This window comes from Pseudomonas sp. No.21, assembly GCF_054558415.1.
Map to the genome: position 1 here is coordinate 278,836 of NZ_BAAJNO010000006.1, position 56,646 is coordinate 335,481.

A 56,646-nucleotide genomic window follows, 5' to 3' on the forward strand; every position below is an offset into this window, starting at 1 on the left:
CACCACGAAGGCGAAGACCACGCTTTTCAGCACGCCATTCAGCACATCTTCGGTGAATTCGACACTGTTCTGCATGTTGGCCCAGAAGGAGCCATCGTAGACCCCCAGCCAATCGACGGCGACCATCGCACCGCCCCAGATTCCCACCACGCTGAAGATCATCGCCAGCAACGGCATGGATATGAAGCCGGCCCAGAGCCGGGGGGCGATGATGTACTTGAGCGGGTCGACACCGATCATCTCCAGGCTGGAGAGCTGCTCGGTGGACTTCATGTTGCCGATCTCGGCCGCCAGCGCGGAACCGGCACGCCCGGCGAACAGCAGCGCGGTGACCACGGGCCCCAGCTCACGCAGCAAGGTCAGCGCGACCATCTGGCCGACCGCCTGCTCAGAGCCGTACTCCACCAGGATGTTGTAGCCCTGCAAGGCCAGCACCATGCCGATGAAGACACCGGATACGACGATGATCGGCAGCGACAGTACGCCGACGAAATACAGTTGCTTGACCAACAGCTGGAAACCCGCGCCGGTGCCGGTGCGCCCGAACAGCGCACGCAGCAGGAACAGGGTGGAACGGCCCAGCGCCTCGACGACGTCCAGGCCGGCACGCCCGAGCAGGCGGATGCGCTCGAGCGGAGACTTCTTACGCATCAACGCTCTCCCAGCAAATCGTTGCGGTAATCGGGTGCCGGGAAGTGAAAAGGCACCGGCCCGTCGGGGATGCCTTTCATGAACTGGCGGATCCTCGGGTTATCCGACTCCATGAGCTCCGCGGGGGTCCCCTGCCCCAGCACCTGGGCATCCCCCACCACATAGATGTAGTCGGCGATGCTGGCGGTTTCCGCCAGGTCATGGGACACCACGATGCTGGTGATGCCCAGGGCATCGTTGAGGAGACGGATAAGCCGTACCAGCACGCCCATGGCGATAGGGTCCTGGCCGACGAAAGGCTCGTCGTACATGAGGATCTGCGGGTCCAGCGCGATGGCGCGGGCCAGCGCCACACGGCGCTTCATGCCGCCGGAGAGCTCGTCGGGCATCAGGTCGATGGCGCCGCGCAGGCCGACTGCCTGCAGCTTCATCAGGACAATGTCACGAATCATTTCCTCGGGCAGCTTGGTATGCACCCGAAGCGGGAAGGCGACGTTCTCGAACACATCGAGATCGGTGAACAGCGCACCGCTCTGGAACAGCACGCCGAACTGCTTGCGCATGTCGAACAGGTCGGCCCGGGACAGCGTCGGCAGGTTCTGCCCGTTGACCCAGACCTCTCCGGCCGCCGGCTTGAGCTGCGCGGCGATGAGGCGCAGCAGGGTGGTCTTGCCACAACCGGACGGCCCCATGATCCCGGTGACCTTGCCACGCGGGATACGGATATCGACGTTCTGGAAAATACTGCGTGTGCCGCGATTGAAGGTGACGCCCTTCAACTCGACGGCGTAAGCGTTATCAGCGCTCATCTGTACTCCTTGCGATGCGGCCATCCCTGCTGAAGACGTCGCCTCCGGCAGCCGGGACACGATGCCTGAGGGGTGGCCGAACAGGCGGCGAACTATAGCATCGCAGCACAATGCCACCCAAGGCCGCAGCGCCCCATTGTTCAGGCCTGAGACAGGTTTCTCCACCGGGGCATGCAATGAAGGGTGAGCGAACGACTCTTTGCCGGTATAATCCCCGCCTTTTCCTCGGCAACTGCACTCTCCACATGAGCCAGTCCAGCGATCTGATCCAATCCGCACACCGCACCATCCGCCTGGAACGTGAAGCCATCGACACCCTGCTCGGCAGGATCGACGCCGACTTCGTCCGTGCCTGCGAGCTGATCCTCGCCTGCAAGGGCCGCGTCGTGGTGGTGGGCATGGGCAAGTCCGGCCACATCGGCAAGAAGGTCGCCGCGACCCTGGCCAGCACCGGCACGCCGGCCTTCTTCGTCCATCCTGCCGAGGCCAGCCACGGCGACATGGGCATGATCACCCCGGACGATGTGGTGCTGGCCCTGTCGAATTCCGGCTCCACCGCCGAGATCGTCACCCTGCTGCCCCTGATCAAGCGCCTCGGCATCACCCTCATCAGCATGACCGGCAACCCGCAGTCGCCGCTGGCAAAGGCCGCCGAAGCCAATCTCGACGCCCGCGTCGAGCACGAAGCCTGCCCGCTGAACCTGGCCCCGACCTCTTCCACCACCGCATCGCTGGTACTGGGCGACGCCCTGGCCATCGCCCTGCTGGAGGCCCGTGGGTTCACTGCCGAGGACTTTGCCTTCTCCCATCCCGGTGGCGCCCTGGGCCGCCGCCTGCTGCTGAAGGTCGAGAACATCATGCACGGCGGCGACAGCCTGCCCCGCGTCGAGCGCGGCACCTCGCTGCGCGATGCACTGCTGGAAATGACCCGCAAGGGCCTGGGCATGACCGCCGTGCTGGAGAGCGACGGCAGGCTGGCCGGGATCTTCACCGACGGCGACCTGCGCCGCACCCTGGACAAGGGCGTGGACGTGCGCCAGGCCAGCATCGACGACGTGATGACGGCACACGGCAAGACCGTGCGGGCCGAGATGCTCGCCGCCGAAGCCCTGAAGATCATGGACGACCACAAGATCAACGTACTGGTGGTGGTGGACGACAACGACACCCCCATTGGCGCCCTGCACATCCACGACCTGACCCGCGCCGGGGTGATCTGAATGAGCGACGACCTGCTGCAACGCGCCAAGGGCATCCGCCTGGCGGTCTTCGACGTCGATGGCGTACTCACCGACGGCAAGCTCTACTTCCTGGTCGACGGCAGCGAATTCAAGACCTTCAATACCCTGGATGGCCACGGCATCAAGATGCTGATCAACTCCGGCGTACGCACCGCGATCATCTCCGGCCGCAGCACCCCGGTGGTCGAGCGCCGCGCCCGCAACCTCGGCATCCAGCACCTCTACCAGGGCCGCGAGGACAAGATGGCGGTGCTCGACGAACTGCTCGCGGAGCTGAGCCTGGACTACCAGCAGGTCGCCTACCTCGGCGATGACCTGCCCGACCTGCCGGTGATCCGCCGCGTCGGCCTGGGCATGGCCGTTGCCAGTGCCGACGGCTTCGTCCGCCAGCACGCCCACGGCACCACCCGGGCACGCGGTGGCGAAGGCGCCGCCCGCGAATTCTGCGAACTGATCATGCGCGCCCAGGGCAGCCTCGACGCTGCGCAGGCCGCCTACCTCTAGGTCCAGAACATGCCGAAGAACTTCCGCCTCGCCCTGATCCTGATCCCGGTCGCCGCCCTGCTGATCGCGCTGGGCTACTGGAACATCCGCCCGGAAAGCTTCATGGAGCGCCAGGCCAGCACACAGGCGGACGAGAACGCCATCGACTTCTATGTGGTCAATGCCTCCAGCGTGCAGTACCTGGAAGACGGCAAGCGTCACTACGAGATGACCGCCGCCAAGCTGGAACACGTCAAGGCCAGCGACGTCACGCTGCTGACCACCCCGGACCTGCAGCTCTACCGCGGCACCGAATTCCCCTGGCACGTGCAGAGCGAGCGCGGCGAGGTGGGCCCCGAGGGTGAGCAGGTGGAACTGATCGACAAGGTCCGCGTTGCACGCACCGATGCCAAGGGCCGGCCGACCATTCTCACCACCAGCCGCCTGACCGTGTTCCCGGACAAGCAATATGCGGAAACCCAGCAAGCCGTTAGAATCGACGCCGCCAACGGGGTTACCACGGCACAAGGAATGAAAGCGTACTTGAATGACAGCAGGATGATCCTGCAGTCCAACGTAAGAGGCCAGCATGAGGTTCGTTAAAACCCTCCCCCTACTGCTCAGCCTGGGTGCCGCACTCGGAAGTGCCAGCGCCTGGGCGCTGCCCAGCGACCGCGATCAGCCGATCCGGGTCCAGGCCGACAGCGCCGAGCTCGACGACAAGCAAGGTGTGGCGGTCTATCGCGGTGATGTCGTGATCACCCAGGGCACCCTGAAGATCACCGGCGATACCGTGACCATCACCCAGAACGCCCAGGGTGAGCTGGAGGTCTTCACCTCGGTCGGCAAACCTGCCTACTACGAGCAGAAGCCTGCGGTGGACAAGCAGATCGTCAAGGCCTACGGCATGACCATCCAGTACTTCGCCGCCAACGAGCGCATCGTGCTGATCGACCAGGCCAAGGTGATCCAGGAAGGCAACACCTTCGAAGGCGAGAAGATCGTCTACGACACCCAGCGCCAGATCGTCAACGCAGGTCGCGCCACCGGCACCAATGTCGGCACCCCGCGCCCGCGCATCGACATGGTCATCCAGCCGAAGAAGAAAGAGCAGCAAGCGGGACAAGCACAGTAATGGCGACCCTCAAAGCCCAGCACCTGGCGAAGAGCTACAAGAGCCGCCAGGTGGTACGTGATGTCAGCCTGTCCATCGACAGCGGCCAGATCGTCGGCCTGCTCGGCCCCAACGGCGCCGGCAAGACCACCTGCTTCTACATGATCGTGGGCCTGGTGAAAGCCGACCAGGGCCGCGTGCTCATCGACCAGCAGGACGTTACCCACCAGCCCATGCACGGCCGCGCCCGCGCCGGCATCGGCTACCTGCCTCAGGAAGCCTCGATCTTCCGCAAGCTCAGCGTGGCCGACAACATCATGGCCATTCTCGAGACCCGCAAGGAGCTCGACCGCGCCGGCCGCCATCGCGAGCTGGAGAGCCTGCTGCAGGAATTCCACATCAGCCACATCCGCGACAGCATCGGCATGAGCCTGTCCGGTGGTGAACGCCGTCGCGTCGAGATCGCCCGCGCCCTGGCCACTGCCCCCAAGTTCATCCTGCTCGACGAACCCTTTGCCGGTGTCGACCCCATCTCCGTGGGCGACATCAAGCAGATCATCCACCACCTCAAGGCGAAGGGGATCGGCGTGCTGATCACCGACCACAACGTCCGCGAGACCCTGGACATCTGCGAAACCGCCTACATCGTGAATGACGGCCAACTCATCGCCGAAGGCAGTGCGGAAGAGATCCTGGCCAACCAGCTGGTCAAGGAAGTCTACCTGGGGCACGAATTCCGCCTCTGAAGGCCAGCCCTGCACGCAGAAGTTGCGAGCAGTAGAAAAATCATTCAAGGTCAGGCATATAATTTGCTTCCTGGTGGCGCCTCGGCGCCCTGTAGTGGATGGCGCATGCGCGCCGGCGAATAAGGTGCTAAGCCCCCTGCCATGAAACCATCGCTAGTCCTGAAGATGGGCCAGCAGCTGACGATGACCCCGCAGCTGCAACAGGCCATCCGCCTACTCCAACTGTCCACCCTGGATCTGCAGCAGGAAATCCAGGAGGCACTGGAGTCCAATCCCATGCTCGAACGCCAGGAGGAAGGAGAGGACTTCGACAACTCCGACCCCATGGCCGAAAGCGAGCAGCAGCCCAACTCCGCCAGCCAGGAATCCAGCTTCCAGGAATCCAGCGTTCCCACTTCCGAGAGCGAGAGCCTCGAAGACGGCGAGTGGCACGAGCGCATCCCCAGTGAGCTGCCCGTGGACACCGCCTGGGAAGACGTCTACCAGACCAGCGCCAGCAGCCTGCCCAGCTCCGATGATGACGAATGGGATTTCACCTCCCGCACCTCGGTCGGCGAGAGCCTGCAGAGCCACCTGCTGTGGCAGCTCAACCTGGCGCCCATGTCCGATACCGATCGCCTGATCGGCGTCACCCTCATCGACTGCATCAACAATGACGGCTACCTGGAGGAAACCCTCGAGGAAGTCGTGGAGGCCTTCGACCCCGAGCTCGAGGTCGAGCTCGACGAAGTCGAGGTTGTCCTGCGTCGTATCCAGCAGTTCGAGCCGGCGGGTGTCGGCGCTCGCGACCTGCGCGAATGCCTGCTCCTGCAGCTGCGCCAGTTGCCGGCCAAGACCCCATGGCTGAGCGAGGCCCAACGCCTGGCGGGCGACTATCTCGACCTGCTGGGCAGTCGCGACTACAGCCAGCTGATGCGCCGCATGAAGCTCAAGGAAGATGAGCTGCGCCAGGTGATCGAGCTGATCCAGGGTCTCAATCCGCGTCCCGGCTCGCAGATCGAAGCCAGCGAACCCGAGTACGTCGTGCCGGATGTCATCGTGCGCAAGCACAACGAGCGCTGGCTGGTGGAACTGAACCAGGAAGCCGTCCCTCGCCTGCGCGTGAACCCGCACTACGCCGGCTTCGTCCGCCGCGCCGACTCGAGCGCCGACAACACCTTCATGCGCAACCAGTTGCAGGAAGCACGCTGGTTCATCAAGAGCCTGCAAAGCCGCAACGAGACCCTGATGAAGGTGGCGACCCAGATCGTCGAGCACCAGCGCGGTTTCCTCGAATACGGCGACGAGGCGATGAAGCCCCTGGTGCTGCATGACATCGCCGAAGCGGTGGGCATGCACGAATCGACCATTTCGCGCGTCACGACCCAGAAATTCATGCACACCCCCCGTGGCATATACGAGCTGAAATACTTCTTCTCCAGCCACGTCAGCACCTCCGAAGGCGGTGAATGCTCGTCCACCGCCATCCGCGCGATCATCAAGAAACTGGTCGCGGCGGAAAATGCCAAAAAGCCGTTGAGCGACAGCAAGATCGCTGGTTTACTGGAAGCACAGGGTATCCAAGTGGCCCGCCGCACAGTCGCCAAGTACCGGGAATCCCTCGGGATAGCGCCTTCCAGCGAACGCAAGCGGCTGATGTGACGCGGATTGATCCACGCCAAAGTGTTCCGGTGGCAGGCCCGTTAGCCTGTCTCTTACACACGGGCAATAAGGAGAAAGCGGTATGCAAGTCAACATCAGTGGACATCAACTGGATGTGACCGACGCCCTGCGCGACTATGTCGTCGAGAAGTTCGACAGACTGGAGCGCCACTTCGACAAGATCACCAATGTGCAGGTGATCATGCAGGTGGAGAAACTGAAGCAGAAGATCGAAGCCACCCTGCACATCGCCGGTGGCGAGGTCGTGGCCAATGCGGAGCATGAAGACATGTACGCGGCCATCGACCTGCTTACGGACAAACTCGACCGCCAACTGATCAAACACAAGGAAAAGCAGCTGAACCGCCAGCAGGGCGCAACCGCCCGCTGACATTCCCCTTCCTATGATCCGACTTGAGCAAATCCTGACCCCCGGCCGTTCCCTCGTGAACGTGCCGGGCGGCAGCAAAAAACGTGTCCTGGAACAGATCGCCAACCTGGTTGCTCGCGAACTTCCCGACCTCGACTCGCAAGATATCTTCGAAAGCCTGATCGCCCGGGAGAAACTCGGCTCGACAGGTTTCGGCAACGGTATCGCCATCCCCCATTGCCGGCTTCCCGGCTGCGCCGCGCCCATCAGCGCCGTGCTGCGCCTGGAGGCCCCCGTCGACTTCGACGCCATCGACGGCGCCCCGGTGGACCTGCTGTTCGTACTGCTGGTCCCCGAAGCCGCTACCGACGAGCACCTGGAATTGCTCCGCCAGATCGCCAGCATGCTGGACCGCACCGAAGTGCGCGACCGCCTGCGCGTGGCGCAGAGCAGCGACAGCCTGTATCAGGTGGTAGTGGACGTCCAGAACGGACGCTAGGACCTTGCCATGCGCCTGATCATCGTCAGCGGCCGTTCAGGCTCAGGCAAGAGCACCGCCCTCGACGTCCTCGAGGACAACGGTTTCTACTGCATCGACAACCTGCCCGCCGGCCTCCTCCCCGAACTGGCCGAGCGCGCCCTGCTGCAGACCGAACTGCTGCATCCGCAGGTCGCCGTGTCCATCGACGCACGCAACCTGCCCAGCCAGCTCAAGCGCTTCCCCGAATTGCTCGAAGAAGCCCGCACCCGCCATATCCAATGCGACGTGCTGTACCTGGACGCGGATGACGAGACCCTGCTCAAGCGCTTCTCCGAAACCCGCCGGCGGCACCCGCTGACCAACGAGGACCGCTCCCTGGCCGAAGCCATCCTCGACGAGTCGAAGCTGCTCGCGCCCATTTCGGACCTGGCCGATCTGAAGATCGACACCACCCACCTCAACCTCTATCAGCTGCGCGACAGCATCAAGCTGCGCCTGCTGAACAAGCCCGAGCCGGGCACCGCCTTCCTCGTCGAGTCCTTTGGCTTCAAGCGTGGGATGCCGGTCGATGCCGACCTCGTGTTCGACGTGCGCTGCCTGCCCAACCCCTACTGGAAGCCAGAGCTGCGCGACCACTCCGGCCAGGATGCCATCGTCGCCGAATACCTGGCCGCACAGCCGGATGTCGAGGAGATGTACCAGGACATCCTCGGCTACCTGAACAAATGGTTGCCGCGCTTCGCCGCCAGCAACCGCGCCTATGTCACCGTCGCCATCGGCTGCACCGGCGGCCACCACCGCTCCGTGTACCTGGCCGAACGCCTCGGGCAGGCACTCAAACCCAACCTGAAGAACGTCCAGGTTCGCCACCGCGACCTCAGTTAAAGGATCCCCGCCGCGATGCCAGCCTGCGAAATCACCATCATCAACAAACTGGGGCTGCATGCCCGCGCCGCCGCCAAGTTCGTCGGCGTCGCCGGTCGCTACCCCTGCCAGATCCGCGTCGGTCGCACCCCGGAAAGCCTGGTGGACGGCAAGAGCATCATGGCCGTGATGATGCTCGCCGCAGGCAAGGGCACCTCCATCCACCTGCACACCGAAGGCGAGCAGGACGACGATGCGCTCAACGCGCTGATCGAACTGATCAACAATCGCTTCGACGAAGGCGAGTGAAGACAGTCCTCGACCCAGCGGCGCCAAGTGCGCCAGGTGCGCAGAGCACGCTGACACACCGCCGCGCGACACCTCCCCGCGTCGCCGCGTGAAGCATCGGCCGATCAGGCCAGCGCCGTATCCAGCACCATCATCAGACAGAAGCCCGCCGCCAGCCCCAGGCTCGCTGCGGTCTCATGCCCCTTGCGGTGGCACTCCGGAATGATTTCATGGGTCACCGCGAACAGCATCGCTCCCGCCGCCAAGGCCAGCCCCCAGGGCAACAGCAGCACCGACACCTGCACCAGCCAGGCGCAAAGCAACGCGAACAGCGGCTCGACCAACCCGGACGCCGCACCGATCAGCATCGCCCTGCCCCGTGACATACCCGCCCCCGCCAATACCAGGGAAATGATCAGCCCCTCCGGCAGGTCCTGCAGCGCGATGCCCAATGCCAGGCCGTCCGCACCCGCCAGCCCGGCACCCGCGGCCACCCCCACGGCCATGCCCTCCGGGATGTTGTGCAGGACGATGGCGATGACGAACAACAGGATGCGCGGCGCCAGGACTAGGCGATCGGTTCGCGTGTCGACCTCCAGCTGCCGCTCCGGCAACAGCCTGCCAAGGCCGAACAGTGCGCTGGCCCCCAGCAACAGGCCGAGGCTCATCAGGAAGCCTGCCGACCAGCGGGAGAAACCCAGCTGCCCGGCAGACTCGAGGCCGGGGATCAGCAACGAGAACACCGTCGCCGCCAGCATCACACCGGCCCCGAAACCCAGCAGGGTGTCGGAGGTGCGCGCCGAGATGCCGCGCATGAACAGCACCGGCAAGGTCCCGACAGCGGTGCCCAACGCACACAGCGAGCCCGACTTCAGGGCATGCCAGAGATGGGGTTCCAGCGCACGCTCGGCAGCCAGCACCGCCTGCCAGGACAGCAGCACGCAACCGGCGAGCATCACACACAGCCCCAGGACCTGGCGCAGGGAAAGCCCGCTCGGCAGCAGGGGCAGCATGGCGCCCCGGCTGGGCGGGTGCAGGCGCCCTTCGGCGCCCAGGCCGTGCAGGTCGGGTTCGGGCATCAGGCCATCGCCTCACGGTATCGACGATCGACTTCGGCCCAGTCGATGACGTTGTAGAACGCACCGATGTATTCGGGGCGCCGGTTCTGGTAGCGCAGGTAATAGGCGTGCTCCCAGACGTCCAGCCCGAGGATCGGTACGTGCCCGTTCATCAGCGGGCTGTCCTGGTTGCCACTGCTTTCCACCACCAGGCGCTTGCCCGGTGCCACGCTGAGCCAGGCCCAGCCGCTGCCGAAACGCGTCAGCGCCGCCTTGGTGAAGGCCTCCTTGAAGGCAACGAAGCCGCCCAGCTCGGCCTCGATGGCCGCCCGTACCGTACCCTGGGGCTCGCCGCCGCCACTGGGCGACATCACGGTCCAGAACAACGAATGATTGGCATGGCCGCCACCGTTGTTGATCACCGCACCACGCAGCGGCTCGGGCACTTCGGCCAGGCGACGCAGCAGCGACTCCACGGGCAGCTGACCGAGGGGATTGCCCTCCAGCGCAGCGTTGAGGTTGTTGATGTAGGCCTGATGGTGCTTGCTGTGATGGATCTCCATGGTCTGTGCATCGATGTGCGGCTCCAGGGCGTCGTAGGCGTAGGGCAGCGTGGGCAGGCTGTAGGTCATGTCGGGTCCTTGTTCAGTGGTAGTAGCGGCTGCGGGCAAGGTGCGGCGTCGCCTGCGAGGAGTGCCCAGGGGCGATGCCGAGCAGGCGATCGGTGCGGGGATAGGCGCCGTGCTCCTGGATGAACTGCAACAGGCTGCTGTAGGTGCAGCGGCTATGGCGCAGGGCAACGTCGCGCAGCGCCTCGGGCAGGCTGGTGTCACGCAGCACCTGCAGCAGGCGCTCGTGGCAGGTGCAGAGGTTCTCGGCAGTCTCCTCCGGTTGGCCGAGCATCAGGTGCAGGTCGGCCAGGTTGTGGTGCGAGACCACGAACGCGGCCACCGCCTGGTCCGGGTCAGACCAGCGCTCGAGGAGCATCTGCGCCTGGGCCAGGGCCTGCAGGTAGCGCTCGCGCGCCTCGATCCAGTCTCCGGCGCGGAAGCAGTGGTTGCCTGCCTCGATGGTTCGTTTCCAGTACTCCATCGGCCACCTCCGGGTGGGCGAAGGGCGCCGCCTGGGCGGCACCCGGGTCGCGGCTAGAGGCCGCCCTCGGTGAGCTTCTCCGGGTCGAGCAGCTTTTCCAGCTCGGCGCGGCCGAGCTCGGTGTTCTCCTCGGCCACGTCGATCACCGCCCTGCCCTCCCGGTACGCCTGCTTGGCGATCTCGGCGGCCTTGAGGTAGCCGATGATCGGGTTCAGCGCAGTGACCAGGATGGGGTTGCGCGACAGCGCTTCGTTCAGCTTCGGCTGATTGACGCGGAAGCTCGCCACCGCGCGGTCGGCCAGCAACTGGCTGCTGCTCGAGAGCAGCTGGATGCTGTTCAGCAGGTTGTGGGCGATGACCGGCAACATCACGTTCAGCTCGAAGTTGCCCGACTGCCCGGCGACCGTGATCGCCGCGTCATTGCCGATCACCTGGGCGGCGACCATGGCCGTGGCTTCGGGGATCACCGGGTTGACCTTGCCCGGCATGATCGAGGAGCCCGGCTGCAACGCCTCCAGTTCGATCTCGGCCAGGCCGGCCAGCGGACCTGAGTTCATCCAGCGCAGGTCGTTGGCGATCTTCATCAGTGTCACCGCCACCGTCTTCAACTGGCCGGACAAGGCCACCGCGGTGTCCTGGGAGCCGATCAGGGCGAAGAAGTTGCTACCCGGGGTGAATTGCAGGCCGGTGAGCAGGTTGAGCTCGACGCAGAAACGCTCGGCGAAGCGCGGGTGCGCATTGATCCCTGTGCCGACGGCGGTACCGCCTTGCGCCAGCTGCTGCAGGCTCGGCATCAGCGCACGCAGGTGCTCGATGTTGCTCTGCACCTGCTGGGCCCAGCCGTCCAGTACCTGGCTCATGCGCACCGGCATGGCGTCCATCAGGTGGGTACGGCCTGTCTTCACATAGGGGCGAACTTCAAGGGACTTCTCGCAGAGCACCTTGAGCAGGTGCCCGAGGGCGGGCAACAGGCGCTCGCTCACCTCGATGGCAGCGCTGGCGTGGATGCTCGACGGGATGATGTCGTTGCTGCTCTGCCCGCAGTTGACGTGGTCGTTGGGGCTGACCTTCTCCGCCAGCAGGCGGCTGGCCAGGGTGGCGATCACCTCGTTGGCGTTCATGTTCGAACTGGTGCCGGAGCCGGTCTGGAACACGTCCACCGGGAAGTGCGCCATGAAGTCGCCAGCCAGCAACTCCTGGCAGGCGCTGACGATGGCGTCACCCATGGCCGGGCTGATCTGCTCCAGGTCGACGTTGGCCCGCGCAGCGGCAGCCTTGGCGAGGATCAGTGCACGAATGAAAGCTGCCGGCATGCGCTGTCCGGAGACCGGGAAGTTGTTCACCGCCCGCTGGGTCTGCGCGCCGTACAACGCCTTGGCGGGCACTTCCAGCTCGCCCATGCTGTCGCGTTCGATTCGGGTATCAGTCACGCTGTATTTCCTTCTTCCGGTTCGATGTAGCTCAGGGATGGCGCCAGGCGCAGGGTTGCCAGGCGCCGCTGCAGCCCGAGCAGGCGCCGGCGGCGCAACGGATCGCGCGCCAGCGGACGCAGGGACTGCAGGGGTAGATAGGCGTGATCGAGGCACAAGCAGCGCCAGTGCCAGGGCAGGGCGCGGTCGGTGGCGCTGTCCAGCAGCAACTGGAAGCTGCCTTCGAAAATGCGCCAGGCCGGCAGGTCATGGTGCACGACCAACTCGTGGCCATCGTCGAGGAAGCGCGTCAGCAGGCGCGGCTCATCCGGCGTCAGGGCACAGCGGATGCGCTGGCCAAGCCAGCGCCAATCGGAGTACGCCCGGGGTTCGTCGAGACGGGACTGCACAGCGAATTCCCAAATAGCAAATATTCGCGTTTGAGAATAATAAACATTACCGACACTTGCAAAGTGAAAGTGCGTCGGAGGCTGCCCCGCCTCGCGTCAGCGAACGCAATCCTCACGGCAATGGTGGGCAGATTGGTGAAAAGACACCCAACAGCGCCGATTCCCGGAGCGCATGAAAGTCGTGTCGTCGAGCATGCTGGGGGCCATCGGCGCAGGAGAAACGCCCATAAAAAACGCGCCACCAGGGCGCGTCATCCTCGACGACGGCCGGGCGATCAGCTGCCCGCCACCGTCATCCGCTCGATCAGCACCGAGCCGGTGCGGATGTTGCCTCGTACTTCCAGGTCACTGCCGACGGCGAGGATCTGGCGGAACATGTCCTTCATGTTGCCGGCGATGGTGACTTCCTGGACGGGGAACTGGATCTCGCCGTTCTCCACCCAATAGCCGGCTGCGCCACGTGAGTAGTCACCGGTGACCATGTTCAGGCCATGGCCCATCAGCTCGGTCACCAGCAGCCCCCGGTCCATGCGACGCAGCAACGCCTTCTGGTCTTCCTGCCCGTGGGTGACGAAGAGGTTGTGCACGCCCCCGGCGTTCGCGGTGCTGGGCAGGCCCAGCTTGCGGCCGGAATAGGTGCCGAGGATGTAGGAGACCAATTCGCCCTTCTCCACGAACGGCTTGGCGTAGGTCGCCAGCCCGTCATTGTCGAAGGAGGCGCTGGCCATGGCGCGCGGGATCAGCGGGCGCTCGTCGATGCTCAGCCACTCTGGGAACAGACGTTGCCCCAGTGCTCCTTCGAGGAAGGACGACTTGCGGTAGAGGTTGCCGCCGGAGATCGCCGACAGGAAGCTGCTGAACAGCCCGGTCGCCAGTTCCGCAGCGAACAGCACCGGCACCTCGCAGGTGGGCACCGGGCGCGCGCCCAGGCGGCTGACCGTGCGTTCGGCGGCGCGGCGGCCGATGACCTGCGCATCGGTCAGCTGGGTGCCGATGCGGTTCACGTCGTACCAGTAGTCGCGCTGCATCTGCCCTTCGCCACCGGCGATCATCACGCAGCTCAGGCTGTGCCGGCTGCTGGCGTAGCCGCCGATGAAGCCATGGCTGTTGCCGTAGACGCGGCAGCCCTGGTGGGTGCTGAGGGTGGTGCCATCGGCATTGCTGATGCGGGGGTCGGCATCGAAGGCCGCCGCCTCGCACACCAGCGCCTGCTCCACGGCCTGCTCGGGGGTGATGGCCCAAGGGTGGTAGAGGTCCAGGTCCGGCAGGTCGCGGGCCATCAGGCCGCGATCGGCGAGGCCGGCGCACTCGTCCTCGGACGCGTGCCTGGCGATGGCCAGCGCGGCCGCCACCGTCTCGCGGATGGCGTCATCGCCGGTCGCCGAGGTACTGGCCGAGCCCTTGCGCTGGCCCACGTACAGGGTGATGCCGAAGCCCTGATCGCGGTTGAATTCGACGGTCTCCACCTCGCGCTGGCGCACCGTGGTCGACAAACCCTGCTCCACCGAAACCGCGACCTCGCAGGCCGTCGCACCCTGGCGACCGGCTTCGGCGAGGATGCGTTCGACCCGTGCCTGCAACTCGGGCAAGGCCTGCGGGCCGACCACTTCTACTTCACTCATAGCCACTCCAGTTCACAAAACCCTTTCGACGGGGCGGACGCACCCGGCGCACCGCCCCACGGACCGCATCATTGCGGCGCCAGCCGGGCCGGACAATCCCCGTCCGACTGGTTATCATGGCGGCGTTTCCCACTGGATCGCCCCCATGTCTGAATACCTCGACGACGACTTCTCCGGAGAGAAGAGCAAAACCCAGGTCAAGAAAGAGCTGCACGCCCTGCAGGACCTCGGTGAACGTCTGACCACGCTCAAACCCGATGTTCTCGCCAAGCTGCCGCTGACCGATGCGCTGCAGAAGGCCCTGCTGGAAGCGCCGAAGCACAAGGCCCACATCGCCCGCAAGCGCCACCTGCAATACATCGGCAAGCTCATGCGCGAGCAGGACATCGAGGCCATCGTCGCCCTCGTCGACCAGCTCGACGCCTCGACCCGCCAGTACAACGAGCGCTTCCACAACCTGGAGCGCTGGCGCGACCGCCTCATCGGCGGGGACGACAGCACCCTGGAATCCTTCGTCGTCGAATACCCGGAAACCGACCGCCAGCACCTGCGCAGCCTGATCCGTCATGCCCAGCACGAAGCGGCCCGTAACAAACCGCCGGCCGCGGCGCGCAAGGTCTTCAAATACATCCGCGACCTGGACGAAACCCAGCGCGGACTGCGTTAAAGGCCGCAGGAAGCTCGAAGCCGGGAGTCCACGGCTTCGAGCGCCCAACGCCCCTCCTCAAGCGCCCGTACCTCCCACCGTGATCGCATCGATCTTCAGCGTCGGCTGACCCACGCCCACGGGCACCGATTGCCCATCCTTGCCGCAGGTGCCCACGCCGCTGTCCAGCGCCAAGTCGTTGCCGACCATGGAAACCCGGCTCATCGCCTCCGGGCCGTTGCCGATCAGGGTCGCGCCCTTGACCGGCGCAGTGATCTTGCCGTTCTCGATCAGGTAGGCCTCGCTGGTGGAGAACACGAACTTGCCGCTGGTGATGTCGACCTGGCCGCCGCCCAGGTTGGCGCAATAGATGCCGCGCTCCACCGACGCGATGATCTCCTCGGGGTCGCTCTCCCCCGCCAGCATGTAGGTGTTGGTCATGCGCGGCATCGGCAGGTGCGCATAGGACTCGCGACGGCCGTTGCCGGTGGGCGCCACGCCCATCAGGCGGGCGTTGAGCTTGTCCTGCATGTAGCCCTTGAGCACGCCGTTCTCGATCAGCGTGGTGCACTGGGTCGGCGTGCCCTCGTCGTCCAGGCTCAGCGAGCCGCGACGGCCCGCCAGGGTGCCGTCGTCGACGATGGTGCAGAGGCTGGAGGCGACCTTCTCGCCGATCCGCCCGCTGTACGCCGAGCTGCCCTTGCGGTTGAAATCGCCCTCCAGGCCATGGCCCACCGCTTCGTGAAGCAGCACGCCGGACCAGCCCGCGCCCATCACCACCGGCAGGGTTCCTGCCGGTGCCGGGATGGCTTCGAGGTTGACCAGTGCCTGGCGCAGCGCCTCGCGGGCGTAGCCCATGGCGCGGTCCTCCTGGAGGAAATAGCGGTAGTCGGTACGCCCGCCGCCGCCATGGCCGCCACGCTCGCGACGACCGTTCTGCTCGACGATGACACTGACGTTGAAGCGCACCAGCGGTCGCACGTCGGCGCCCAGGCTGCCATCGCTGGCAGCGACCAGGATGTGCTCCCAGACCCCGGCCAGGCTGACGGTGACCTGCTTGATTCGCGGGTCCAGCGCCCGGGTGGCGACGTCGATGCGCTTGAGCAGCTCGACCTTCTCCGCCCGGTCGATCACGTCCAGCGGGCTGTCAGGTGCATAGAGCCGCGCCACGTCAGGGCTGGCGAAGGCCTGTACGCGGCCCTGCTGCCCGGCGCGGGCGATGGAGCGTGCGGCGCGGGCCGCCTGGCCCAGGGCGTCGGCAGTGATCGCGTTGCTGTAGGCGAAACCGGTCTTCTCGCCGGACTGCGCGCGTACGCCCACGCCCTGGTCGAGATGGAAGCTGCCGTCCTTGACGATGCCGTCCTCCAGCACCCAGGACTCGGAGACCTGGCCATGGAAGTACAGGTCGGCAGCGTCGATGCCCGGGCCGGCGAGTTCGCCCAGCACGCCCGGCAGCTGCTCGATGGTGAGGCCGCCGGGTGCCAGCAGCTGGTCACTGACGGATAACAACAATTGGCTCATAACTTCTCCGTTCTCGCAGGCGCAGGTGCGGCCGGCGTCAAGAATCTTCTGTGTGCCGTCACCGGCATGCGCTGGCGCACCGCCAGCTGTTCGTCCGCATCACGGCTGGCCATCAGCACCGCTTCACCGCTGGCCTGCTCGGCCAGCACACGACCCCATGGGTCGACGATAGACGAATGCCCGAACGTCTCGCGCGGCCCCGGATGAACGCCACCCTGCCCCGCCGCCAGCACATAGCACTGCGTCTCGATGGCACGGGCCCTCACCAGCACCTGCCAGTGCGCCGCGCCGGTCACCGCCGTGAAGGCCGACGGCGCGGTGATCAGCTCGGCCCCGGCCTCGCGCAGCGCCCCGTAGAGCTCGGGGAAGCGCAGGTCGTAGCAGACCGTCAGGCCCAGCCGCCCCACGGGGGTGTCGGCGACCACCACGCGATCACCGAAGGCGTAGTCGTCCGACTCGCGGTAGCGCCCACGGGCATCGGCCACATCGACATCGAAAAGGTGGATCTTGTCGTAGCGCGCGACCCGCTCGCCCTGGTCGTCCACCAGCAGCGAACAGGCGTTGGGCTTGGCATCCGGAGCATCGTCCGGCGGTAACGGCAGGGTTCCGGCGACCACCCATAACCTGAGGTCGCGCGCCGTCTGTTTCAACCAGGGCAGGATCGGCCCCTCGCCCCGGGCTTCGGCGCGGCCGATCGCACCGTAGTCGCGGCGGCCCATGGCGGCGAAGTTCTCGGGCAGCACGGCGAGGCGGGCACCGCGCCCGGCGGCGGACTCGAGCAGGCGACGAGCGGCTGCAAGATTGGCCAGGACATCGTCCTGGCTGACCATCTGGATCACCGCGAAGGTCATGGCATTCTCCACAGCGGGTATCGCCGCATGCTACTCCAGCGCGTGGCCGACGGAATCAATTGGGCTTCTCGAACGGCTTGTCGAAACTGATCTTCGGCTCCGTCAGCGGCCCTTTCACCTCGTACTGCACGCTGGCGAAGCGCGCGACCTTGTCACCCAGCAGCTTGTCCACGACGAACAGTGCACCGCCGATGGCCGGGGCGCCGACGATCAGCGCGGCCAGCGGCAGGTTGTTGGTCACCGGCAGGGTCACCAGCAGCTTGGCGTCGATGGTGTCGTGGGCCATGTCCAGCGTGCCCTTGAGCTCGACACCGCTGGAGGGCCCTTCGAGGACGATGGGCTGGCGGGTGACGAAGACGCCCTCGCTGCCCACCAGCAGGCCCTTCACCCGGTCATAGGCCAGGCCCTTGCCGAGCAGGTCGGAGAAGTCCAGGCGCAGGCGGCGGCCGATGGAGTTGAAATTCAGCAGGCCGAACACACGCAGCGCCTGGGCACTGCCCTCGACCTCGACGAACTGCCCCTTGCGCAGGCTGGCGTCCAGGGTGCCGGAGAACCGCTTGAGGCTGACCCAGGCCGGCGAGCCCGGCCAGCGACCATCGGCGTCCAGGCGGAAACGTTCGCTGGTGGCGGTGGGCGCGTAGTTCCAGGCCAGCAGCACATCGGCCAGGTTCTTGCCCTCCAGGCGCCCCTTGTACCAGCTGGAGCTCGCCCCGGCGTTGCCCTCCCAGCCGGTGGAGCCGGTGATCTTGAGGCCCTTGAGGTTGAGGTCGAGATCGCTGAACAGGGTGCCCTGGGCCGTCGGCCGCGCCTTGAGCGACCAGGCCCCCAGCGGCTCGTCGCCGAACTGCACCTGGGCGATGCGCACATCGAGCGCCGGAATGGAATGGGGGTCGATGTCCTTGAGCGGGTCGGGGCTGGCCTCCGCCGCCTCGTCGTTCTCCGGCGGCTTGGGCAGGCGCACGCGGGCCATGTCGACGACGATGGGCGCCCCCTCGGCATCGGGCAGGTTGACGCTGCCCTGCAGCAGGTCGCTGTCCAGATCGACTTTCCACAACGCATCGCCCCGCGCCAGGCCGATGCGGAAATCCTCAAGGCTCATGCCCATGCCGCTGAAATGACCGATGCGCAGGTCCGCGCCCTGCAGCAGGCCGACGGCGTCACCGGCGTCCTTGGCGGCGTAGCGATCCCGCACCGCCTGCCAGGCCGCCAGGTCCAGCTCGTCCAGGGTGCCGCGCACCCGGATGCCGCGGTTCGACGGCATGCTCGCGCTGCCCGAACCCAGCAGCAGTTCGCCGCGTGCCTGGGTGAAATCCGTCGCGGGCGCGGCAACCGCGAGGTTGGCGCGCCCACCATAGTCGAACCAGTAGCGCCGCTCCGGGCCATCCAGGGTCATGCGCCACTGGCTGTCACGCACCTCGTCGGCAGCCTTGCCGAAAGGCGCCGGCAGGTCGACGGATACGCCCTTGAGGCTGGAGGCGATGCGCAACTGGCTGTCCTTGCCATCCAGCAACAGGTCGAGCTGGTAGGGAACATCGCCGGCGACCGGCAGGGGCCGGGTCACGCCCAGCCAGCCCGAGACATCCTTGATCGCGGCGCGGCCGCTGGCCTGGATGCGCGTGCGGCCCTTGCCATTGCGCCCTTCGGCGACCGCCTTGGCGGTGACTTCGCGACCGAAGGCCTTGCCGCGTATCTGCGGCGAGCTGAGGCCGCTGGCGGTATCGAAGCGGAAGGCGCCGTCGAGGTCGGTGAGTTCGAGGCTCGGCTTGGCGAACTTCAAGCGCGATTCACGGGTCGCCAGGTCGACGATCACCCGGGGCTCGCCACCGGCCTTCTCCAGCGGGATGTCCAGGTCCAGGCTGCCATCCAGGGTGCCTTCGCCCTGCCAGCCGGCCATCACCTCGGCGGCTGGCGTCGGCGCTTCCTGCATGATCTTCAGGCCATCGCCGAAGCTGCTGTCCAGCTTGGCCCGGACCCGCAGGCGCGGCACCTGGCCATGCTCGACGTGGGGCACATCGGCACGCGCATCGCTGATGCGGCTGTCGAGAATGCGCGCACTGGGCACCCGCACCCGCACGCCGCTGTCCTCGATGAACACATCGCCACGGGCCTCGCGCAGCGCCGGCCAGCCGGGCTGGTAGGCGAGCTCGGCATCGTGGACCTTGAAGAACAGGCTGATGGATCGCGATTCCGGCACCGAGTCGTGCTGCAGCGAGCCCTGGTACTGGAAGAACCCCTCGTCGACCGCGCCGCCCTTGATGGCGGTCTTCAGCCACTCGGCCAGGGCCGGGCTGAGGCCGCTGGAGAGGGTCGGCAGGTATTTCTCGGTGTAGCGCGCATCGCCGTCGTGCAGGCCGACGCGCAGGTCCATGTAGTCCTCCTGGGCCGGGTCGCGCAGCAGGCGGATGAGGAAGTCGCCTGCGACCTTGCCTTCATCGCCGACCACCTGGAGGTAGGGGCTGATCAGGGTGAACGCCTGGTCATCCAGCTTCCAGGTCAGGCGCGCGTGCGCCTCGCGGTAGCGCCAGGGCTTGGGGAACAGGTGATCGAGGTGCAGGGCGAAATCATCGGAATCCATCCGCAGCTCGCCGCCGGCCAGGTCGCCGGTGATGCTGCCACTGACGTTCTCGGCCGCCGGCGCGCCATGCACGGCATTGAAGGTGATGCGCTCCAGGTTGGCGCTGAAGCCGATGCGCCGGGCACCCTCCACCTGGGGCCGGTAGACCGCCTGCAGATTGCGCAGCGCACCACGGGGCTTGAGCCCGCTGACCAGTTCCGCGGCCAGGTCCGGCAGCGGCACCAGGCCCTCCACCAGCGGCACCAGGGGATCGAGGTCGAGGCGGTCGGCGGCGAGCTTCCACTCGGCCTCGCCCTGCCCGTTGTCCTGCACCTGCTCCAGGCGGATGTGGGCGTTGCTGTAGCGCTGCTCGCCGACGCTCACCGCCAGGGAATCCAGCAGCAGGCTCATGCCCTTGTCGCTGCGATTGAAATAGGCGTCCACCGCCAGGTCCTGGACGGCCACGGGCTTGCGCTGCGCGTAGCTGCCGCGCAGTTCGCCGACATGCAACCGGGCCACCGCGCCTTGCAGGGCGCCGCGCTTCCAATCGGCCCAGAGTTCGCCCCCCCCCTTGAGCTGCTCGACACGCCAGTCACGGGTCAGGCTCCTGGGCAACCAGCGCGCCCAGTCGCTCTGGGGCAGGCTGAGGTAGATCTCCGCCTCGCTGCCCAGCAGCGCGTCGGGATCGATGCGGGTGCGCAGGCGCAGGCTCAGCGGCTGGCCGTCCGGCAGCGTCAGGCGGCCGTCCAGGCGCTGCCGGGCTGCGCTGCCGCTGAGGGTCGTCTGTACATAGGTGAAGGTGACCGGCTTCTGCTTCCAGGGCTCCAGGGTGACCTGGCTGTTGAGCAGGGACAGGCGCTGGACGTACTTGAAGCCATCGAGCAGCTTGCGCGCATCGAACGGAGCCTGGTCGTCCCGGGCGGGCATGCCGGCCAGGGTCCACTTGCCGGCTTCGTCCTGTTGTACCTGTAGCTGCAGGCCTTCGACCTCGAGGCTGGCGATGCGCGCACTGCGCGCCAGCAGGCTGCCGAGCAGGTCGGGCACCACGCGCACCTGGTCCAGGCGCAGGACCTCGTCGCCCTCCCCGAGCGTGACGTCATGGGCGACCAGCACCGGCCCCATGCCCTGCCAGCGCCCTTCGAGGCTGCCGATCAGCAGGGGTTCGCCAAGGGCCTCGCGGGCCTTCTCCTGGACTTCGCCCCGGTACTCGGCCACCAGCGGCACCAGTTGCCGACCGAGGCTCACATAGAGGGCGGCGAGCACCAGGCCCAGCGCGCAGAGCGCCAGCAGGGTACGCAGCAGGGTGACGAGGGACAGGCCCTTGCGCGCCATATCAGTTCAGGCCCTCAGAGCAGCACGACATCGTATTGCTCCTGGGAATACATGCTCTCGACCTGGAACTTGATGGTGCGCCCGATGAAGGCCTCGAGATCGGCAACGTTGCCCGACTCCTCATCCAGCAGGCGGTCCACCACCTTCTGGTTGGCCAGCACCAGGTAGCCCTCGGCCTGGTAGGCACGGGCCTCGCGGAGGATCTCGCGGAAGATCTCGTAGCAGATGGTCTCGGCGGTCTTCAGCATGCCGCGGCCCTGGCAGCTCGGGCAGGGTTCGCAGAGGTTCTGCATCAGGCTTTCACGGGTGCGCTTGCGGGTCATCTGCACCAGGCCGAGCTCGGTGATGCCGATGATGTTGGTCTTGGCGTGGTCCCGCTCCAGCTGCTTCTCCAGCGTCCGCAGGACCTGGCGCTGGTGCTCCTCATCCTCCATGTCGATGAAGTCGATGATGATGATGCCGCCCAGGTTGCGCAGGCGCAGCTGGCGGGCGATGGCGGTGGCCGCCTCGAGGTTGGTCTTGAAGATGGTCTCTTCGAGCGTGCGATGGCCGACGAAGGCGCCGGTGTTCACGTCGATGGTTGTCATCGCCTCGGTGGGGTCGATGATCAGGTAGCCGCCGGACTTCAGCAGCACCTTGCGCTCCAGCGCCTTCTGGATCTCGTCCTCGACGCCGTACAGATCGAAGATCGGGCGCTCGCCGGGGTAGTGCTCCAGGCGGTCGGCGATCTCGGGCATCAGCTCGTCGACGAACTGGGTGACCTTCTGGAAGGTCTCGCGGGAGTCGATGCGGATCTTCTCGATCCGCGGGTTCACCAGGTCACGCAGGGTGCGCAGGGCCAGGCTCAGGTCTTCGTAGATGACCGAAGGCGCCGGGGCGCTCTGCATCTGCGAGGAAATCTGCTCCCACAGGCGGCGCAGGTAACGGATGTCGACGAGGATTTCCTCCGCCCGCGCGCCGTCGGCAGCGGTCCGCAGGATGAAGCCACCGGTCTCCTCGATGCCTTCGGCGGCGACGCAGTCGGCGACCACCTGCTTGAGGCGCTCGCGCTCGGCCTCGTCCTCGATCTTCAGCGAGATGCCCACATGCGCGGTGCGCGGCATGTAGACCAGGTAGCGCGAGGGTATGGACAGCTGCGTGGTCAGGCGTGCGCCCTTGCTGCCGATGGGGTCCTTGGTCACCTGTACCACCAGGGCCTGGCCCTCGTGGACCAGGGCGGTGATGTTCTCCACCGCACTGCCTTCGCGGTTGGAAATCTCCGAGGCGTGGATGAAGGCCGCACGGTCGAGGCCGATGTCGACGAAGGCCGCCTGCATGCCCGGCAGCACCCGCACCACCTTGCCCTTGTAGATGTTGCCGACGATGCCACGGCGCTGGGTGCGCTCGACATGCACCTCCTGCAGCACCCCGTTCTCCACCACCGCCACGCGCGATTCCATCGGCGTGATATTGATCAGAATCTCTTCGCTCATGCTGAGAACCTACCCGACCCGCTGCCAAACAGAAATGCCGAATTCGCCCAGCAAGTCCGCCGTTTCCAGCAACGGTAGACCCACAACGGCGGAATAACTCCCCTGGATATTCTCGACGAACACCGCACCGAGCCCCTGGATGGCGTAGCCGCCCGCCTTGTCCAGCGGTTCACCGGTGGCCCAGTAGGCCTCGCGCTCGGCCTGGGGGATGACACGCAAGCGTACCCGACTGGTCACCAGGCGCGAGCGGCACAGGCCGGATTGGGCCACCGCCACGGCGGTCAGCACCTGGTGTTCGCGCCCGGAGAGGTCCGCCAGCATGGCCAGGGCATGGTCGCGATCCAGGGGTTTGCCGAGGATACGGCCATCGAGCACCACCGAGGTGTCGGCCCCCAGCACGCAGGTGCCGGCTGCGGCATCACCGAGCGCAGCCAGGCCGGCGGCGGCCTTTTCACGGGCCAGGCGCTCGACGTAGCCCTCGGCCGTCTCGCCGGGGCGTACGGACTCATCGATGGCAGCGGAAAGAACCTGGAAGGGGACGCCGATCTGGGCGAGCAGTTCGCGGCGGCGGGGCGAGCCGGATGCCAGGTGGAGCGTGGCCATGCTGGGACTTCTCCATGTCGAGAAGGCACGCGGCATGGCCGCGGGCCGGTCAGTTGACGTTGAGACGGCGGCTCAGGCCGCGCAGGGCGGCGAAAACCCAGGGCCAGAGCAAGGCGCTGACCAGGGCGGGCAAGAGGAACAACAGCGTCGGCGGGCGGTTGCCGGTCAGGGCGTTGAGCCACAGCTGCACCAGCTGGGCCAGGCCGAAGACCACCATCAGCACCAGACTCTGTTGCCACATGGGAAACATGCGCAAGCGCTGGTGCAGGGCCAGCACGAGGAAGGTGATCAGCGCCAGGATCAGCGCGTTCTGCCCCAGCAGGGTGCCGTAGAGCACGTCCTGGGCGATTCCCACCAGCCAGGCGGTGGTCATCCCCACGCGGTGCGGCAGGGCCAGGGTCCAGTAGGTGAGCAGCAGCGCGGGCCACAGCGGCCGCCCGACTTCCATGAAGGTCGGCATGGGCGCGACGCTGAGCAACAGCGCCAGGACCAGGCTGAACCAGATCACCCAGCCATTGTTCGAGCGGGCGCTGACCATCAGCGGTTCTCCCGGTTGGCGGGCGGCGTGGCCGGTGTCGAAGATGCCGCGCCGGCCGGGGCCGGTACGGAAGGCGTCGTGGCAGCAGGTGCAGCAGGTGCAGCAGTCCCCGGAGCGGCACCGGTAGCGGGTGTGCCGCCGGGCTTGCCAGCGGCCTCGCGATCGGCCGCCTCCTGGGCTTCGGCCGAGTCGTTGGCACGCTGTTCGGGGCTGCGCGTATCGGTGAACACCAGCAGCAGGTAGCGGCTGCGGTTCAGTGCAGCGGTGGGCACGGCACGGACGATGGCGAAGGGCTGGCCGGAGTCGTGGATGACCTCCTTGACCGTCGCCACCGGATAGCCGGCGGGGAAGCGCTGGCCGAGGCCGGAGCTCACCAGCAGGTCGCCTTCCTTGATATCCGCGGTATCGGCCACGTGGCGCAGCTCCAGGCGTTCCGGGTTCCCGGTGCCGCTGGCGATGGCGCGCAGGCCGTTGCGATTCACCTGCACGGGAATGCTGTGGGTGGTATCGGTGAGCAGCAGGACGCGGGCGGTGTAGGGCATGACCTCCACCACCTGGCCCATCAGGCCGCGGGCGTCGAGCACCGGCTGGCCGAGGAAGACGCCGTCCTTCTCGCCCTTGTCCACCAGGATGCGGTGGGTGAAGGGGTTCGGGTCGACGCCGATCAGTTCGCCCACCAGGACCTTGTCGTCCACCAGGGCGGAAGAGTTGAGCAGCTCGCGCAGGCGCACGTTCTGCTCGGTCAGGGCCGCCAGCTTCTGCAGGCGACGCTGCATCAGCAGGCCTTCGGCCTTGAGCTTCTCGTTCTCGGCGATCAGGGTGCTGCGGCTGGTGAACTGGTCGCTGACGCCATCCCAGAGGCGTACCGGCAGATCGGCCAGCCAATAGAAGGGCGTCAGCACGAGGCCCATCTGGCTGCGTGCCGGTTTCAAGGTATCGAAGCGGGCATCCACCACCATCAAGGCGGCAGAAAGCACGGCGAACACCAACAGGCGCACGCCGAGCGAAGGTCCCTTGGCGAATAGCGGTTTTATGACCCGCTCCTCTGGTGCAATGGCTCTCCGACCTTACTCGGTGGAGAGCAGGTCCATTGCGTGACGATCCATCATTTCCAGGGCACGACCACCGCCACGGGCCACGCAGGTCAGCGGGTCCTCGGCGACGATCACCGGCAGGCCGGTTTCCTGGGACAGGAGCTTGTCGAGGTCGCGCAGCAGCGCACCGCCACCGGTCAGCACCAGGCCGCGCTCGGCGATGTCGGAAGCCAGCTCCGGCGGGGATTGCTCCAGGGCGCTCTTGACCGCCTGGACGATGGTGGCCAGGGATTCCTGCAGCGCTTCCAGAACCTCGTTGGAGTTCAGGGTGAAGCTGCGCGGCACGCCTTCGGCCAGGTTGCGGCCACGGACGTCGATCTCGCGGACCTCGCCACCCGGGAAGGCGGTGCCGATTTCCTGCTTGATGCGCTCGGCGGTGGATTCGCCGATCAGGCTGCCGTAGTTGCGGCGCACGTAGGTGACGATGGACTCGTCGAAGCGGTCGCCGCCCACGCGTACGGATTCGGCGTAGACCACACCGTTCAGGGAGATCAGGGCGATCTCGGTGGTACCGCCGCCGATGTCGACGACCATGGAGCCACGGGCCTCTTCGACCGGCAGGCCGGCACCGATGGCCGCGGCCATGGGTTCCTCGATCAGGAAGACTTCACGGGCGCCGGCGCCCAGGGCGGATTCGCGGATGGCGCGACGCTCGACCTGGGTGGACTTGCAGGGAACGCAGATCAGCACGCGGGGGCTGGGCTGCAGGAAGCTGTTCTCGTGCACCTTGTTGATGAAGTACTGCAGCATCTTCTCGCAGACGCTGAAGTCGGCGATCACGCCGTCCTTCATCGGGCGGATAGCGGAAATGTTGCCGGGGGTACGACCGAGCATGCGCTTGGCCTCGGTGCCGACGGCCACGACGCTTTTCTGGTTGCCGTGGTTACGAATGGCGACCACGGACGGCTCGTTCAGGACGATGCCGCGTTCGCGCACATAAATCAGGGTATTGGCAGTGCCCAGGTCGATCGACAGATCGCTGGAAAACATGCCACGCAGTTTCTTGAACATGGGAGAGGGACCCTAGGCAACGCGTGGGTAAAAAAGTGCGGCAAACTCTAACAACGACAGGGATTTTGGGCAAGGCGCCGATATGTTAAATTGCCGGTTTTTCCGGGCCTCTGGGCCCATCATCGCGGCCTTTGACCGCCCGTTCGCGGTGCCGTTCCCGGCGCCCTTCCCGCACGGTCCCGAGCACCGCGCTGACCGCACCTCAGTTGGAGAACCCGATGGCGCTTGAACGCTCCGACGTGGAAAAGATCGCCCATCTCGCCCGCCTGGGCCTGAACGACGGCGATATCCCGCGTACCACCGAGACCCTCAACAACATCCTCGGCCTGATCGACGCGATGCAGGCCGTGGATACCGACGGCATCGAGCCGTTGGCCCACCCCCTCGAAGCAACCCAGCGCCTGCGCGCTGACGAAGTGACCGAGGAAAACCACCGCGACGCCTACCAGGCCATCGCGCCGGCCGTCGAGAATGGCCTCTACCTCGTCCCCAAAGTCATCGACTAAGGAAAAGGGTTACAGCATGCATCAATTGACCCTGGCCGAGATCGCCCGTGCGCTGGCCGCCAAGCAGTTCTCCTCCGAGGAGCTGAGCGGCGCCCTGCTGGCGCGCATCCAGGCCCTCGACACGCAACTCAACAGCTTCGTCACCGTCACCGCCGACCAGGCACTGGAACAGGCCCGTGCCGCCGACGCCCGTCGCGCCGCCGGCGAGAACGGCGCCCTGCTCGGCGCGCCCATCGCCCACAAGGACCTGTTCTGCACCCAGGGCGTGCGCACCAGCTGCGGCTCGAAGATGCTCGACAACTTCACCGCGCCCTATGACGCCACCGTGGTCGAGAAGCTCAAGGCCGCCGGCACCGTCAGCCTCGGCAAGCTGAACATGGACGAGTTCGCCATGGGCTCCTCCAACGAATCCAGCCACTACGGCCCGGTGAAGAACCCCTGGGCGCTCGATCGCGTCCCCGGTGGTTCCTCGGGCGGCTCCGCCGCCGCCGTCGCCGCGCGCCTGGTGCCCGGCGCCACCGGCACCGACACCGGCGGCTCGATCCGCCAGCCCGCCGCCTTCACCAACCTCACCGGCATCAAGCCCACCTACGGTCGCGTCTCGCGCTGGGGCATGGTCGCCTACGCCTCCAGCCTCGACCAGGGCGGCCCGCTGGCCCGCACCGCCGAGGACTGCGCCCTGCTCCTGGGCGCCATGGCCGGCTTCGACCCCAAGGACAGCACCAGCGTCGACGCCCCGGTGGACGACTACCTCGCCGCCCTCGCCCAGCCCCTGGCCGGACTGCGCATCGGCCTGCCGAAGGAATACTTCGGTGCCGGCCTCGACGCACGCATCGGCGCGGCGGTGGTGGCCGTGGTCGAAGAGCTGAAGAAGCTCGGCGCCACCGTCAGGGACGTCTCGCTGCCCAACATGCAGCACGCCATCCCCGCCTACTACGTGATCGCCCCGGCCGAGGCCAGCTCCAACCTGTCGCGCTTCGACGGCGTGCGCTTCGGCTACCGCTGCGAAGACCCCAGGGACCTGACCGACCTGTACAAGCGCTCCCGCGCCGAAGGCTTCGGCAGCGAAGTGAAGCGCCGCATCATGGTCGGCACCTACGCGCTCTCCGCCGGCTACTACGATGCCTACTACCTCAAGGCGCAGAAGATCCGCCGCCTGATCAAGAACGACTTCGTCCAGGCCTTCGAGGGCGTCGACCTGATCCTCGGCCCGACCACGCCCAACCCGGCCTGGAAGCTGGGCGAGAAGAACAACGACCCGGTCGCCCAGTACCTCGAAGACATCTACACCATCACCGCCAACCTCGCCGGCCTGCCGGGGCTGTCCATGCCCGCCGGCTTCGTCGACGGCCTGCCGGTGGGCGTGCAGCTGCTCGCGCCCTACTTCCAGGAAGGCCGCCTGCTCAACGTGGCCCACCAGTACCAGCAGGTCACCGACTGGCACAAACAGGCCCCGGCCGGATTCTGAGGACGACGCACATGCAATGGGAAACCGTGATCGGGCTGGAAATCCACGCACAGCTCAGCACCCAATCGAAGATCTTCTCCGCCAGCGCCACCACCTTCGGCGCCGAACCCAACACCCAGGCCAGCCTGGTTGACCTGGGCATGCCCGGCGTACTGCCGGTGCTCAACGCCGAAGCCGTGCGCATGGCCGTGAAGTTCGGCCTGGCCATCGACGCCGAGATCAGCGCGCGCAATGTCTTCGCCCGCAAGAACTACTTCTACCCGGACCTGCCCAAGGGCTACCAGACCAGCCAGATGGACCACCCCATCGTCGGCAAGGGCCACCTGGACATCACCCTGGAAGACGGCACCACCCGCCGTATCGGCATCACCCGCGCGCACCTGGAAGAGGACGCCGGCAAGAGCCTGCACGAAGACTTCCACGGCATGACCGGCATCGACCTCAACCGTGCCGGCACCCCGCTGCTGGAGATCGTCTCCGAGCCGGAGATGCGCAGCGCCAAGGAAGCCGTCGCCTACGCCAAGGCCATCCACGCCCTGGTGCGCTACCTCGGCATCTGCGACGGCAACATGGCCGAAGGCTCGCTGCGCTGCGACTGCAACGTCTCGGTACGCCCCAAGGGCCAGGCCGAGTTCGGTACCCGCCGCGAGATCAAGAACGTCAACTCGTTCAAGTTCATCGAGCGCGCCATCAACACCGAGATCGCCTGGCAGATCGACGAGCTGGAATCCGGCCGCAAGATCGTCCAGGAAACCGTGCTCTACGACGTGGCGGCCAACGAAACCCGCTCCATGCGCAGCAAGGAAGAAGCCAACGACTACCGCTACTTCCCCTGCCCCGACCTGCTGCCGGTGGTGATCGAGCAGAGCTTCCTCGACGAAGTACGCGCCCAGCTGCCGGAGCTGCCGGTGCAGAAGCGCGAGCGCTTCGAGAGCCAGTTCGGCCTCTCCGCCTACGACGCCAGCGTGCTCTCGGCCAGCCGCGAGATGGCCGACTACTTCGAGGCCGTGCAGCGCACCTGCGGCGACGCCAAGCTGGCCGCCAACTGGGTGATGGGCGAGCTCTCCAGCCTGCTCAACAAGGATGGCCTGGAGATCGAGCAATCGCCGGTGTCCGCCGAGTACCTGGGCGGCATGATCCTGCGCCTGAAGGACGGCACCATCAACGGCAAGGCCGCGAAGACCGTGTTCGCCGCCATGGCCGAAGGTGAAGGGTCCCCCGACGCCATCATCAAGGCCCGCGACCTGGTGCAGAACACCGACAGCGGCGCCGTGGAGACGCTGCTCGACGAGGTGCTCGCCGCCAACGCCGAACAGGTCGAGCAGTACCGCGCCAGCGACGAAGCCAAGCGCGGCAAGATGTTCGGCTTCTTCGTCGGCCAGGCCATGAAGGCGGCCAAGGGCAAGGCCAACCCGGCCCAAGTGAACGAACTGCTGAAGAAGAAGCTCGAAAGCTGAGCCTGACTCCAGGGGGGCCCCGCGTTCGCGAGGATGGCGCTCATGCCGTCACTCCCGCGAGCGCGGGAACCCACTGAACCCAGCCGGGCAAAAGGACCGATTCGCCTCCACCAGGTGACGCCATGCAGCGACTGCTCTGCCTTCTCGCCTTCTCCGGCCTGTTGACCGGCTGCTCCTACATTCCCTTCGAACGCGACAGCGAAACCCCGGGCGACTACCGCGCCGAGGGCCGCGCCTCCTTCTATGGCGCCCGCCACCACGGCCAGAAGACCGCCAGCGGCGAACGCTTCGACCAGAACGCCCTGACCGCCGCCCACCGCACCCTGCCCTTCGGCACCCGGGTCAAGGTCACCAACCTCGACAACGACCGCAGCGTGGTGGTCCGCATCAACGATCGCGGCCCCTATGCCCGCACACGGATCATCGACGTCTCGAAGAAGGCCGCCGAAGCGCTGGGCATGATCCGCTCGGGCGTGGTGCCGGTGCGCGTCGAAAGCCTCAGATGAACCCAAGCAGGAAACCGCTATGAGCGAAACACGCAAACCCGGCGTCCAGGTCCGCCGCGAAGTCATGGGCGACGCCTTCGTCGACCGCGCCCTGGGCAATGCCACCGCCTTCACCCAGCCGCTGCAGGACTTCGTCAACGAACACGCCTGGGGCGGCGTCTGGAACCGCGAAGGGCTGGATCGCAAGACCCGCAGCCTGATCACCCTCGCCGCCCTCACCGCCCTGAAATGCCCCCAGGAGCTCAAGGGCCACGTGCGCGGCGCGCTGAACAACGGCTGTACCGTGGAAGAGATCCGTGAAGCGCTGCTGCACTGCGCCGTCTATGCCGGCGTCCCCGCCGCCATCGACGCCTTCCGCGCCGCCCAGGAAGTCATCGACACCTGGCAGGCCGACCAGAAGGCCTGAGCCCTTCCAAGGGGCTGCCCCGTGGGAGCGAATTCATTCGCGAAAAATGCCCGCAGCGGTCATCGCGGCTGAAGCCGCTCCCTCACCTTGCGGCGCCCATGACAGGTCGAGCGATACGGAGCCTGTGCAACGCCCGCCTCCGCCTGGTGGAGGTAAAAAGCGACCTCCACCCTACGCAACGGTCAGGTCCGAGCGATGCGGGCATGGGTGGGGGCGACTTCAGTGGCCAATAATTCCCCGTAGGATGGGTAGAGCACCGCGAAACCCATCAATAGCGCACCCCAGGCTCACCCGATCAGGGATAGCTGAAGCTCTTCACCAGGGTCAGCTCCCCCGGCTGGCGCATGGGCACGAGGAAGCTCTGCTGCTTCTCGTTGGGCGTGCCCTCTTCGCTGATCACGGTGATCTGGCCGATGGTCAGCGCCTGGCCCGGCGAGCTGCTGCCGTCCTCTTCGCTGCGGTAGCCACCGCCGTAGTAGTTCACGTAGACCAGGTACTGGCCCTTGAGCGGGGTCGGGGTGGCGATCATTTCCGGGCCGTAGCCGGTGGTCACGTCCACGTCCAGGGCCGCGCCGTTGGCCAGGGAGCGCTCGCCATACCACACGTGGCCGCCATCCGGGGTCACCAGGTGCAGGTCGAGGTCGGTGTTGTCGCTGTCCCAGGACAGCACCACGCGCAGGCGCGCCGAAACCCCGCCGCGACCGAGGCTGTAGAACTGCACGCGGCGCTTCTGCTGGCCGTCGGGGCTCTGCACCTCGACGCTGTTGCTGCCGGCCGGGAACACGAAGGGGCGGTCGAAGCCGCCGTCCTCGTTGATCTTCAGCGGCATGTCGATGCCGTTGACCACCAGCCGGCCCGGGCCTTGCGGCGCCTTCGACAGGCCACTGATGGCGCCCTTGATGCGCGCGGTATCGGCCTGGTCCTCGGCGACGTTCACCGAGGATGCCGGGTAGTTGACCTGCTGCATGAAGTGCGCGCCGTCGCCGCTGCCCTCGCGCCAGCCGCCGCGAGGCGTGTCGATGCGCACCTCGGCACTGGCGGCCAGGGGGATCAGGCTGAGTAGCAGGGGGGCGAGGTATCCGGGGCGCAGGCGCATGGGGTCATTCCAGTAACAGGTGGCGGGCGAGGCGTTCGACATAGTCTTCGTCCTGGCCATTGGGGTGGGCCTCGAAGGCCAGGTGCAGGTATTCGTGGGTCAGGTCGAGGCGGTCCTGCAGGGAGAACAGGCCGCGCACGAAGATGCGCCGCCGCTCACGGTCGACATGGGGCTTGCCGGAGGCCAGGCGGCACACGGCGAATTGCTGGATCTCGTCATAACCGGGCTCGGCGTCCAGGGTGGCGCGCCAGCCGCGGCGCTGCGTGCGCAGCCACGCCTCGGCGTTGGGCAGTGCCTGGCAGGCGGCCACGGGCTTGTCCCAGCGGCTGAGGCTGGCACGGGGGAAGGCGCGGGCCAGGATGGCGTCGTAGCGCAGGCCTTCGCCGGCCTGCTGCACCGCCTGCTGCCAGGCCAGGCGATGCGGGCCCGGCTTGTCGCTGTGGTAGGTGACCGGGCTGCCGGCCAGCACCAGGTCGGCGGTCCAGGCGACGATGGCACGGGCCTCGGGCGTGGCCGGGCGCGGTGCCACGCGCTGGCTGGCGCTGCTGTCGTCGATCCTCAGGCAGTCGCCACGGCGGCCGGCGTTCTGCTGCAGGTAGGTGCGGATGGCCACGGTCAGGGCCTTGGCCGCTTCCGCCGGCTGCGCCGAGGCCTCGCGTTGCAGCACGCGGGCCACGTAGTCCTCGCGCTGCAGGTGGGCGGTTAGCTGCAGGGTGTCGCCCTGGCGCTCGAGGAACAGTTCGCCGTCGCTCTCGATGGGCAGGCGGTTGCCGTTGGCGAACTCCACCTCGTAGCGCCCCCGGAGCATGCCCGGCGCCACGGCGGCCGCTTGCCCCTCGTGGCGCACCTGGCGCACCGGGTAGCGGGTGAACAGGCCGACCTCGACGCAAGCGCCGGTTTCCGCCGGCCAGGTCGTGGGCAGCGTCTGCCCGAGCACCTCGGCGTAATCCTTGAGCACCCGCTGGCTGGTGCCCGGTCCACCGGCCCAGACAGGCGTGCCGTCGGCCAGCCAGCCGGCGAAACCACCCTGGCGCGCCTGGGCGTCGCCATCGGCGAGCCAGCTCCAGGTCTTGGCCCGCAGGCGGCCACCGAGGGCCCCCAGCGCGGCGGAGTCGGGGGCGGCCAGGGGCACGTCGAGCAGCACCTGGCGCGCCTGGGCCTGGGCCGGCAGGTGGGCCAGCTCGTCCAGCAGCTCGCTCACCGGCACCCGGGCCTGGGGCTGCAGCTGGTCCAGGCGTTGCAACCAGCCGGCGCCCTGGCGCTCGCGCCAGTAGCGCGACCAGTCGGCGGGGTCGAGGTGCAGGTCGGGGGAAGAGAAATACAGGCCGCAGGACTTCACCAGCGCCTGGTCCCGGTCGATGCGCTCGCCGGGGTTGCAGCAATAGACCTCGTCGCGATCCTGGCCCTTGCACTGGTAGCCGGGGTCGAGACGCGCGTTATCCACGAGGTAGGCGTAGACGAACAGTTTCCACAGGCTGCCCAGCGGCGTCTGGCGCTCGGCGGGCAGGGCCCCGCGCGTGAGCACCCGGCTGCGGTCCAGCTGCAGCAGCTCGTTGCCCTGGGGCCCACGCCAGGCGAGGTTCAAAGGCGCCTCGCCGGCGTGCAGCAGCGGGGCCGCCAGCATCAGCAGGACCCCGGCCAGGTGTCGCGTCCTAGTCAACCTTGATCCGTCCGAGCGCCGGTTCGCTCTCCAGCGCCTGCTCCTGGGGAGCGTAGAGGCGCTGGTAGCGGGCCGGCGGCAGCTCGAAGGAGCCTTTCTGCGAGAAGCGCACCAGGTGCTGCAGCACCACGCTGCCCTGCAGGCTGTCCACCGGCACCGCGTAGAGCAGTTGGCCCGGCTCGTTGCGTGCACGCTCCAGGGTCTCGGCTTCCTCGCCACCCAGGCCGGAGATCTTGATGCCCCAGGTGGTGCGCTCGACATCGGCGCCCGGCGGCAGCGGCACTTCGAGCATGCCGTAGCGCAGCGCGCGCTCGCCCTTGCTGGTGAGCACGATGGTGTCCAGGTAGAGGTCGTCGCTGGAGATGTCCTCCGGCTTCACCTCCTCGGCAGTGAAGCTGAAGGGCTCCTCGCCGGGAACCAGGCGCATCAGGCTGCGGGAGATCTCCACGTCCAGCTTCGCCGGGGCGGCCTGGGCGCTGTTGAAGTCCAGGCGCACGTCCACCGGGTGCGGCAGGTCGGCCGGCAGTTCCAGTTCAGCGGGCACGCCCTGGCCCTGCCAGAGCCAGTAGCCTTCGCCGCTGGTGCCTTCGGCCGCGCGCCAGTCGCCCTGGGGCTTGAGCGCGATCTCTTCGTCGTCCTGGCCGAGGGAACGTTGCAGCCAGGTCAGCGCCAGGGCGCGCTCCAGGGTTGCCTGGCCAGGCGCCAGGCGCTTGAGCAGCGCGGCGGCGCGCTGGCGATCGGCACCGTTGACGTACAGCCCGACGGCCTCGGTGAAGGGTTGCTGGCTGGCGGCCAGGCGCTCGCGGGCCGCAGCGGCCTGGGCAGCCAGTGCGTCCGGCACCTTGGCCTGCACCTGGCGCGCCAGGCCGAGGGTGAGCACCCGCGCGGTCGCGAGGCCCAGGGCCGAATCCGGCGCGGCCATCACCAGGCTCTGGCTGCCGTCGTCCGACAGGGCCTGGTCGCTGCCCTCCCCGGCGGCGGCCAGGTCGGCCATCAGGCCCTCCATCAGGGTGTTGACCGGCAGCTGCATCTCGCGGGCGAAGCCGAGGATCAGCGCGCGCTGCAGCAACGGCGTGGTCGGTGCCTGGGCAGCGTAGACGTCCAGCACGCGCTGCCAGTGTTCCGCCGGCAGCTGCACCTCCAGGGCGCGGCTGGCGTACCAGTCGGCATAGTAGGCGTAGGCGGTGAGGAAGGCATCGGCATCCGCCTCGTCGCCCCACCAGGTGAAGGACGCTTCGGGGCCGGCCATCTGCACCAGGCGCAGGCGGCTGTTCTGCATGATCAGGCGCAGGCGGTCGCGCACGCGCGGCTCGCCCTGGGCCAGGGTCGGGTAGGCCAGGGACAGCGGCAGCAGGCGGCTGGCGGTCTGCTCGACGCCGCCGTAGGGGTAGCCGAGCAGGTCATCGAGCGCCCCCTTGAACAGGGAGCGGCCGCTGTCGTCGAGGCGCAGGCGGATGGCGCTGGCGTCGGCCGGCAAGCCCAGCTCGGTCTTGCCGGCGTAGGCGACGACGGTCTTCGCCTGGGCGCTCTGCCAGCCGCTGGCGGCCAGGTGCAGGGCGACGTCCAGGGCATCGACGACCTGGCCGTCCTGAACCAGCTCGGCATGGAAGTCGCCATTCACCAGGGCGGTCTCGGCCAGCGGCAGGTAGTTGATGCCCTTGGCCAGTTCCACCGGAGTGCGCTGTTCCTGGCCGTTGTAGCGGGTCACCAGTTCGGCCTTGGCACCGGTTTCACCCTGGTTGAAGGCGAACAGGCCGAGGGCCGGCTTGTCACCGCCACGGTAGGTGGCCGGGCCGCTCCACTTCAGGTACAGCGGCTTCTCGGAACGCACGAACTGACGCTTCTGGCCGACCTGGCCATCGGCGTTGACGGCGCGGGCGGTGATGCGCCAGCGGGTCAGCGAGTCGGGCATGCGGAAACTGAAGCGCGCCTTGCCGTCGGCATCGGTGACGAGGTCGGGCTCCCAGGCGGCGGTGTCGACTTCCTCGCGGCGCGGGCGCTCCAGCACCTTCACGCCACGGTCGCTGCGGTTGGCGCGGCCCGGGGCGCTGGGCGTGCCGGGCAGGGCCAGGTCGTAGGCGATGAACGACAGGCTGGCGCTGGTGCGCACGTTGTTGCGACGCGGGTGGTAGAAGAACTGGTCGATGCCCGGGGCGATCTCCGGCTGCAGCGCATAGATCATCTCGTCCACCACGCTGACGGTGAGGCGCGAGGCGGTCGGCTTGCCGGCGTAGCGGGTGGTCAGCTCGACGGTGACCAGGTCGCCGGGGCGGGCGTTTTCCTTGTCGGCGACGATCTGGATGTCGATCTGCGGCGTCGCCACCTTGATGCCGGCGTTCTGGAAGCTGTAGTCGCCGCCACGGGTGTAGAGCGCGGAGAAGGTGATGTTCGGCGAGAAGGTCTCGCCCACCGGGATGCGCGCGCGGTACTGGGTATCGGACAGGCGCTCGATCTTCAGCCAGTCGCCGCCCTTGGACAGCAGCGCGGTGGCCTCGACCTTGTCGCGCTCCAGGGTCAGCAGCGCGTCGCTCACCGGCTCGGGGAAGGTGATCAGGGCCAGGGCCTCGTCACCGGCCTGGTACTCGGCCTTGTCCAGCACGATCTCGATGGTGCCGGCCACGGACTTGACGCCATCGCCGCTCACCGAGTGGCCGGTGGCGCCGAGGATCAGGCCGTGCTCGTCCTTGAGGGTGATGCTGTAGGTGCCGGGGCGCTCGAACTTGAGGTCGAAACCTTCGTCCCCTTCGCCCAGGTTGCCGCTGTGGCTGCTCTGGTCCTCCAGGCGTACCCAGTCGTAGCGCGCGGGCTTGAGCTCGGTCGGGCGCTCGCTGCGGTAGGTGAAGCGCACCGACTCGCCGGCGCTGCTGAAGCGCTGCGGGGCGGTCAGGGCGTAGCGGGCAGCGCCACGCTCGATGAGGATTTCCTTGCTGGTCTTGACCCGGTACGCGGCGCCATCGCTGGCGAACACGGTGAGCAGGTAGCGGCTGGGCTTTTCGGCTGCCGGCAGGTCGATCTCGGCACGGCCCTTGGCGTCGGTGGTCAGTTCGCTGGTGCTCAGCTCGATGGGGAACTGGCCGAGGTACTGCAGCTCGTTGTCGATCATCGACAGCTGCTGGGCGCGCAGGCTCAGTTGCAGCTTGGCGTTGGCCACCGGCTTGCCATCCGGGTAGAGCAGCACCAGGGCGCCCTTGACCGGCTCGCCGGTGCGGAAGTCGGGCTTGGCCAGGTCCAGCGACACCTCGAAGTGCGGCTTGATGTACTCGGCGACGCGGAAGGCGCTGCTGTAGACCTGCTCGCGGTAGGTGAAGCGCAGCTCGTAGCCGCCGGCCACGGCGTTCTGCGGCAGCTGGAAGCGGCTGGCGGTGCCGGACCTGGAGTCCAGGTTCAGGTCGAGGGTCTGCAACTGAGTGCCGTTGGCGTCGAGCACGGCGAGCTTGATCGGTGCGGCGCCGGGCGCCACCGAATCGCGGGCGTTCTTGAACTCGCGGCCGACGATCTTCACTTCCACCCAGTCCCCCGGGCGGTACAGCGGGCGGTCGGTGAAGGCGTAGAGCTTGGTGTCGTAGATCTCGCTGTCGTAATAGAAGTTCTCGGAGACGAACACGCCGCCCTCGGCATCCTCGCCCAGCAGGTAGGAACGTTCCGGGCTGGCATGGCCGAGGCGCAGCAGGCCCTCGGCGTCGGTGCTGCCGCTGGTCATCACGCCCAGGCCGTCGGTCCACAGCACCTTGGCCCCGGCGACCGGGGTGCCCTGGTGCTTGTGCGCCGTCCATACCAGCAGCTCGCCGCCGGCGATCTTGCTCACGGCAACGGTGTTGGAAACGAACACCACGGTGGTGGCGCGGTACTTGCCGACGATGGCCTCGGCCAGGTACAGGCCGGGCTTGAGCTTGCCCAGGGGGATGTAGACGTTACCCGGCTGGACGTTGGTGAACTGGCTGGAGGAGCCGGCCAGCTCGACGCCCTTGGGCGGCTCGATGGGCTTGGCTTCCCACAGCGGGTAGCGGAACTGCGCGACCAGGGGCAGGCCCTTCATGGGGGCGTACTGCACCTGCGGGGTGAACTCGGTGGGCTGGCGGATGGCGTCGCCCATCTTCAGCTCGGGCGCTTCCTCGGTGACCTGCTTGCGCGACTCGTAGGAGAAGGCGCGCTGCATCACCCGCCGCGACTTGCGGTACCAGTTGTCCCACAGGTAGCCGAGGGTGTTGGACAGGCCCTCGCCCTTGAAGTCGCCCTCGGCGACCACCCGGTGCAGGTTCTTCTGGCGCTTGAGGAAGTCCAGCGGGTTGTCGATGCGGTACACCCGCACGTCGACGCCACCGTAGCCTTCCATGCGGTAGCGGCGGTAGTCGCGGCCTGGTGCTTCGAGGCGCACCCTGGCCACCTCGTCGGTGGCGAAGCTGCTGTCGGCCAGGAGGAAGAAGGATTCCCCCGAGAGCGGCGTGTAACCGCTGGACGGCACCTCGTCATCGGCCTGGGCGCTGCCGAAGGGCAAGGCCAGGGCGAGCAGGGTCGCCGCCGACAGGGTGGCGGCGCGGCGCAGCAGGCGGGCGGCAATCATCGGGAGAGGAAGTGCAGCCGATAGATGCCGATAAAGTTGGGGTTGGATTCGTCGGGGATCCATCGGGTGTCCTTCCATGTCATGAGTTGTTGCAGGCTCACGGAGCGCATGCCGTTATCGGTCGGCGTGGTGGTTCCGGTGTGGTACGCGATGTCGCGCCCCATCCAGATCATCAGGTGCTGCTCGTCGCCCTGGTCGAAGAAGATCAGGTCGCCGGGCCGCGCCTGGTTGAGGTCGCGGCCGGCGAACCGGCTGTTGTACTGGATCAGCTTGATGGCATTCACATAGGGCCCGACCTTGCCGCCGCCCTGCTGCCAGGTCTGTGCCAGGCGGCGCTGGCCGTCGGTCAGGTCCAGCTCCGGCGGCAGGTAGCGGTTGGACAGGCCGTTGGCGCGCAGCCACTTGCCGTCGTGGGGTTTGAGCGCCTCGTTGGCGGCAAAGCGCACCAGGCCGGCGCAGTCCTGCTGGTGCCAGCGCGGGCTCGGCCCCTGGCGCAGCTGCTCCTGGGCGATGCGCACGAACCAGGCGCGGAACACCTGGGACTGCTCGGCGTCCAGCGCGGGGACGTCCTCGGCGCGCACGGCCAGGCTCCACGCCATCAACAGCGCGGCAAGGCCCAGCGGCAGGCGAGCCAGGGTGCGGGTCACAGCGGGCGCCACTCCAGCGGCAGCCATTGCCGGTCGGAGCCGGTCTTGGTGCCCTCAGGCAGCGCCAGGGCGTACTTGCCATGGCCACCCAGGGCCCGCAGCTTGGGCAGCAGGTGGGTTTCGGCCGCGTTGCGGAACACCGGTTCGTAGTTGCTCGGCAGGCTGTCGAGGGTTTCGCGCTCGAGCAGCTTGGACAGGCCGTCGGGGGCCATGAAGGCCGGCACCAGGGCGTCCTTGGGCAGGGTCTCGGCCAGCGGCGGGAAGCGCTTGTCGAGGGTATCCAGGCCCTTGGTCACCAGCTTGTCGTCGAGGGAGAACAGCAGGGTGTCGCCATGGCGCGCCAGGCTCACCCGGAAGAAGCCGCTGGAGCCCAGGGCGTCCGGGTTGGCGTTCTCGCTGGCCGGGTACTGGCCGAAGTTGGAGCCGACATCGCGGGTCCAGCGCCGGGTCTCGCCCTGGGTCTGGTCGTCCACCGGGAAGCGGCCGCCCTCGACATAGGGTTCGTAGGCGCCGATCACCGAGCCGAACAGGCCCTCGATGGCGGTATCCAGTTCAGGCGTCACCTTCTCGCCCAGCTGGGTGACCAGCAGCGGCGAGTGCAGGCGCGATTCGGCGTACCAGCAGAGGCCGGCCGCGCCGTTCAGGCGTTTCTCCAGCTCGGCGGCGACCTCCTTGCCGGCACCGACGCGGTCCAGCAGCTTGCCGGGCACGCCCGGTGCCACCGGCAGGGCGACGCAGGCGCTGGCGCCCATCGGCATGGCCTTCCAGATGGGGGCGAAGTCGAAGGCCGGCTGGTCGTCGACGTCGTTGAGGGCGACGTAGCTGTGCCAGCCCTTGTCGTCCATCTCGAAACGCAGCCCGGCGAAGGACGGGAAGAAGCGCTGGTAGCCGAAGGCGACGTACTCGCCGCCCAGGGCGATGCGCTGCTGCTCGGTGCCACGGGCATCCAGGCCGAAGCGCTCGGGGAAGGGGTTCTCGCCGTCCAGCAGGGATTCCACCGACTCGGTGGCGTCCTTGGCCAACTGGCCGGCTTCATCCATCAGCATGCCGGGGCTGGACAGCACCAGCAGCTTGTCGCCGTGGCTGGCCAGCAGCACGGAGCGGTCGCCCAGGTAGCTCAGGCGGTAGAGCGGCACGGCATCGCCGTCCACGCGCAGCTCGCCGGCCTGGCTCAGTTGGCTGTCGTCGAGGGCGACGTGGGCCAGGGGCTCCAGCACCCGCGCCAGGCCACCGCGCTCGATGGTCAGCAGCACGTGCTTGAGCTTGCCGTCGGCGCCGCGCCACAGGGCGACTTCGGCGGGCTGGTCGAGCAACTCGTCCAGCAGCGTGTCCTGCAGCTTGAGGTCACGCTCGTAGATGATCCGCCGCAGGCTGCCGGCGAGCCCGAGGCGGTCGGCGTTGTCCTGGTAGTAGAAGACGAAGTCCTCGGTCAGGGTGTCGCGCAAGAGCGGCACGGCGAGGATGTCCTTGGGCAGGCGGCTCAGCGAGACGCTCTCGATCAGCGCATCGGGGCGCTTGAGGTCGAGGCCCAGGGCACTCTTCTCGGCCAGCTCGCGCGGCGGTTCCTTCGAGCACCCGCCCAGCAGGCCGAAGGCGGCCAGCGGCAGCAGCAGGCCGGCGGCCAGGGCGCGCGGGTGGCGTGCCAGGACCGGGCGGCGGGCCGGTTCGGGTGTGGTGGTCTGGCTCATGTCGAATAACCCCAGTTCATCCAAGCGTCGGGACATCAGAAATTGAAGGATTTGACGAGCAGCAGCTCGCCGATGGCACGCAACGGGACGAGGAAGCTCTCGCGCTTCTCATTCACGGTGTTCTCGTTGAACACCAGGCTGATCTGCGAGGTGATCACCTCGTTCTGGTTGCTGCCGGCGTCGAAGTTGTAGCCGCCGGCGCCCAGGTTGCCCCAGTAGTTGACGTACACCAGGTAGGTGCCGTGCAGCGGCGCGGTCATGGTGAACATCTCCGGCCCCGGGCCGTCGACGCTGTCGGTGTCCAGGCCGCCGCCGTTGCTCATCACCGGGTCCGCCCAGAAGGCATGCTGGCCGTCGGGGGTGATGATGTGCAGGTCGAGCTCGGCCTTGGGGTCGTCCCAGCCAAGCACGACGCGCAGGCGCGCCGGGGTGCGATGGGTGTTGGCCTCGTAGAACTGCACGCGGCGGAGGGACTTGCCATCGCCGGACACCAGCTCGACGCCGTTGGAGCCGGCGCCGAAGGCGTAGGGGCGGACGAAGCGGCCCTGGTCGTCGGTGTAGAGAGGCAGCGGGTTGCCGTTGACCACCAGGCGGTGCGGCTGGCGCACCTGGCCGAGGTTGGCCAGGCGGCCTTCGATCAGGGTGCGGTTGCGCTGGCCGCCTCGGTCGATGGGCGGCGTGGGGTAGGCGACGGCGGGGTTCTCGCTGCGGTCCAGCAGCCCGGCGTAGCGCCAGCCGGCGGTCGGCCCCTCCAGCGTCGCAGACGGTTCTGCAGCCTGGGCCAGGGAAGCCAGGAACGTCAGGCAGAGCAGGAAGGGGGCGCGCATGTTTAATCCTTTAATGGCGCAAAGGCGCTGATGCTAGAGCCTGATGGGGAGCCGCGCAATCCGGGGCGATGAGGAGTCGGAAGTCCCTCACAATTTGAAACATCTAACCCCGGAAAGCTAGATCAGCCCCATCAGCTGCAACGTCAGCAGGCCGACGTTGGTGGTGATCACCGCCGCCAGCGTGGTGATCACGATGATCGCCGCCGCCAGTTCGTGATTGCCGTTCACCGCGCGCGCCATGACGAAGCTGGCCGCCGCCGTGGGGCTGGCGAAATAGAGGAAGAGGATCGCCAGTTCGGCATTGCGGAAGCCGCAGGCCCAGGCGCCGAGCGTGGCCACCAGGGGCAGCCAGACCATCTTCATCAGGCTGGCGCTCAGCGCCATCGGCCCGCTCGCGCGCAGGGAGGCCAGGGACAGGGTGCCGCCGATGCAGATCAGCGCGAGCGGCAGGGTCATCTGCGCGAAATACTCGCCGGAGGTGACCACCCAGGCCGGCAGCGGCAACTGCAGGTAGGCCACCGGGATGGCCGCCAGCACACCGATGATCAGCGGGTTGCCGAGGATGCTCTTGGACAGGCTCCAGGGGTCGGTCTTGGCGTTGGGCGCGTAGAGGGCCAGCACCACCGAGGACAGGGTGTTGTAGCAGAGGATCACCACGCCCCCGAGCACCCCACCCACCGAGAGCCCGTAGTCGCCGTACATGCTGGTGGCCAGGGCCAGACCGATGATGCCGTTGTTGCCGCGGAAGGCACCCTGGGTGTAGACGCCGCGGTCCGCCTTCGGCACCCGCCAGGTCGCCCAGAGCCAGGCCAGGCCGAAGCACATCAGCGTGGCCAGGACGAAGTAGCCGATCAGCCGGGGCTGCAACGCCGTGCGCAGGTCGGCCTGGACGATGGCGAGAAACAGCATGGTCGGCATGGTGCCGCGGAACACCAGCGAGGAGGCGGTATCGATGAAGGGCGCGTCGATCCAGCGCAGGCGACGCAGCAGCACACCAAGGAAAAGCATGGAAAAGACCGGCGCGGTGATGCCGATGATTTGCTGGACGACGGCGAACATGGAAAGGCCTGGCGCGCGGGGATAGTTAGGCGGCTAAGGATAACCAAGTCGGGGCGGCAAGTGGCTTTCGTGAAGCTTTCAGGGCAGAGAAAAGCCAGCCCATGGCGTTAGGGGAAAGCCCGATCGCGAATGAATTCGCTTCTACAATGACCAGCCGGGCCAGCACATGGGCATGATCGCTGCGTAGGGTGGAGGTCGCTCTTCACCTCCACCAAGCGGGGCCAGGATCGGCACAAGGTCGTGCCTGGGGCTCCGTATCGTTGGGCTTCGTCCCTCAGCCCAACCTACGAGCCGAGGTCGCCCCGACGAAAGCGATGACGTAGCCCGGACTTCAGTCCGGGACATGTCGGCGGCCGCACTCCGGGCTGAAGCCCGGGCTACGGGGAACCGCGCTTCGGCGTCAGCGACGCACCGGGCGCTTCTGCAGCTTGCGCTGCAAGGTGCGGCGGTGCATGCCCAGGGCACGGGCGGTGGCGGAGATGTTGCCATCGTGCTCGGCCAGCACCCGCTGGATGTGCTCCCACTGCAGGCGGTCCACCGACATCGGGTTTTCCGGCACCAGGGTGTCCAGGTCGGCATGCTGGGACAGCAGCGCGGTCAGCACGTCGTCGGCATCGGCCGGCTTGCACAGGTAGTTGGTGGCGCCGCGCTTGATGGCTTCCACGGCGGTGGCAATGCTCGAATAGCCGGTGAGGATCACCACGCGCATCTCCGGGTCCAGCTCCAGCAGCTTGGGCAGCAGCACCAGGCCGGAGTCGCCCTCCATCTTCAGGTCGAGCACGGCGTAGTCGGGCAGGTCGTCCCTGGCCAGGACCAGGCCTTCCTCGGCCGAGCCGGCGACCGAGACCCGCAGGCCACGGCGACTCATGGCACGGGCCATGACACGGGTGAAGGTGGCGTCGTCGTCCACCAGCAGCAGGTGGGGCTGTTCTTCGCCTTCGATCAGGGGTTCATCGCTCATTTGGACTCCTCGCGGATTCAAGCTCAGACAACGCCGTAACCACGGGGCAGGCGCAACTCGGTGAGGGTACCGCCATCTTCATGGTTGTACAGCTTCACGGTTCCGCCGGCGCGGGTGACGCTGGCCTGGCTGAGGAACAGGCCGAGGCCGAAGCCCTTGCCCTTGGTGGTGAAGAAGGGCCGGCCGAGCTGTTCGGCGATGGCCAGGGGCACGCCGGCGCCATGGTCACGGATGCTCAGCACCATCCACTGGTGATCCCAGTTGATGCGGATGTCGAGCTTGTCCGGGCAGGCGTCGGCAGCATTGTTCAACAGGTTCAGCAGGGCCTGGGTCAGGTCGGCCGGCGGCATGAGCCGGGGCGGCTGGCCGATGCCCAGGCACTGGTAGCGATAGGTGGCCTCGGGGCGCATCAGGTGCCAGCGGTTGAGGGTGACTTCCATCCACTCCACCACCGATTGCTCCACCACCGCCTGGCGTCGATCCGCCTCGGCGGCACGCACCAGCTGCTGCAGGGTGTCCTTGCACAGGCGCACCTGCTCCTGCAGCAGGGCCAGGTCATCCTGCAGGGACGGCTTGTCGCCGTATTCCTGGCGCAGTTCCTTGAGCAGCACGCTCATGGTCGCCAGCGGCGTGCCCAGCTCATGGGCGGCGCCGGCGGCCTGGGTGGCCACGGCCAGCAGCTGCTGGTCGCGCATGCCCTCTTCCCGGCGCACGGACTGCAGCTGGTCCTGCCGACGCAGCTCCTCGGTCATCCGTGCGGCGAAGAAGGTGATCAGCGCAGCAGCCAGGGCGAAGCTCAGCCACATGCCGTAGATCAGCAGGGTCTCGCGCTGGGCCACCGGCATCTCCAGCGGGTGGAACCACACCAGCAGCAGGGTGTAGGCGGCAAGCGCCATGCCTGCCAGCACCAGGGTGTAGAGCCAGGGCAGCGTGGCGGCGGCGATGGTCAGCGGCACCAGGTAGTAGGAAACGAAGGGGTTGGTCGAGCCGCCCGAGTAATAGAGCAGCACGCTGTGGATGACCAGGTCGCAGGCCAGCTGCACCGAATACTCAAGCTCGGTGACCGGCCAGGGCCCGCGCAGGCGCAGGGCGGTGCTCAGGCACAGGATGACCGATACACCGAGGGTGACCGACAGCTCCAGCCAGGGCAGCTGCAGCAGCTGGGCCTTGTAGGCGAGCCCCACCGAACCGGCCTGGGCGGCCAGCACGAGGATGCGGATGAAGGTCAGGCGCAGCAGGTTCTGCCGGCTGGCGGACAAGAGGGGCAAGGGTTCGAGCATGGGCACTCCAAGGCGTCGGCGGAGTATAACCAAGGCGTCGCGCGCTCCGCTGATATGCGTCAACTCGCCGCATCGTCGCATGCCTTCCGTCGGCCGACGACGGGGCTTCGTTCCACTGGCCCTGCCCGGAACGCAAAAAAATGTTCCGGGTCTTAACCCCGATCGCAGCGGACCTGCGTCTAACCCCGTGACTGCTGCACAATCCGTGCACCCACTGCCTCTCACAAGGAGCCGTTATGCAAGCCATCACCCGCCTCGCCGCTGCCATCACCCTGTGCGCCGCGACCTTCGGCAGCCTCTGCGCCCAGGCCGAGGACGCCCGCTACAACCAGGTGGCGCTGCGCGCCGAGGTCAGCCAGGAAGTGGCCCACGACCTGATGCACGTGACCCTCTACAGCGAATCCCAGAGCGCCGACCCGGCCAAGCTCGCCGCCGAAATCACCCGCACCATCAACGCCGCGGTGGAGAAGGCCCGCGCCACCAATGGCGTATCGGTAAGCCTGGGCAGCCGCAACAGCTACCCGGTCTACGACGACAAGGGCCAGAAGATCACCGGCTGGCGCGAGCGCGCCGAACTGCGCCTGGAAAGCCCCGACTTCGCCACCCTCTCCCAGCTCAGCGCCGACCTGATGGGCACCCTGAAGATGGGCGGCATGGACTTCAGCATCGCCGACCCGACCCGCAAGAAGAACGAGGACGCCCTGATCAAGCAGGCCGTGGATGCCTTCAAGGCCCGTGCCCAGCTGGCCACGGAAGCCCTCGGCGGCAGCGGCTACAAGCTGGTCAGCCTCAACCTCAACAGCGCCGGCTTCCAGCCGCAGCCGGTGATGATGCGCGCCATGGCCGCCAAGTCGTCGATGTACGACAGCGCCCCGGCACCGGAAGTCGAGGCCGGTACCAGCCGGGTGACCGTCAACGCCGACGGCGTCATTGAGGTGCAGATGCCCTGATTCCGGGCGGGAGCCGCGCTGCAACGGCGCGGCTCCCTTTCATTCCCGCGCCCCTCATTTGCATATTTGCGACACCGCCTTACACCTTCGTCACAGCTTCTACACTCTCCCCTGCCCTCGGCTTGCCTCAGGCATGTGCCGTGCATAGGTTCTTGCAAGGTCCCTCACGAAGGGACCCCTCACGATGACAACCACAACAAGACATGAGGTCAAAATGCGTAAAAACGCCGTCATCCAAGCGCTGCTCGCCGCCGGCCTGATCGCCGCCGCCCCGCTCGCCAGCGCCGCCAGCAACCTGGTCTTCTGTTCCGAAGGCAGCCCCGCTGGCTTCGACCCCGGCCAGTACACCACCGGCACCGACTTCGACGCGGGGGCCGAAGCGGTCTTCAACCGCCTCACCCAGTTCGAGCGCGGCGGCACAGCGGTCGAACCCGGCCTGGCGGAGAAATGGGACATCTCCGACGACGGCCTGACCTACACCTTCCACCTGCGCCCGGGCGTTAAGTTCCACAGCACCGACTACTTCAAGCCCACCCGCGAATTCAACGCCGACGACGTGCTCTTCACCTTCCAGCGCATGCTCGACAAGGACCACCCCTTCCGCAAGGCGTACCCCACCGAGTTCCCCTACTTCACCGACATGGGCATGGACGCCAACATCGCCAAGCTGGAGAAGCTCGACGCGCACACCGTGCGCTTCACCCTCAACACCGTGGACGCAGCCTTCATCCAGAACATGGCCATGAGCTTCGCCTCCATCCACTCCGCCGAATACGCCGACCAGCTGCTCAAGGCCGGCAAGGCCGCCGACCTCAACCAGAAGCCCATCGGCACCGGCCCCTTCGTCTTCAGCCGTTACCAGAAGGACGCGCAGATCCGCTACAAGGGCAACAAGGACTACTGGAAGCCCGAGGACGTGAAGATCGACAACCTGATCTTCGCCATCAACGCCGACGCCTCGGTGCGCTACCAGAAGCTCAAGGCCGGTGAATGCCAGATCACCGCCTACCCGCGCCCGGCCGACCTCGACGCCATGCGCAAGGACCCCAAGCTCGACGTGCCCCAGCAGGCCGGCTTCAACGTCGGCTACATCGCCTACAACATCGAGCACAAACCCTTCGACAAGCTCGAAGTGCGCCAGGCGCTGGACATGGCGGTGAACAAGCCGGCCATCATCAAGGCCGTCTACCAGGGCTCCGGCCAGCTCGCCACCAACGGCATGCCGCCAACCCAGTGGTCCTACGACGACAGCATCAAGGATCCCGCCTACGACCCCGAGAAGGCCAAGGCCCTGCTCAAGGCCGCCGGTGTCGCCGAAGGCACCGAGATCACCCTCTGGGCCATGCCCGTGCAGCGCCCCTACAACCCCAACGCCAAGCTGATGGCCGAAATGCTCCAGGCCGACTGGGCCAAGATCGGCATCAAGGCCAAGATCGTTTCCTACGAGTGGGGCGAGTACAACAAGCGCGCCAAGGCCGGCGAGCACGACGCCCTGCTGATCGGCTGGACCGGCGACAACGGGGACCCGGACAACTGGCTCGGCGTGCTCTACGGCTGCGATGCCATCGGCGGCAACAACTACTCGCGCTGGTGCGACAAGGGCTACGACAAGCTGATCAAGGAGGGCAAGGCGGTCACCGACAAGGACAAGCGCACCGCCCTCTATAAAGAAGCCCAGCAGATCCTCAAGCGTGAAGTGCCGATCACCCCGATCGCCCACTCCACCGTCAACCAGCCCATGAGCAAGGCGGTGAAGGACTTCCGCATCAGCCCCTTCGGCCTCAACTCCTTCTACGGCGTCAGCGTCGAGAAGTAAGCCGTATCGGCGGGGCCGCCCGGCCCCGCCCCTCCACCCCGAAGGGAAGCACCATGCGCCGATGCCTGTCGTCCCTCGCCCTGCTCCTGCCGCTTGCCTGCAACGCCGCCAGCTCCCTGGTGGTCTGCACCGAAGCCAGCCCCGAAGGCTTCGACATCGTCCAGTTCACCGCCGCCACCACGGGCGATGCCGCCGCCGAGACGATCTTCGACCGCCTGGTGCAGTTCGCCCCCGGCAGCACCCGCCTGCAGCCGGGCCTCGCCGAGCGCTGGGACATCAGCCCGGACGGCCTCACTTACGACTTCCAGCTGCGCCGCGGCGTGAAGTTCCACACCACGCCCTGGTTCACCCCCAGCCGCGAATTCAACGCCGACGACGTGCTCTGGAGCTTCCAGCGCCAGCTCGACCCCAAGCATCCCTGGCACGAACTCTCGCCACGGGGCTTCCCCTATGCCGAATCCATGGCCTTCGCCCAGTTGATCGAACGCATCGAGAAGCTCGACGAGCACCGCGTGCGCTTCGTCCTGCGCCACCCCGAGGCGCCCTTCCTCGCCGACCTGGCCATGGGCTTCACCTCCATCTACTCCGCCGAATACGCCGCCAGGCTGCTGGCCGCCGGCACGCCCGACGCGCTCAACAGCCAGCCGGTGGGCACCGGGCCCTTCGTCTTCCAGCGCTACGCCAAGGACGCCCAGGTGCGTTTCTTCGCCAACCCCGACTACTGGAACGGCAAGCCGCCGAGCGAGCGCCTGCTGCTGGCCATCACCCCCGACCCGAACGTGCGCATCCAGCAACTGCGCGCCGGCGCCTGCCAGGTGGCCCTCTACCCCAAGCCCACCGACGTGCCCGCCCTGCGCGGCGCGCCCGGCGTGAAGCTGGTTGAGCAGGATGCACTGATGGTCGCCTACGTCGCCCTCAACACCCGCCACCCGCCGCTGGACGACGTGCGCGTGCGCCAGGCGATCAACCTCGCCTTCGACAGGAAGTCCTACATCCGCGCCCAGTACGGCGAAGGCGCGGCCAGCGCTGCGGTCAACCCCTACCCCGCCACCCTGCTGGGCTACAACAGCGACCTCGATCCCTGGCCCCACGACCCCGAGCGCGCCCGCCAGCTACTGGCCGAGGCCGGCCACGGCAAGGGCCTCAAGCTGTCCATCTGGACCCGCCCCGGCGGCGGCCCCACCAACCCCAACCCCGGCATCGGCGCGCAAATGCTCCAGGCCGACCTCGCTGCCGTCGGCATCCAGGCGGACATCCGCGTCTTCGAATGGGGCGAACTGATCAAGCGCGCCAAGAACGGCGAGCACGACCTGGTGTTCATGGGCTGGGTGGGCGACAACGGCGACCCGGACAACTTCCTCACCCCCAACCTCTCCTGCGCCGCCGCGCAATCAGGGGAGAACCAGGCCGGCTGGTGCGACACGAAGTTCGACGAACTGATCCGCCAGGCCCGCGCAGAGAACGACCGGGAAACACGCGCCCAGCTCTACCGCCAGGCCCTGGCGATCTTCCACGAGCAAGCCCCCTGGATCCCCCTCGCCCACCCCAGGCTGTTCAACGTCCTCACCCCCGAGGTGGAAGGCTTCCGCATGAGCCCGCTGGGCTCGAATAACTTTGCGACCACGCGGTTGAAGGCGAAGCCGTAGCGATAAGGGCAGAGGATTCACGGGTTTCACCCGCCCTGTGCCTGGGCCGTAGGAGCGAGCTCTGCTCGCGAAGCCCTTCGTAGGGTGGGCTTCAGCCCACCACCACGGCCACGCCAACCCAAACGGGTCGGCGATGGAGGAACTCGGCTGGGTGAACCCGCGCGGGCCGTCTTTGGCCATATAGAAGTGGTATTCCAGGCGGATGCCGTGACCGGTGCGGTAGGGCAGGGAGCTGGTAGTTCGGGCCTAGGCCGTTAGCCTCCAGGGAACGGCGCAAGGCAGGGAAAACGATCACGAAATCGAATTCCAGGCTCGCAATATGGCCCCGATGCTGGTTGACTGCCTCTCCACAGGGATGGATGCCCTGCCTCCTACGACAATGGATTGCCGAATGCACAGGTACCTGCCCCCCCTCATCCTGCTCACGGAAAACAATGAGCATCAACCTCTTCGTTTGCAGGGTGAAGTCCTCGACATCAGCTATGGCCATGACAACTTTAGCCACCTCATAAAGGTGACAAGGGCATCCAGTAGCCAGGCCATTGAACACAGTGATCATTACGACGACATCAGGATCGTACCTGGCTCACCGGCATCACTGAAGAACGCTGTACCCACAACTCCATCTGGACCAATAACGACAAAGGGCGCCAGCTCAGCCAACAGATCGCGCCATTCAAGTGATAGGAGAATCTTCTTGCTCCCAACTGACACAAATAACCAACGTACCAAATTTCTTCTTTGGTCGATCAGCATGTTACTTTGTTTTCCAGCACTCACTTACGCAGAAACCTACCAATGGGCGATAAACAGTGCACCCCCTTATTTTTCGTCCCCTGAAGCTGCCTGCATTAGACACCACAAACTGGCCACATCCCAAGACCTATACAATAGCTATCAGTTCGTTAAGGTAGTAAAAACCAGCCACCCTGGCTACTTTTACTGCATAGCAAAAAATGTAAACCCATCAAATGGCAATCTTAACTACGAAGAGGGCTGGATAGGTACTGCCACTAGAGTAGGGGACTCCTGCCCTCTCGCAGCAACATACAACTCAGAAAATGGTGAATGTGAACGTGCAGCCTTATCAAAAGGCGAACCACCACCCCAGCTCACCTGCCCAAGCACAAAAAAAGGAAACCCAATTGATATCTCAAGCGGAAATAAATTCCAAGCAGAGATAGACATTGAGGGACCGCTTGAATTCAGGAGATCCTATAACAGCATGGATGGCCTATGGAGGCACAACTACTCCATGAGATTGAGAGTCTTTGAAAGCAAAGTGACTATCGTTTTCGATGATGGACGCGAGTCCACAATACCCATTATCAACGGCACTCTAGAAGCTGCGCCCTTGGAGCTGGGAACATTGTCACACAACAACAGCACATGGAAATATATCTCACCACAGAGCATCATTTACGAATTCGATGCAAATGGCCGACTTTCCCACATAAAACGAAACAAGCAAAAAAATAACACTCGAACACTACTGGGCAGGAATCAAAATAAAAGACGACAACGGCAACTCACTTCATATCAGCGAAGATGAGCTCCTGCAACCCACAAGAGTTACAAACGACACGCTAACCATTAATTATTCATACAACGTTGCACATCAACTGGAGTCGGCAAACTATATATATCCAGAAACCACAAGTACTCGCATCTATCACTACAGTACAGGGGCTCTCTTCAACCTCCTCACCGGCATCACCGACGAGCGCGGCATCCGCTACGCCACCTGGGCCTACGACGACCAGGGCCGCGCCATCTCCAGCGAGCATGCCGGCGGCGCCCAGCGCACCCTGGTGAGCTACAACGCCGACGGTTCCTCCACCGTCACCAACGTCCTCGGCAAGCGCACCACCTACCGCTTCCAGACCATCCAGGGCATACGGCGCATCACCGCCATCGAAGGCGAGCCCTCGGCCAACTGCCCCAACAGCAATTCCAGCTTCACCTACGACGACCGTGGCCTGGTAAAGACCCGTACCGACAACAAGGGCAACGTCACCACCTTCGACTACAACGACCGTGGCCTCGAAGTGTCCCGCACCGAAGCCTTTGGCACGTCCCAGGCGCGTACCGTCACCACCACCTGGCACCCGACCCTGTTCCTGCCGGCCACCGTGACCGAGCCCGACCGCATCACCACCTACAGCTACGACGACCAAGGACGCCAACTCAGCCAGAGCGTCAGCCCGCGCTGATCTGCACAAGGACTTGCCCATGAAACCCCTGTACCACCGCTTGAGCGTCCTCACGCTCGCCCTGGCCGGCACCCTCGTCGCCGCCAGCCTCCAGGCCACCCCGCGCAACTGGAGCTACACCTACACCGCCAGCGGCCAGATCGAAACCGCCGATGGCCCGCGCACCGATGTCCAGGACATCACCCGCTACGCCTACGACGCCCAGGGCCACCTCACCAGCGTCACCAACGCCCTTGGCCACATCACCCAGCTGTCCAGCTTCGACAGCTTCGGCAACCCGCAGACCGTCATCGACCCCAACGGCGTCACCACCGCCCTCACCTACACCCCGCAGGGCTGGCTCGCCTCGGTCAGCGTCAGCGGCGGCAGCACCGCCTTCGAGCACGACGCCATCGGCCAGATCACCAAGGTCACCCGGGGCGACGGCAGTTGGCTCGCCTACACCTGGGACGATGCCCGGCGCCTGACCAAGATCACCAACAACCTCGGCGAGCAGGTCGAGTTCGATCTCGACGCCATGGGCAACCGCACCGCCCAGCGCATCAAGGACGCCTCCAACAACCTCACCCAGCAGCAACAGTGGGTGTATGACGAGCTCGGCCGCCTGCTGCGCTCGGTCGGCGCGGGTGGCCAGACCCACAGCCAGCAGTACGACCTCAACGACAACCCCACCACCGACACCAACCCGCGCCAGTTCAGCCACACAAAGGCCTATGACGCCCTCGACCGCCTGGTCTCCAGCACCGACCCGCTGAACAAGGTCACCAGTCTCGGCTACGACGCCCAGGACAACCTCACCCAGGTCGTCGATCCGCGCGGCGTCACCACCCGCTACGAATACGATGGCCTCGGCAACCTCACCCAACTCATCAGCCCCGACACCGGCACCACCACCTACGGGCACGATGCTGCCGGCAACGTCATCCGCAAAACCGACGCCCGCGGCATCGTCACCACCTACAGCTACGACGCCCTTGATCGCCTCACCGGCCGTCAGTACCCCGCCACCCCCGCGCTCAACGTCCAGTACCACTACGACATGACCGCCAACGGCAACAAGGGCATCGGCCGCCTCACGGCGGTGCAGGACGCCAGCGGCGTGCTCGGCTACAAGTACGACGAGCGCGGCAACCTCATCGAGCAGCTGCGCTCCGTCGCTGTGCTCGATGTCGACCAGTACGACACCCTCGGCTACGCCTACGACGCCGCCAACAACCTCATCCGCATCGACTACCCGGCCGGCTTCAGCATCCACTACAGCCGCAACGCCGCCGGCCAGGTCAGCCAGGTCGGCTTTGCCGTCGGCAGCGCTACCCCCACCAGCCTCGCCAGCAACATCGGCTACGCCCCCTTCGGGCCGCTCAAGAGCCTCACCTGGAACAACGGCATCGTCCTCAGCCGCACCTACGACCAGGACTACCAGCTCACCGCCCAGCAGGTCGGCAACTGGCAGAGCAGCTACAGCCACGACGCCAACGGCAACATCACCGCCCACGCCCACAGCCTGTTCGGCAGCCTCGACTACCAGTACGACGCCCTCGATCGCCTGACCGAGGAAAAGGCCGCCGCCAGCCGCAAGGCCTACGCCTACGACGCCACCGGCAACCGCAGTTCGCGCACCACCTACGCCACCAGCAACGGCAGCGAAGCGCAGACCGCCAAGCAGACCCTGCACTACGCCCCCGACAGCAACCGCCTCAGCCAGCGCAGCACCAGCTACGCCGTCGAAGCCGATGCCGCCGGCAACTACACCCGCTACAGCCAGAGCCGTCGCTACACCTACGACGACCAGGGCCGCCTCAACGCCGTCACCGATGACGCCGGCACGCCCATCGCCAGCTACGCCTACAACGCCCTCGGCCAGCGCGTGCTCAAAGATGTGCAGCAAGGCAGCGCCCACACGCCCTACACCTACCTCTACGGCCCCGACGGCCAGGTGCTCGGCCAGGTGCGTTACACCAGCAGCGGCAAGAAGAGCAAAGCCAGCTACTACGTCTGGCTCGACAGCCTGCCCATCGCCCAGATCGACCTGAGCTACGACGCCGCCGGCACCACCATCGCCAGCACCACCCTCACCTACCTGCACAGCGACCACCTCAACACCCCCCGTCTGGCCACCAACCAGGGCGGCAACCTGGTGTGGAGCTGGCAGAGCGATGCATTCGGTGTGGGGCAACCCAACACCTATGGCGGCAATATCGATGTGATCCTGCGCTTCCCGGGGCAAGTCGCCGATGCGCACAGTGCGCTCTACTACAACTACTTCAGGGATTACGATCCGGAGACCGGAAGGTATGTGGAGAGTGATCCGATTGGCTTGGATGGGGGGTTGAATACGTACGGGTATGTTGAGGGCAATCCGATTATCTTTGCAGACCCATCAGGCTTGCAGAAAGTAATTTTCTTCGATCCAAACAGTGCAAATCCGAGACAAAAAATTCCTTATAACGGCGCACTTGCGGACGCGGACGACCCTACCTCATGCGTAATATATGCTCATGGTTTCCCTAACATGATCAGCGATGACAGGAATGGCAAAATATATACAAGCGACCCGGCCTCCATGTACGGATTGAAATCCGAGCTAATACGCCAAGGCTGCACCCCCAACATGCAGATAGTTTTCAAATCATGCGAAGTTGCACAGGGAAACAACTCATTTGCTGAAAAATTTTCTAAGATCTGGGGTCAGAAAACAAGCGGGCCTACAGAGAAAATTTGGTGGATGTACAATACACAAACAAACGGCAAAACAACCTACTGGCTAGACAGAACCCCTTACCGCTCCATCCCGTCTTCAAACCCTGCCAAACCAGATTACTCTCAGCCTGGAGCATGGAGAGACTTCAAATGAACATTAAAATTTTTATAATACCTCTAGCATTAATCTTGGCATCGTGCACCAGCCAAAACCAAGCCACCCAAGCATATGCACCAAGCTGCCCTGCTTCCACTAAGGGCAACGACATTAATACCGTAATGGTTTTACTTGAGTGCAATCAGAAGCAAGAAGCGAAATCAGTTGCTAGACGCGCATCTCTTCAAGGCAATATAGAGTTAAATAAAATATTCCTTCAACTTCTAGAGAATGACAACGAAACTGACTACGGGCTTACTAGCGCGTTGAAGTCCGCGGAGAGTGGTGATCCCACAGCAACCATCGCAACTATTCATATAGCAGAAAAATATCAATTAAATTCGCTAAACGAAACATTATTTGAACTAGTGAAAAAAACCTCAAACACAGAGCATCCTTACCCGGTACTGAGCGAATACTTAAAATTCATATCAAATCAGAAAACCCCAACTAAATCCGATCTAGATCGATATGAAAAATTACTTTCTAGCGTTCAAGAAAACCTAGCTAAAGAAGAACTCAGAGAACTCAAATCCTTGAGCCAATCCATAAAAAACAGAGTGCAATATCAATAACTGCAATCGTGTTCTCGACATACTCCGGCCACGACCAACTCCGTGGCCGGCATTAAGATGTCGTAGCTGACGAATGGAGGTACGCTGCAGGGGCAGGGTGAGAAACAACATTTTTCAAATGCAGCTTTCAGAATACTCCTGTTCTAAGGCAGATCGCACGCGACGGCTTTCGCGGTCTGCCACCCTTTCCTTGAGAACTATTAGCTCGAAGCACTGACCAAGACCACGCAAGTCGCTCACGTGGTTCTTGCCAGTTGATCGAGATAGTGGCGTTACCGCACAAAAGCCTAATGCCCTCAGCACCGTACGACCACATCGCAGAACAGAAGAAGCCCTCTCCGAGTGGGCTCTTCTGGATCATTCCAACCCGAACGGGTCGTCGATGGAGTGGCTGGGCTGGGTGAACCAGCGCGGGCCGTCTTCGGCCATGTAGAAGTGGTCTTCCAGGCGGATGCCGAATTCGCCTGGCACGCAGATCATCGGCTCGTTGGAGAAGCACATCCCCGGCTCCAGGGGCGTGGCGTCGCCGCGCACCAGGTAGGGACCTTCGTGGATGTCCAGGCCGATGCCGTGGCCGGTGCGGTGCGGCAGGCCGGGGAGCTGGTAGTCCGGGCCCAGGCCGTTGGCTTCCAGGGAGCGGCGGGCGGCGGCGTCCACCGATTCGCAGGGGGCGCCGAGGCGGGCGGCCTCGAAGGCCTCCAGCTGCGCGGCCCTTTCGAAGTTCCAGAAGGTGCGCTGGCGTTCGCTGGGAGTGCCGAAGACGTAGCTGCGGGTGATGTCGGAGATGTAGCCGTGGAGCTTGCAGCCGGTGTCGACCAGCACCATGTCGCCGTCCTTGAGCACCTGCGGCTCGCGCACGCCGTGGGGGAAGGCGCTGGCGGGGCCGAACAGCACGATGCAGAAGTAGGAACCCGTGGCACCGACGCGACGGTGCGCCTGGTGGATGAACTCCTCGACCTCGGTGGTGCTGATGCCGGCGCGCAGGATGCTGGCGGCGGCCTTGTGCACTTCGAGGGTCATGTCCTTGGCCCGTTGCATCAGGGCGATCTCGGCAGCCGACTTGCGCTGGCGGCAGTGGCCGGTCACCCGGGCGCCGTCGATGAAGTCGTAGGCGCTGCCTTCACGACGGATGCCGTCGAACATGAAGAAGGGCAGGCTCGGGCACAGCGCCACCCGGGCGTCGCTGGCGAGCTTCAAGCCGGCGAGCCTGTCCAGCAGCAGGCGGTAGGGATTCTCGTGTTCCTGCCAGGTGCGGATCACGCCCGGGACCACCTGGAAGTCGCGCACCGTGCCTTCCTCGAAGGCCGGGGCGATGTATTCCAGCTCGCCGCTGGCCGGCAGCAGCGCGCCCACCAGGCGTTCGCTCGGGTGCCACTGCACGCCGGTGAAATAGCGCAGGTTGCTGCCCGCATTGAGGTACAGGGCGGCGATGCCCTGCTCCTGCATGAAAGCCTGGGCGCGATCGATCCGGGCCCTGTATTCGGCCAGTTCGATGGGGCCGCTCCCGGCGGTCATGTCACGCAATCCGGCGAGCGCCTGTTCCGGCGTACTGCCGCCTACACCCCTGGTCATCACTGGAACCTCTTTGTCCGACAATTGCGGCGAAATTTAAGTGAGGCTTAAATAGAGGTCAAAACAAATTTTCAGTCCCACTTAAAATCAGCCCGCAGCGAGCGACGCTTTCACGCGGGCCCCGCGCCGTTATACTGGCCGCCTTCCAACAAGAGCCCTCGCCATGTCCGTAGATCGCATCGGAGAACGCTTGCGCCGTTACAGACGCGCCGCCAAGAAGACCCTGAACGAGGTCGCGAGCGAGTCCGGCCTCACCGCCAGTTTCCTCTCCCAGGCGGAGCGCAATCTCACTGGCGTGTCGATCTCGTCGCTGGCGAACATCGCCAAATCCCTCAATGTCCCGCTCAACGTGCTGTTCGACCAACCGCCGCAGCCGCAGCCCGACTCGCACCAGGGCGAGCGCGTGCGCTACACCATCGAGGGCCAGCCGCTGGCCTACGAGCGCCTGTCCACCTCGTTCCCCGGCAACCTGCTCAACGCGGTGAAGATGAACATGCCGGTGGGCTACCAGTCGGAACTCATCGCCCACGAGGGCTCGGAGTTCGCCTACGTGCTTTCCGGGCAGATCATCTACACGATCGAGGGTCGGCAATATCCTCTGAGCGCCGGCGATTCGGTGCACTTCGATGCAGGCAAGACCCACTGCCTGGCCAATGCCGGCAGCGAGATGGCCGAGGTCCTGACCGTCACCACCATGCCGCTGTTCGACGATCACAGCGCCTCCTGAGCCCTCCCGCCACCGCCTGCCAGCCTGAATGCACAGCCCTGTGACGCGCCAATGTTAGTCGCGCTTAATTTCTATTGACCGAAATTTCAGCATGACTTAATTTCGGCCTCGGCTGATTGCCGGGGATGGACCCATGGCAACGCCCTTACCGCTGCAAAGGGCCGGCTCACCCGACCAGGGAACCGGAATGCAGCGGGGTGTACCGATCCATGTGCTCGGTCCAAAAGGCCGCGACGCACGTGACGCCCTCAGAAAAAGAACAAATTG

General features: G+C 66.0%; 50 protein-coding genes and 1 pseudogene (1 of these 51 only partly in view). 24 read left to right on the forward strand and 27 right to left on the reverse strand.

The features are described 5' to 3' along the window. Positions 1-651, reverse strand: partial view of a lipid asymmetry maintenance ABC transporter permease subunit MlaE gene (gene mlaE / locus ACYJSS_RS14420; RefSeq protein WP_111262495.1) — the 5' portion only. 147 nt of this gene lie to the left of the window's left edge; 651 of the gene's 798 nt are visible here — the first part of the coding sequence; it begins with the start codon at positions 649-651; its stop codon lies off the left edge, out of view. Continuing rightward, positions 651-1,460 (reverse strand): ATP-binding cassette domain-containing protein, encoded by an 810-nt coding sequence (locus ACYJSS_RS14425; RefSeq protein WP_111262496.1) that lies wholly within the window; start codon positions 1,458-1,460, stop codon positions 651-653. Before ACYJSS_RS14425 ends, mlaE begins: the two co-directional genes overlap by 1 nt. 245 nt (positions 1,461-1,705) lie before the next feature. On the opposite strand from ACYJSS_RS14425, the gene ACYJSS_RS14430 reads away from it, so the two are divergent. From ACYJSS_RS14430 to ACYJSS_RS14475, 10 genes are all read left to right on the forward strand, one after another. Next, entirely contained in the window at positions 1,706-2,680 is a 975-nt protein-coding gene (locus ACYJSS_RS14430; protein ID WP_111262497.1) for a KpsF/GutQ family sugar-phosphate isomerase, read from the forward strand. Beyond that, positions 2,681-3,205 carry a KdsC family phosphatase gene (locus tag ACYJSS_RS14435; protein WP_111262498.1) on the forward strand — a complete coding sequence of 175 codons (525 nt, stop codon included), beginning with the start codon at positions 2,681-2,683 and terminating at the stop codon, positions 3,203-3,205. It begins immediately after the preceding gene. A gap of 9 nt (positions 3,206-3,214) precedes the next feature. Then, a complete protein-coding gene (gene lptC, locus ACYJSS_RS14440; RefSeq protein ID WP_111262499.1) occupies positions 3,215-3,787 on the forward strand; it encodes an LPS export ABC transporter periplasmic protein LptC in 573 nt (190 codons plus the stop codon). After that, entirely contained in the window at positions 3,774-4,319 is a 546-nt protein-coding gene (gene lptA / locus ACYJSS_RS14445; protein ID WP_111262500.1) for a lipopolysaccharide transport periplasmic protein LptA, read from the forward strand. The genes lptC and lptA overlap by 14 nt, the downstream gene beginning before the upstream one ends. After that, entirely contained in the window at positions 4,319-5,044 is a 726-nt protein-coding gene (lptB, locus tag ACYJSS_RS14450) for an LPS export ABC transporter ATP-binding protein (protein ID WP_021217834.1), read from the forward strand. The genes lptA and lptB overlap by 1 nt, the downstream gene beginning before the upstream one ends. A 141-nt stretch (positions 5,045-5,185) precedes the next feature. After that, entirely contained in the window at positions 5,186-6,685 is a 1,500-nt protein-coding gene (locus ACYJSS_RS14455) for an RNA polymerase factor sigma-54 (RefSeq protein ID WP_111262501.1), read from the forward strand. An 82-nt stretch (positions 6,686-6,767) separates the two neighbouring features. Next, positions 6,768-7,076: a ribosome hibernation-promoting factor, HPF/YfiA family gene (gene hpf, locus ACYJSS_RS14460; protein WP_021217832.1), complete on the forward strand. Its 309-nt coding sequence runs from the start codon at positions 6,768-6,770 to the stop codon at positions 7,074-7,076. Between the two features lie 13 nt (positions 7,077-7,089). After that, on the forward strand, positions 7,090-7,554 hold the full coding sequence (gene ptsN / locus ACYJSS_RS14465) for a PTS IIA-like nitrogen regulatory protein PtsN (RefSeq protein WP_111262502.1): 465 nt from the start codon (positions 7,090-7,092) through the stop codon (positions 7,552-7,554). A 9-nt stretch (positions 7,555-7,563) separates the two neighbouring features. Beyond that, a complete protein-coding gene (gene rapZ, locus ACYJSS_RS14470; protein ID WP_111262503.1) occupies positions 7,564-8,421 on the forward strand; it encodes an RNase adapter RapZ in 858 nt (285 codons plus the stop codon). A gap of 15 nt (positions 8,422-8,436) precedes the next feature. After that, complete coding sequence (locus ACYJSS_RS14475) at positions 8,437-8,709, forward strand: HPr family phosphocarrier protein (protein WP_111262504.1); 273 nt, start codon at positions 8,437-8,439, stop codon at positions 8,707-8,709. Positions 8,710-8,813: 104 nt separating this feature from the next. Here the strand turns inward: ACYJSS_RS14475 and ACYJSS_RS14480 are convergent, their stop codons facing one another. The 6 genes from ACYJSS_RS14480 to pmbA form a co-directional block, all read right to left on the reverse strand. Beyond that, positions 8,814-9,701 carry a ZIP family metal transporter gene (locus ACYJSS_RS14480; RefSeq protein WP_236204789.1) on the reverse strand — a complete coding sequence of 296 codons (888 nt, stop codon included), beginning with the start codon at positions 9,699-9,701 and terminating at the stop codon, positions 8,814-8,816. 65 nt (positions 9,702-9,766) lie between these two features. After that, positions 9,767-10,378, reverse strand: a complete 612-nt coding sequence (locus tag ACYJSS_RS14485) for a superoxide dismutase (protein ID WP_111263646.1) — start codon at positions 10,376-10,378, stop codon at positions 9,767-9,769. A 13-nt stretch (positions 10,379-10,391) separates the two neighbouring features. Next, a complete protein-coding gene (locus tag ACYJSS_RS14490) occupies positions 10,392-10,838 on the reverse strand; it encodes a tetratricopeptide repeat protein (protein ID WP_111263647.1) in 447 nt (148 codons plus the stop codon). A gap of 53 nt (positions 10,839-10,891) precedes the next feature. Then, complete coding sequence (fumC, locus tag ACYJSS_RS14495; RefSeq protein WP_111263648.1) at positions 10,892-12,268, reverse strand: class II fumarate hydratase FumC; 1,377 nt, start codon at positions 12,266-12,268, stop codon at positions 10,892-10,894. Further along, positions 12,265-12,657: a FagA protein gene (locus tag ACYJSS_RS14500; protein ID WP_111263649.1), complete on the reverse strand. Its 393-nt coding sequence runs from the start codon at positions 12,655-12,657 to the stop codon at positions 12,265-12,267. The genes fumC and ACYJSS_RS14500 overlap by 4 nt, the downstream gene beginning before the upstream one ends. A gap of 275 nt (positions 12,658-12,932) precedes the next feature. Continuing rightward, the gene (pmbA, locus tag ACYJSS_RS14505; RefSeq protein WP_111263650.1) at positions 12,933-14,279 is read right to left on the reverse strand and encodes a metalloprotease PmbA; all 1,347 of its coding nucleotides are present in this window, start codon (positions 14,277-14,279) and stop codon (positions 12,933-12,935) included. 145 nt (positions 14,280-14,424) lie between these two features. On the opposite strand from pmbA, the gene yjgA reads away from it, so the two are divergent. Further along, positions 14,425-14,946: a ribosome biogenesis factor YjgA gene (gene yjgA / locus ACYJSS_RS14510; protein ID WP_111263651.1), complete on the forward strand. Its 522-nt coding sequence runs from the start codon at positions 14,425-14,427 to the stop codon at positions 14,944-14,946. A 57-nt stretch (positions 14,947-15,003) separates the two neighbouring features. On the opposite strand, the gene tldD is transcribed toward yjgA, so the two are convergent. Genes tldD through mreB form a run of 8 tightly spaced genes read right to left on the reverse strand, consistent with a single transcriptional unit; the run spans position 15,004 to position 25,901 of the window. Next, the gene (gene tldD, locus ACYJSS_RS14515; protein WP_111263652.1) at positions 15,004-16,446 is read right to left on the reverse strand and encodes a metalloprotease TldD; all 1,443 of its coding nucleotides are present in this window, start codon (positions 16,444-16,446) and stop codon (positions 15,004-15,006) included. Further along, complete coding sequence (locus tag ACYJSS_RS14520; protein WP_111263653.1) at positions 16,443-17,297, reverse strand: carbon-nitrogen hydrolase family protein; 855 nt, start codon at positions 17,295-17,297, stop codon at positions 16,443-16,445. The genes tldD and ACYJSS_RS14520 overlap by 4 nt, the downstream gene beginning before the upstream one ends. A 55-nt stretch (positions 17,298-17,352) precedes the next feature. Beyond that, positions 17,353-21,183, reverse strand: a complete 3,831-nt coding sequence (locus ACYJSS_RS14525) for a YhdP family protein (RefSeq protein WP_111263654.1) — start codon at positions 21,181-21,183, stop codon at positions 17,353-17,355. A gap of 14 nt (positions 21,184-21,197) precedes the next feature. Then, on the reverse strand, positions 21,198-22,655 hold the full coding sequence (gene rng, locus ACYJSS_RS14530; protein WP_111263655.1) for a ribonuclease G: 1,458 nt from the start codon (positions 22,653-22,655) through the stop codon (positions 21,198-21,200). Between the two features lie 9 nt (positions 22,656-22,664). Then, on the reverse strand, positions 22,665-23,258 hold the full coding sequence (locus ACYJSS_RS14535) for a Maf family protein (RefSeq protein WP_111263656.1): 594 nt from the start codon (positions 23,256-23,258) through the stop codon (positions 22,665-22,667). A gap of 49 nt (positions 23,259-23,307) precedes the next feature. Continuing rightward, positions 23,308-23,796, reverse strand: a complete 489-nt coding sequence (mreD, locus tag ACYJSS_RS14540) for a rod shape-determining protein MreD (RefSeq protein WP_111263657.1) — start codon at positions 23,794-23,796, stop codon at positions 23,308-23,310. Further along, positions 23,796-24,830 carry a rod shape-determining protein MreC gene (gene mreC, locus ACYJSS_RS14545; protein WP_256604860.1) on the reverse strand — a complete coding sequence of 345 codons (1,035 nt, stop codon included), beginning with the start codon at positions 24,828-24,830 and terminating at the stop codon, positions 23,796-23,798. The genes mreD and mreC overlap by 1 nt, the downstream gene beginning before the upstream one ends. Before the next feature lie 33 nt (positions 24,831-24,863). Further along, on the reverse strand, positions 24,864-25,901 hold the full coding sequence (gene mreB, locus ACYJSS_RS14550) for a rod shape-determining protein MreB (RefSeq protein WP_021217765.1): 1,038 nt from the start codon (positions 25,899-25,901) through the stop codon (positions 24,864-24,866). 218 nt (positions 25,902-26,119) lie between these two features. Between mreB and gatC the strand changes: the two genes are divergently transcribed. From gatC to ACYJSS_RS14575, 5 genes are all read left to right on the forward strand, one after another. After that, entirely contained in the window at positions 26,120-26,407 is a 288-nt protein-coding gene (gatC, locus tag ACYJSS_RS14555; RefSeq protein ID WP_021217764.1) for an Asp-tRNA(Asn)/Glu-tRNA(Gln) amidotransferase subunit GatC, read from the forward strand. A gap of 16 nt (positions 26,408-26,423) precedes the next feature. Further along, positions 26,424-27,875, forward strand: coding sequence for an Asp-tRNA(Asn)/Glu-tRNA(Gln) amidotransferase subunit GatA (gatA, locus tag ACYJSS_RS14560; RefSeq protein WP_236204747.1), 1,452 nt, complete (start codon positions 26,424-26,426; stop codon positions 27,873-27,875). A gap of 11 nt (positions 27,876-27,886) precedes the next feature. Further along, positions 27,887-29,332 carry an Asp-tRNA(Asn)/Glu-tRNA(Gln) amidotransferase subunit GatB gene (gene gatB, locus ACYJSS_RS14565; protein WP_111263660.1) on the forward strand — a complete coding sequence of 482 codons (1,446 nt, stop codon included), beginning with the start codon at positions 27,887-27,889 and terminating at the stop codon, positions 29,330-29,332. 122 nt (positions 29,333-29,454) lie between these two features. Then, positions 29,455-29,838 carry a septal ring lytic transglycosylase RlpA family protein gene (locus tag ACYJSS_RS14570; protein ID WP_111263661.1) on the forward strand — a complete coding sequence of 128 codons (384 nt, stop codon included), beginning with the start codon at positions 29,455-29,457 and terminating at the stop codon, positions 29,836-29,838. Between the two features lie 19 nt (positions 29,839-29,857). Beyond that, the gene (locus ACYJSS_RS14575) at positions 29,858-30,244 is read left to right on the forward strand and encodes a carboxymuconolactone decarboxylase family protein (protein ID WP_111263662.1); all 387 of its coding nucleotides are present in this window, start codon (positions 29,858-29,860) and stop codon (positions 30,242-30,244) included. A gap of 295 nt (positions 30,245-30,539) precedes the next feature. Here ACYJSS_RS14575 and ACYJSS_RS14580 read toward each other — a convergent pair whose 3' ends face one another. The 9 genes from ACYJSS_RS14580 to ACYJSS_RS14620 all read right to left on the reverse strand — a co-directional run bounded on the left by ACYJSS_RS14580 (position 30,540) and on the right by ACYJSS_RS14620 (position 44,023). Further along, the gene (locus ACYJSS_RS14580; protein ID WP_111263663.1) at positions 30,540-31,340 is read right to left on the reverse strand and encodes a YfaP family protein; all 801 of its coding nucleotides are present in this window, start codon (positions 31,338-31,340) and stop codon (positions 30,540-30,542) included. Positions 31,341-31,344: 4 nt separating this feature from the next. Next, positions 31,345-32,964: a DUF2300 domain-containing protein gene (locus ACYJSS_RS14585; RefSeq protein ID WP_111263664.1), complete on the reverse strand. Its 1,620-nt coding sequence runs from the start codon at positions 32,962-32,964 to the stop codon at positions 31,345-31,347. 28 nt (positions 32,965-32,992) lie between these two features. Then, positions 32,993-37,561 carry an alpha-2-macroglobulin family protein gene (locus ACYJSS_RS14590; RefSeq protein WP_111263665.1) on the reverse strand — a complete coding sequence of 1,523 codons (4,569 nt, stop codon included), beginning with the start codon at positions 37,559-37,561 and terminating at the stop codon, positions 32,993-32,995. Continuing rightward, positions 37,558-38,235 carry a DUF1175 domain-containing protein gene (locus tag ACYJSS_RS14595; protein WP_111263666.1) on the reverse strand — a complete coding sequence of 226 codons (678 nt, stop codon included), beginning with the start codon at positions 38,233-38,235 and terminating at the stop codon, positions 37,558-37,560. The genes ACYJSS_RS14590 and ACYJSS_RS14595 overlap by 4 nt, the downstream gene beginning before the upstream one ends. After that, positions 38,205-39,896, reverse strand: a complete 1,692-nt coding sequence (locus ACYJSS_RS14600) for a DUF2138 domain-containing protein (protein ID WP_111263667.1) — start codon at positions 39,894-39,896, stop codon at positions 38,205-38,207. The genes ACYJSS_RS14595 and ACYJSS_RS14600 overlap by 31 nt, the downstream gene beginning before the upstream one ends. A gap of 35 nt (positions 39,897-39,931) precedes the next feature. After that, positions 39,932-40,723 carry a YfaP family protein gene (locus ACYJSS_RS14605; RefSeq protein WP_111263668.1) on the reverse strand — a complete coding sequence of 264 codons (792 nt, stop codon included), beginning with the start codon at positions 40,721-40,723 and terminating at the stop codon, positions 39,932-39,934. Positions 40,724-40,840: 117 nt separating this feature from the next. Continuing rightward, entirely contained in the window at positions 40,841-41,782 is a 942-nt protein-coding gene (locus ACYJSS_RS14610; protein WP_111263669.1) for an AEC family transporter, read from the reverse strand. A gap of 400 nt (positions 41,783-42,182) precedes the next feature. Then, positions 42,183-42,743: a response regulator transcription factor gene (locus ACYJSS_RS14615; RefSeq protein ID WP_111263670.1), complete on the reverse strand. Its 561-nt coding sequence runs from the start codon at positions 42,741-42,743 to the stop codon at positions 42,183-42,185. 23 nt (positions 42,744-42,766) lie between these two features. Continuing rightward, on the reverse strand, positions 42,767-44,023 hold the full coding sequence (locus ACYJSS_RS14620) for an ATP-binding protein (RefSeq protein WP_111263671.1): 1,257 nt from the start codon (positions 44,021-44,023) through the stop codon (positions 42,767-42,769). A gap of 236 nt (positions 44,024-44,259) precedes the next feature. On the opposite strand from ACYJSS_RS14620, the gene ACYJSS_RS14625 reads away from it, so the two are divergent. From ACYJSS_RS14625 to ACYJSS_RS14635, 3 genes are all read left to right on the forward strand, one after another. Beyond that, positions 44,260-44,973: an SIMPL domain-containing protein gene (locus ACYJSS_RS14625; RefSeq protein ID WP_111263672.1), complete on the forward strand. Its 714-nt coding sequence runs from the start codon at positions 44,260-44,262 to the stop codon at positions 44,971-44,973. A gap of 214 nt (positions 44,974-45,187) precedes the next feature. Beyond that, a complete protein-coding gene (locus ACYJSS_RS14630; RefSeq protein ID WP_111263673.1) occupies positions 45,188-46,789 on the forward strand; it encodes an ABC transporter substrate-binding protein in 1,602 nt (533 codons plus the stop codon). 53 nt (positions 46,790-46,842) lie between these two features. Next, the gene (locus tag ACYJSS_RS14635; RefSeq protein WP_236204748.1) at positions 46,843-48,435 is read left to right on the forward strand and encodes an ABC transporter substrate-binding protein; all 1,593 of its coding nucleotides are present in this window, start codon (positions 46,843-46,845) and stop codon (positions 48,433-48,435) included. Positions 48,436-48,549: 114 nt separating this feature from the next. Here ACYJSS_RS14635 and ACYJSS_RS14640 read toward each other — a convergent pair. Beyond that, positions 48,550-48,715, reverse strand: a pseudogene (locus tag ACYJSS_RS14640) (aminopeptidase P family protein); the annotation flags it as partial. A gap of 111 nt (positions 48,716-48,826) precedes the next feature. Between ACYJSS_RS14640 and ACYJSS_RS14645 the strand changes: the two are divergent. From ACYJSS_RS14645 to ACYJSS_RS14660, 4 genes are all read left to right on the forward strand, one after another. Then, complete coding sequence (locus ACYJSS_RS14645) at positions 48,827-49,987, forward strand: DUF6531 domain-containing protein (RefSeq protein ID WP_459480050.1); 1,161 nt, start codon at positions 48,827-48,829, stop codon at positions 49,985-49,987. Between the two features lie 259 nt (positions 49,988-50,246). Then, positions 50,247-50,648, forward strand: coding sequence for an RHS repeat domain-containing protein (locus ACYJSS_RS14650; protein ID WP_111264726.1), 402 nt, complete (start codon positions 50,247-50,249; stop codon positions 50,646-50,648). 13 nt (positions 50,649-50,661) lie between these two features. After that, a complete protein-coding gene (locus ACYJSS_RS14655; protein WP_236204749.1) occupies positions 50,662-53,502 on the forward strand; it encodes an RHS repeat-associated core domain-containing protein in 2,841 nt (946 codons plus the stop codon). After that, positions 53,499-54,080, forward strand: coding sequence for a hypothetical protein (locus tag ACYJSS_RS14660; protein ID WP_146603099.1), 582 nt, complete (start codon positions 53,499-53,501; stop codon positions 54,078-54,080). The genes ACYJSS_RS14655 and ACYJSS_RS14660 overlap by 4 nt, the downstream gene beginning before the upstream one ends. A gap of 357 nt (positions 54,081-54,437) precedes the next feature. Here ACYJSS_RS14660 and ACYJSS_RS14665 read toward each other — a convergent pair whose 3' ends face one another. After that, positions 54,438-55,652, reverse strand: coding sequence for a M24 family metallopeptidase (locus ACYJSS_RS14665; protein ID WP_111264725.1), 1,215 nt, complete (start codon positions 55,650-55,652; stop codon positions 54,438-54,440). Positions 55,653-55,815: 163 nt separating this feature from the next. Between ACYJSS_RS14665 and ACYJSS_RS14670 the strand changes: the two genes are divergently transcribed. Beyond that, entirely contained in the window at positions 55,816-56,379 is a 564-nt protein-coding gene (locus ACYJSS_RS14670; RefSeq protein WP_043244186.1) for a helix-turn-helix domain-containing protein, read from the forward strand. The last annotated feature ends 267 nt before the right edge of the window (positions 56,380-56,646 follow it).

What these genes read in the sequence shown, in the direction of transcription:
- ACYJSS_RS14485 (WP_111263646.1), bottom strand. Translation starts at nt 10,378, where the DNA reads ATGACCTACAGCCTGCCCACGCTGCCCTACGCCTACGACGCCCTGGAG.
- ACYJSS_RS14670 (WP_043244186.1), top strand. Translation starts at nt 55,816, where the DNA reads ATGTCCGTAGATCGCATCGGAGAACGCTTGCGCCGTTACAGACGCGCC.
- rng (WP_111263655.1), bottom strand. Translation starts at nt 22,655, where the DNA reads ATGAGCGAAGAGATTCTGATCAATATCACGCCGATGGAATCGCGCGTG.
- ACYJSS_RS14490 (WP_111263647.1), bottom strand. Translation starts at nt 10,838, where the DNA reads ATGGAGTACTGGAAACGAACCATCGAGGCAGGCAACCACTGCTTCCGC.
- lptC (WP_111262499.1), top strand. Translation starts at nt 3,215, where the DNA reads ATGCCGAAGAACTTCCGCCTCGCCCTGATCCTGATCCCGGTCGCCGCC.
- ACYJSS_RS14425 (WP_111262496.1), bottom strand. Translation starts at nt 1,460, where the DNA reads ATGAGCGCTGATAACGCTTACGCCGTCGAGTTGAAGGGCGTCACCTTC.
- yjgA (WP_111263651.1), top strand. Translation starts at nt 14,425, where the DNA reads ATGTCTGAATACCTCGACGACGACTTCTCCGGAGAGAAGAGCAAAACC.
- lptB (WP_021217834.1), top strand. Translation starts at nt 4,319, where the DNA reads ATGGCGACCCTCAAAGCCCAGCACCTGGCGAAGAGCTACAAGAGCCGC.
- ACYJSS_RS14455 (WP_111262501.1), top strand. Translation starts at nt 5,186, where the DNA reads ATGAAACCATCGCTAGTCCTGAAGATGGGCCAGCAGCTGACGATGACC.
- ACYJSS_RS14575 (WP_111263662.1), top strand. Translation starts at nt 29,858, where the DNA reads ATGAGCGAAACACGCAAACCCGGCGTCCAGGTCCGCCGCGAAGTCATG.
- ACYJSS_RS14570 (WP_111263661.1), top strand. Translation starts at nt 29,455, where the DNA reads ATGCAGCGACTGCTCTGCCTTCTCGCCTTCTCCGGCCTGTTGACCGGC.
- ACYJSS_RS14525 (WP_111263654.1), bottom strand. Translation starts at nt 21,183, where the DNA reads ATGGCGCGCAAGGGCCTGTCCCTCGTCACCCTGCTGCGTACCCTGCTG.
- ACYJSS_RS14475 (WP_111262504.1), top strand. Translation starts at nt 8,437, where the DNA reads ATGCCAGCCTGCGAAATCACCATCATCAACAAACTGGGGCTGCATGCC.
- ACYJSS_RS14435 (WP_111262498.1), top strand. Translation starts at nt 2,681, where the DNA reads ATGAGCGACGACCTGCTGCAACGCGCCAAGGGCATCCGCCTGGCGGTC.
- ACYJSS_RS14615 (WP_111263670.1), bottom strand. Translation starts at nt 42,743, where the DNA reads ATGAGCGATGAACCCCTGATCGAAGGCGAAGAACAGCCCCACCTGCTG.
- ACYJSS_RS14610 (WP_111263669.1), bottom strand. Translation starts at nt 41,782, where the DNA reads ATGTTCGCCGTCGTCCAGCAAATCATCGGCATCACCGCGCCGGTCTTT.
- ACYJSS_RS14660 (WP_146603099.1), top strand. Translation starts at nt 53,499, where the DNA reads ATGAACATTAAAATTTTTATAATACCTCTAGCATTAATCTTGGCATCG.
- ACYJSS_RS14535 (WP_111263656.1), bottom strand. Translation starts at nt 23,258, where the DNA reads ATGGCCACGCTCCACCTGGCATCCGGCTCGCCCCGCCGCCGCGAACTG.
- ACYJSS_RS14605 (WP_111263668.1), bottom strand. Translation starts at nt 40,723, where the DNA reads ATGCGCGCCCCCTTCCTGCTCTGCCTGACGTTCCTGGCTTCCCTGGCC.
- rapZ (WP_111262503.1), top strand. Translation starts at nt 7,564, where the DNA reads ATGCGCCTGATCATCGTCAGCGGCCGTTCAGGCTCAGGCAAGAGCACC.
- ACYJSS_RS14630 (WP_111263673.1), top strand. Translation starts at nt 45,188, where the DNA reads ATGCGTAAAAACGCCGTCATCCAAGCGCTGCTCGCCGCCGGCCTGATC.
- mreD (WP_111263657.1), bottom strand. Translation starts at nt 23,796, where the DNA reads ATGGTCAGCGCCCGCTCGAACAATGGCTGGGTGATCTGGTTCAGCCTG.
- pmbA (WP_111263650.1), bottom strand. Translation starts at nt 14,279, where the DNA reads ATGAGTGAAGTAGAAGTGGTCGGCCCGCAGGCCTTGCCCGAGTTGCAG.
- ACYJSS_RS14625 (WP_111263672.1), top strand. Translation starts at nt 44,260, where the DNA reads ATGCAAGCCATCACCCGCCTCGCCGCTGCCATCACCCTGTGCGCCGCG.
- gatA (WP_236204747.1), top strand. Translation starts at nt 26,424, where the DNA reads ATGCATCAATTGACCCTGGCCGAGATCGCCCGTGCGCTGGCCGCCAAG.
- ACYJSS_RS14590 (WP_111263665.1), bottom strand. Translation starts at nt 37,561, where the DNA reads ATGATTGCCGCCCGCCTGCTGCGCCGCGCCGCCACCCTGTCGGCGGCG.
- lptA (WP_111262500.1), top strand. Translation starts at nt 3,774, where the DNA reads ATGAGGTTCGTTAAAACCCTCCCCCTACTGCTCAGCCTGGGTGCCGCA.
- ACYJSS_RS14600 (WP_111263667.1), bottom strand. Translation starts at nt 39,896, where the DNA reads ATGAGCCAGACCACCACACCCGAACCGGCCCGCCGCCCGGTCCTGGCA.
- hpf (WP_021217832.1), top strand. Translation starts at nt 6,768, where the DNA reads ATGCAAGTCAACATCAGTGGACATCAACTGGATGTGACCGACGCCCTG.
- ACYJSS_RS14480 (WP_236204789.1), bottom strand. Translation starts at nt 9,701, where the DNA reads ATGCTGCCCCTGCTGCCGAGCGGGCTTTCCCTGCGCCAGGTCCTGGGG.
- ACYJSS_RS14665 (WP_111264725.1), bottom strand. Translation starts at nt 55,652, where the DNA reads ATGACCAGGGGTGTAGGCGGCAGTACGCCGGAACAGGCGCTCGCCGGA.
- ptsN (WP_111262502.1), top strand. Translation starts at nt 7,090, where the DNA reads ATGATCCGACTTGAGCAAATCCTGACCCCCGGCCGTTCCCTCGTGAAC.
- ACYJSS_RS14580 (WP_111263663.1), bottom strand. Translation starts at nt 31,340, where the DNA reads ATGCGCCTGCGCCCCGGATACCTCGCCCCCCTGCTACTCAGCCTGATC.
- gatB (WP_111263660.1), top strand. Translation starts at nt 27,887, where the DNA reads ATGCAATGGGAAACCGTGATCGGGCTGGAAATCCACGCACAGCTCAGC.
- mreB (WP_021217765.1), bottom strand. Translation starts at nt 25,901, where the DNA reads ATGTTCAAGAAACTGCGTGGCATGTTTTCCAGCGATCTGTCGATCGAC.
- ACYJSS_RS14430 (WP_111262497.1), top strand. Translation starts at nt 1,706, where the DNA reads ATGAGCCAGTCCAGCGATCTGATCCAATCCGCACACCGCACCATCCGC.
- tldD (WP_111263652.1), bottom strand. Translation starts at nt 16,446, where the DNA reads ATGAGCCAATTGTTGTTATCCGTCAGTGACCAGCTGCTGGCACCCGGC.
- ACYJSS_RS14520 (WP_111263653.1), bottom strand. Translation starts at nt 17,297, where the DNA reads ATGACCTTCGCGGTGATCCAGATGGTCAGCCAGGACGATGTCCTGGCC.
- ACYJSS_RS14585 (WP_111263664.1), bottom strand. Translation starts at nt 32,964, where the DNA reads ATGCTGGCGGCCCCGCTGCTGCACGCCGGCGAGGCGCCTTTGAACCTC.
- ACYJSS_RS14595 (WP_111263666.1), bottom strand. Translation starts at nt 38,235, where the DNA reads ATGGCTGCCGCTGGAGTGGCGCCCGCTGTGACCCGCACCCTGGCTCGC.
- ACYJSS_RS14635 (WP_236204748.1), top strand. Translation starts at nt 46,843, where the DNA reads ATGCGCCGATGCCTGTCGTCCCTCGCCCTGCTCCTGCCGCTTGCCTGC.
- ACYJSS_RS14645 (WP_459480050.1), top strand. Translation starts at nt 48,827, where the DNA reads ATGCACAGGTACCTGCCCCCCCTCATCCTGCTCACGGAAAACAATGAG.
- ACYJSS_RS14620 (WP_111263671.1), bottom strand. Translation starts at nt 44,023, where the DNA reads ATGCTCGAACCCTTGCCCCTCTTGTCCGCCAGCCGGCAGAACCTGCTG.
- gatC (WP_021217764.1), top strand. Translation starts at nt 26,120, where the DNA reads ATGGCGCTTGAACGCTCCGACGTGGAAAAGATCGCCCATCTCGCCCGC.